Here is a 57,671-nt window from a genome sequence, read left to right as displayed (position 1 = left end):
AGACAAACTAGGTCTTGCCTACCGAAAACTTGGCATTGATAAACAAAAATTTACCACTCACACAGGCTTTGCGTAAAGGTAGGCAGTTAGGATAACTCATGACAAAAACCACACTGATTCTCGCCTTAGATTATGGCGTCAAAAAAATGGGCATGGCAATCGGCAACAGCATCACAGCGGACGCACGCCCCTTTGACATTCTTGCCATGAATAACGGACAACCTGACTGGGATAATCTTTTGGGTATCATCGAGACATGGAAAATTGACATCGTGCTGGTGGGCTTACCCCTAAACATGGACGGCACAGACTCCATGCTCTCAAAGCGTGCCGCCAAATTCGCCCGCCGTCTATCGCACCGACTTGGCGAGAGACGCTCGTCTGCGTCCGTATTTATGTATGATGAACGCCTCTCCTCCGCCCATGCACGCACCATCGCCCTTGATAATGGCTGGATAAAGCATGAGAGCGACCCCATCGATGACATCAGTGCTTGCCTGCTCATCGATGGCTATTTTCATTCACCCCAATTTGCTCGCCACATCACAAACTACCACGACAGCCACAAGGATTAACATGACTTCCACCAATGAGCGTATCATCGCCATCATCTCCTCTGCCATTACGCTGTCTGTGATAAGCGTCCGTCTTGGTTTGACGGCAGTGGTGTGTTTTTGTGTGTTTGGTACGCTGGCGAGCATGGCAAATTTTAAAGATAATACGCTTATTTATTGGGCGTTTCATTATCTGCCCTACTTACTCATCGGTCTCTCCATGCCTATTAGCCTATATCATGCGTTCATCTTGGGTCGGTACCGTATCATTGATGGGAGTATTCTTACCATGATACTTTTGGTGGGGGTGGGATTGCTGTTATTTGCCCTCATCATGCATCTTGGTGGGCAGAGTATGGCATTTTATATGAGTTTGTTTTTGGCGATGATTGCATGGTTTGGCATGCCGTTTTTGTTCCGTGTTAATTTAAAGAAATTTTTAAACTTTTTAAAAAATCAAGAATCAGACAGGCAGTGATTTATGAAATTACCTTTATTCATCATGCTAACAGTCCTTGCGTGTAGTGCATGCGACAAAGAGGCAAGTAGGCATAATTTTAAAGACCCCACCACTTCCACCGCCCCCAACGTAGCGGACGACTTGCCTGCCCAAGACCCACACGACCTAAGCACCCTACTTGATGAGCTGGACGCAGAGGGCATGGGTGATGACACCCCAGAGATAAACCCCATCTACACTGCCGATGGCAAAATCCAAATCGATTGGACGCACCTGCATACTGGTGTTGAGCGTGCAGATGTGGCAGATTATGCCTACCCCATCGCTCTTGACTCCTTAGCGGTCAAAAACTACGCCAACGCCTATCACATCAGCGACATCGAGGCACAGCACAGCATCGTGGTCGGCATGGCAAGCCCTGAGGCACTAGGCAAAATCCTCGACCAACTCCAAAACGCAGAATATCTTGGTCATCAACTGACCGATGGAGCGGACATGAGTCTTGTCATTTATACCACCGATAAGGTAGTGGCGGACAAGTTTGATTATGTTTTTGAGGAGAAGTTCGCTCGTGGGCTGGTGCTACCCATCATCATCGAGCCAAAGCCACCCAAATCCTCGCCAAACCCCTAAAACAAACCCACCAACGAGCTGTCATTGGTGGGTAAATTCATCATCAATCAATACATCACGGCTGTGACGTCTCGGCTGGCACATCAAGACGAAGCTGGTCTTTGGCTTGTTGTTGGGCGTGATAACCTAATGCCAAACTGGTACAAAAAAAGATGGTCGCCAGTATTGCGGTGGTACGAGTTAGAAAATTGGCCGAGCCTGACGCACCAAACACCGTGCCTGCCGCCCCAGAGCCAAAGCTCGCCCCTGCGTCCGCCCCTTTGCCATGCTGAATCAAAATCAGCCCAGATAAAGCGATGGCAACGATGATGTGAATGGCTAAAATAAATGTAAACATGATTTGCTCGTTATTTTAAAATTAAGAAAATGCATCAATGATGGTGGCAAAACTATCAATTTTCAAGCTTGCACCGCCGACCAACACACCATCAATCACAGTAGATTTGGCAAATTCTGAGGCGTTTTTGTCATTAACGCTACCGCCATAAAGTATGGGCAAATTGACACCAAATTGGGTGTGTAGGTAATGTTTGATGTGTGTGTGGATTTTTTCAATTTCGTTCAAAGTGGGGGTTAGCCCTGTACCAATCGCCCACACAGGCTCATAGGCGATGATGAGTTTGGCAAATGGCGTATCCTCGATGTCTTTGGCAAATTGCCCTAAGAGTGCCAGCTGTGCCTCTAAAACTTGCTCGGTGTCGCCACGCTCGTACTCGTCTTTGGTTTCGCCGATACAATAAATGACGGATAGATTGGTATTAAAGGCATTGGTAATTTTAGCGGTTAAAATCTCGTCCGTCTCGCCATGATATTGGCGGCGTTCGCTATGACCGATGAGAGTAAATTTTGCCCCCAAATCCGCCACTTGCACTGCTGATACATCGCCTGTAAATGCCCCTGTTGCCCCAAATGCACTCACATCTTGTACACCCACCCAAAGGGGGCTGTCGCTTAGGATTTGGGCGACTTGATGTAAATGCACAAAACTGGGTGTACAACCCACCTGCACGGTAGCATTTGCACTTTGTTTGGTAAATTTCTGCAAGTCTTGTGCTAACGCATGAGCGTCTTTTTGGGTGGCAGGATTTAACTTCCAGTTGCCAATGACGTATTTTTTATGCATAAGGACACCCTTAAACAACAAATCCAAACGATTATTATACTAAAACTCCCAAAAAAAATCAGCACCAGCACAAATAAAGTTACAATACACCACTCCTTCCTCCAAATAACCCCAAAACTTTGCCCTTTGGGTAAAATTTTAAATAAAAACAGAAGCAAATTTTCTAATTTTGCAGTAAAATAACCGTTAATCATGTGTATTTTACGCCAGTTTGTGAGGGTTAAATTTTAACAACCAAACAGCATTTGGCGACAACTTAGGAAATTACTATGTCCACTCCGAATTTTGGCGGTTTGGCACACATTTTGGTGTCCAATGAAGTGGTTACGCCAGAGGCAATGACCAAAGCCCTAGCCGAATCCCAACAACAAAACATCGCCATCGTACCCTATTTGGTTGAAAATAAAATCGCCCCAGCCAAAAAAATTGCCAGCCTGCTCTCGCACGAGTTTGGCGACCCCTTATTTGACCTAGATGCTCTTGCCCAAGACAACGTCCCAAAAGAGCTGGTGGACGAAAAAATCATCAACCAATACGGCGTACTACCTTTATTCCAACGTGGCAACCGCCTGTTTTTGGGCATGAGCGATCCCACTCGCCTAGATGCCATCGATGCCATTGCCTTTAATACCAAACTCACGGTCGAGACGGTGGTGGTTGAAGAAGACAAACTCAAAAAAACCATCGAACGTGTATTCTCAGGTGGCGATGCCCTAGGGGATTTTGGCAACATTGATTTTTCATCAGACATGGACGGTGGTGGTAGCGATGATGAAGATGGCGGTACAGGCATCGATGTCAGTGAAACCTCAGGCGAAGACGCTCCTGTGGTCAAATTCGTCAATAAAATGCTCCTTGACGCCATTCGCATGGGGGCATCGGACTTGCACTTTGAACCTTATGAAAAAGCCTACCGTGTGCGTTTCCGTGTCGATGGTGTGTTGCAGGTCATCAGCCGTCCACCCATTCAGCTTGCTGGTAAAATCGCCGCTCGTCTTAAAGTCATGTCGCAAATGGACATCTCCGAACGCCGTGCCCCCCAAGACGGTCGTATCAAACTTAAACTTTCTAAAACCAAAGCCATCGACTTTCGTGTGAACTCCTGTCCAACCCTCTTTGGCGAAAAGCTCGTACTGCGTATTCTTGACCCCTCATCTGCCATGCTGGGTATTGACGCACTAGGTTATGAGCCTGACCAAAAAGAGCTGTTCTTAGAAGCCCTTGACAAGCCACAAGGCATGCTCCTCATCACAGGTCCGACAGGTTCTGGTAAAACGGTTTCACTTTATACAGGTCTTAACATTCTAAATACCCCAGAAACCAATATCTCTACCGCCGAAGACCCTGTGGAGATTAACTTGGAGGGCATCAACCAAGTTAACGTTAACCCCAAAGTTGGTCTTACGTTTGCATCCGCCCTAAAAGCCTTCCTTCGTCAAGACCCTGACGTGGTCATGGTCGGTGAGATTCGTGACTTAGAGACTGCTGAGATTGCCATCAAAGCCGCCCAAACAGGTCACATGGTACTCTCCACCCTGCACACCAACTCTGCCCCAGAGACACTCACTCGTCTGCGTAACATGGGCGTGGCAAGCTTTAACATCGCAACCTCTGTAAACTTGGTAATCGCCCAGCGTCTGGCTCGCCGTCTGTGCAAGCATTGCAAACGCCCCACCAACATTCCAAAGCCTAGCCTGTTAGAAATGGGCTTTACCGAAGAGGATTTGGCAAACCCTGACAACGTCATCTACGAGGCGGTGGGTTGCTCTGAATGTCGTGAGGGCTATAAGGGGCGTGTGGGTATTTATGAAGTTTTAAAAATCTACCCCAGTATCTCCCGCATCATCATGGAAGATGGTAACGCCATCCAAATCAAAGATGAAGCACTAAAATACGGCTTCCGTGATTTGCGTCGTTCGGGCATCATGAAAGTACTACAAGGCACGACCAGTATCCAAGAGATGTACCGTGTCACAAGTGAATAATTCCCTTTCGCACAAAAAAACCCTTGAATCATCAAGGGTTTTTGTTTTGGCATGAAAAAAAGATTTATAATTTGCCGTGACATTGCTTGTATTTTAGTCCGCTACCACATGGACAAGGGGCGTTACGGTTAATATTTGCTGGAACAAAAACCTCATCTACCCCATCGCTCGCCTCATCGCTGTGTGTAGACACTTCATCAGATGAAGGTGCTTGTGATGCACCCCCCAAGGTAAGGGTAATACGCTGAATGCTTTGGTGGGGGCGTTGCTCTTGTTGGGTCTCTATTTCCCCCTCCAAATTCATCGCATTATGCTCAAAGTTGAGCCTCATCATCTCAGCTTGACGACGACGCATTTCCTCCATTTGAGCGATTTCCTCTGGTGTTGGGATATGCACCCTCGCCAAATCTTGCACCACGTCTGATTTAATCGCCCCCAGCATAGACTGAAATAGCTCAAAGGATTCACGTTTGTATTCTTGTTCGGGGTTCTTTTGGGCGTAGCTACGCAGATGAATGCCTTTGCGAAGCTGATCCATTTGGGTCAGATGCTCTTTCCAATGACGGTCAAGGTTACGAAGCATAAAGTCTCGCTCCAAACGACTGGCGTTCGCCTCACCCATCTGTGCACGCTTATCCTCATAATGACGAATGGCGAAATCCACAATCTTAGCACGAAGCCCCTCTTCGTCTAGACGGCGGTCGGCATCTAGCCAATCGTTAATCGGCATATAATACCCAAACGCATCTTCGATTTCATCTTCTAGCCCATCGATGTTCCACTGGTCATCAACCGAGCCCACAGGCACAAACTGTGTGATGAGTGCGTTATATACCTCGTGGTGCATGGCCTTGATGGATTCTTGTAGGTCAATATCTTCTAGCAAATCATCACGCTGAGTATAAATCACTTTACGCTGTTCATTGGCGACATCATCATACTTTAACAGCTGTTTACGAGCGTCAAAGTCTCGTGCCTCGACCTTGCCTTGTGCGTTTTCGATGGAGCGAGAGACCATTTTATGCTCAATCGCCTCGTCTTCTTTTAGACCCATTGCACGCATCATACTAATCACACGCTCGCCTGCAAAAATTCGCATCAGGTCATCTTCTAATGACAAGAAAAAGCGTGATTGACCAGGGTCGCCTTGTCGTCCTGCACGCCCACGAAGTTGGTTATCGATACGGCGTGATTCATGGCGTTCTGAGCCGATGATGTGCAAGCCACCCGCTTGCTTAACAGCCTCATTACGCTTTTGCCATTCATTGTGCAGACGCAATTTTTCATCTTCTGATAGCTCGTGAATATTGCCCACCTCAGCTTGCCAGTTCCCTCCCAAAATGATGTCCGTACCACGCCCTGCCATGTTGGTGGCAATGGTAACGGTGGCAGGTCTACCTGCTTGGGCAATGATTTGGGCTTCTTTTTCGTGCTGTTTGGCGTTTAGGACATTGTGGCTAATACCCGCTTGGTCAAGTAAATAAGACAGCTCCTCACTTGCTTCAATGGTTGCTGTACCAACCAGTACAGGAGCTCCTTTGGCAGTAATTTGCTTAATCTCACGAATAATGCCTTGATATTTACCCAGCTTACTTAGGAAAATCTGGTCGTTTAAATCCACACGAGCAATGGGGCGATGCGTCGGAATAATCACAATATCAAGGTCATAAGTAGATTTAAACTCTGCCGCTTCGGTGTCTGCCGTCCCCGTCATGCCTGATAATTTATCATAAAGACGGAAGTAGTTTTGGAAGGTAGTGGTTGCCATCGTTTGGTTTTCAGGCTGGATTTCTACGCCCTCTTTGGCTTCGACCGCTTGGTGCAGACCCTCACTCCAACGTCTGCCTGGCATGGTACGACCTGTGTTTTCATCAACAATCACAATCTCGTTATCCTCAGAGATGATGTAATGTACGTTTTTGATGAATAAATGATGAGCTCGAATGGCAGCCTGAACATGAGCGAGCAAGGGCAGACGAGCTGGACTATACAGACTTTCTTTTTCGCCAAGCTCACCCACTTCCACAAGGAATTTTTCGATTTTTTCGTAGCCTTTTTCGCTAATCTCGATGGCTCGGTTTTTCTCGTCAATCCAAAAATCACCCGCTACGTTGTTTTTGTTATCTTCTTCATTGTCTGATTTGGTTAGGCGTGGCACGATATTGTTGATAAGAGCGTACAGATGAGCCGAATCCTCCGTCTGTCCTGAGATGATGAGCGGTGTACGAGCTTCGTCAATGAGAATGGAGTCAATCTCGTCAATGATACAGTAATTGAGCGGACGCTGTTTTTTCTCATCTTTGCTAAACACCATGTTATCACGCAGATAATCAAAACCGTATTCGTTGTTGGTGCCATAAGTGATGTCAGCACGATAAGCATCAAACTTCTCATCAGGGGGCTGCTGACTATAAATCACGCCTACCGAAAGCCCCAAAAAGCTAAATAAGGGGCGGTTTAGTTCGGCATCACGACCCGCCAAGTAGTCATTGACCGTAACAACATGCACGCCTTTACCGCTGATGGCATTGAGATAAATCGCCAACGTCGCCATCAAGGTCTTACCCTCGCCTGTTTTCATCTCGGCGATTTTGCCTTCGTGCAGGGTCATACCACCAATGAGCTGAACATCATAATGACGCATGCCATTGACACGTTTTGAGGCTTCACGGCACACCGCAAAAGCCTCTGGCAGGAGCTTATCAAGACTCTCGCCTTTTTGGTGGCGTGCCTTAAATTCTTCTGTTTTTTGATGAAGTTCATCATCAGATAAGGCAGAGATGGTGGGCTCAAGAGCGTTAATCTTGTCCACAACCTTACGCATACGTTTTAGTTCACGCTCGTTTTTGGTGCCAAATACACCACTTACAATTTTTGCTAACATTGTTGTTCCAAATTGCCGATTGGCAAAGGGTTGTTTATTAAAAATACAATTTGCCTTATATGGTTATCTTTTTGCAAAAATCAACTCTATACCAACTGCCCAAACGCCCTATCCGCACATTCTATCGTCTTATCCAAATCTTCATAACTATGAGCCGAACTCATAAAGGACGCTTCAAAGGCACTGGGGGCAAGATACACACCTTGTTTTAGCATTGCGTGGAAAAATTGCACAAACTTTTTATTATCACTATTTGCCACATCATTAAAGTTTTGCGGTAAATTTTCGCTAAAAAACAAGCCAAACATACCACCGACAAAGCAAGTGGTAAAGGCAATGCCGTGTTTATCCGCTTTTTCTTGTAAACCTTTTAATAGATATTCGGTTTTGGCGGTTAAATCTTGATAAAAATTAGGCTTAATGAGTTCTTCAAACATCGCTTTGCCTGCTCGCATTGCCAAAGGATTGCCCGACAGCGTACCTGCTTGATACACCCCGCCCAGTGGGGCAATGTGCGACATAATCTCACGCTTACCACCAAACGCCCCGACAGGCAAGCCCGCCCCAATGATTTTGCCAAAGGTGGTCAAATCAGGCTGTATGCCAAAATGGTGGCTTGCTCCCTTTAAACCCACACGAAAGCCTGTCATTACCTCATCAAAAATCAAAACCACGCCATAATCGGTGCATAATTGGCGAAGCGTTTGATGAAATTCTTTGGTCGGAATAATCATATTCATATTGCCTGCGATGGGTTCTAAAATCACGCAGGCAAGCTCACCGCCAAATTTTTCAAAGGCAGCCTTCAAAGCCTCTATGTCATTATAAGGCAAAGTGATGGTATGCTTGGCAAAGTCGGCTGGCACGCCCTTTGAGGTTGGTTCGCCAATGTCTAGCATTCCAGAGCCTGCCTTGACCAAGAGGCTGTCGGAATGACCGTGATAACAACCTTCAAATTTGACGACTTTGTCGCGTCCTGTATAGCCCCGAGCCAGACGAATGGCACTCATTGTCGCCTCCGTGCCTGATGAAACCATACGAATCATCTCAACGTGGGGCAATAAATCACAAATCAAATCCGCCATTGTCGTCTCAAAAGGCGTGGGGCAACCAAAGGACAAACCGTCATCAGCCGCTTGTTTGACCGCATTTATCACACCATCGTGAGCGTGTCCCAAAATCATCGGTCCCCACGAGCCGACATAGTCAATATAGGGGCGATTTTCGGTGTCATAAATGTACGCACCTTTTGCACGACTTACAAACACAGGCGTACCACCCACACCTGTAAAGGCACGGACAGGGGAGTTTACGCCCCCTGGGATATGGCGTTTGGCTTTTTCAAAAAGGACTTGGTCGGCGGTGAGAGTGGTCATGGGATTATCCTAATAATTATCAAAGATGACTTATTTTACCATTTTTTGTGCGGTATGTCTGAGTCAATTTGGCGGTTTTATTGAGCTAAAACATCAATTCACGCTCTGATTCAAATTCCCATCGATGGGCTGTCAGAGGGTCTATAAATGATAGTCGCTTGGCAAGTAGCTGCAAAGGCTGAGTAAAATCGCCTTTTGGTTTATGGCAAACACAAGGATAATAAGGGTCATGGCGTATGGGCATACCCAGATGAGCCAGATGAACCCTTAGCTGATGAAGCTTGCCTGTCGTGGGATAGAGTTCATACTTTGCTAAACCCTCATGTTTATCCATCAAATACATGCTTGTGTGGGTGTTGGCAGGCTTGTGAGGGCATACTTGCATGGTATAAAATGGCTCGCCACGCTCCAAATGTAGCGAAACATCTAGCGAAGCAGGGGGATTTTTAGCAATGCAAATGGCATGATAAACCTTACAAATGGCGTGATGTGCGAACAACGCCTGATACAGATGGCGTGTGGCAGGATTTTTGCTAATCATGATTAGCCCTGCGGTCTCTCTATCCAAGCGATGAATGGGCGACAGATCGGGATTATTTGTACCAGCTTTTAGTCTGGTAAGTAGCGTCTGCTGGACGTATTCGCCCGTTGGGGTTATCGCCAAAAAATGAGGCTTATCCACCACCATAAACTCATCATTTTCAAACAGTACATGATGTTCAAACGGCACAACAATTTCATCTGCCAAAAAGCGATAATAATAAATCGTACGCCCTGCCACATACCGTGCATTCACATCAAGCCTAGTCAAATCCTCATCTAAAACCTGCCCAAACCCAAACCGACCTCGCCACTCATCAGGTGTGATATGGGGGAATTTTTCACACAAAAACACAAATAAGCTATCTGGCTGATGGCTTAACTTTTCCAAATAAAGACGGCTGGGGGATACCCCATCAATCATCGGCGGTATGGGCTTGGATAATGACATGATTGGCAAAAATAAAAATGGATATTTTAACACAAACAAAAGGCACAACCACGATACTGGTCATGCCTTTTATGCCATTAATCATGGTAGGTTATGCCAAAGACACACTCGAATTAAATTTCATCAAACGCTCATAACGCCCTGATAAAAGTTCATTTTTACCCAGCATTTCAAGCTCGCCAAGTTGCTCCAAAAGCAAGGTTTTAAGGTTTCCCATGACAACATTAGGCTCAATATGTCCACCTTGACCCTCGTCCACCACTTCATCAATCAAGCCAAGTGCGTGTAGATTGTCAGCGGATAATTTTAAGGCTTCGGAGGCTTCGGGGGCTTTTTCGGCAGTTTTCCACAGGATAGAGGCACAGCCCTCAGGCGAGATGACCGAATAAATGCTGTTTTGGAGCATATTTACCTTATCTGCCACGCCAATGGCTAACGCCCCACCAGAACCACCCTCGCCAATGACGGTGGCGATGATGGGGGTATTTAGACTGCTAAACACCGCAATCGCTTTGGCAATCGCTTCTGCCTGCCCACGCTCCTCTGCTCCCACCCCCGGATATGCCCCCGGTGTGTCAATAAAGGTCAGCACAGGCAAGCCAAAACGCTCCGCCATCTGAACCAGACGAATGACTTTGCGATAGCCCTCAGGGCTTGCCATACCAAAGTTGTGGGTAATGCGTTCACGAGTGCTACGCCCACGATGCTGACCGATGACCATGACAGGTTTGCCATCAAAACGAGCAAGCCCACCCAAAATGGCACGGTCATCAGCAAAAGCACGGTCGCCATGCAGTTCGTCAAACTCGGTAAACAGCCCACTCACATAATCCAAAAATAACGGACGGTCGGCATGGCGAGCGAGTTTGACACTTTCCCAAACTTGATTGACAGCTTGGCTCATAGGGTTTCCTTATAAATTATACAAATGTAAACTTAGATAGTTTAGCATATTTTTTGGGATTTGGGAAAAAATTTAACCCCGCAAAACGCCCTAGCCCACCACCGACAGCTTTACCCCCCATTTGGCAAATTGAGCGACGTCTTCATTTAATTGGCTGATAATCAATTCTTTGTGCAAACCCTCGCCCAGCGTGATTTGCCAATGGTTTTTGTTTTTATCCAAAATAGATAGGTAAATGGGGGCGGATTTGATGGTGCGAGAATGGTTGGCACTCACTGCCAAACGCAAAATCAGGCACAAATAAGCCAGTTTGCGACCGCCTAAGTTTTCGGCAATTTCTAGGTTTTCTGTTTTGAGTTTACGTCTGTGATTTAGGGCGATTTGAGCCATGCTCGCCTGCCCTACTTGGGCAAAGCCTGCCATGTCCGAAAATTCGAGCAGGTAGGCACTATGACGCTGATAGTTGCTATGCCCGACCGCCAGCCCAATCTCATGTAAATTGGACGCTCGGCGAAGTAGGTCTTTGTCCTCATCATCAAAGCCCAGCACATCACGCACCGCATCGAACAGCCGTCCACACGTTGCCATGACTCGCCCCGCCTGCTTAAAATCCACCGAATATCGCTCCGCCAATGCAGACACCGAACGATCTCGCACGTCCTCATTGCCAAGTCGCCCGAGCATGTCATACATCACACCCTCACGCAACGCTCCGTCCGAATAATAAAGCTCCTCGATGCCCAGCGTTTGCATGATGGCATAAAGCTCAGCAAACCCAGCAGGGAACACGGCTTGGCGGTGGGCTTTGACACCCTCAAATTCGATTTTGTCGATGTTGCCAAGTTTGATGAGGTGCTTTTTAAGTTTTGCCATGCCGTCAAGCGTAATGCACTCGCCCGCCCAGCCTAGCTCTTGGAGTACCAGTCGCACTGCCTTAGCCGTGCCAGAGGAGGCAATGGCATTGTCCCAACCCACTTTTTTATAACGTTTGGCAATGGTCAAAAGCTCGGTGGCGGTGGCGGTCATGGCATTATCAAAAGCCTTTTCGGTGATTTTACCGTCCACAAAAAATTTGCGAGTAAAAGACACACAGCCCATTTGCAAACTTTCCATCTCAATGGGTTCAAAGCCCTGCCCGATGATAAATTCGGTCGAGCCACCGCCAATGTCAATCACAAGGCGTTTGTCGGTACTGGTATTCGAATGCGACACACCCAGATAAATCAGGCGAGCTTCCTCACGTCCTGCGATGACCTCGATAGGCTTTGGCAAAAAGGCATTGGCATGGCGGATAAACTCACTTGCATTGACCGCTTTACGCAGGGCATTGGTGGCGACAATGCGTAGGCGATGCGGAGCAATTTCACTCACATGGGGCAAAAATCGTTTTAGGCAGTCAAGCCCACGCTGTATCGCCTCCTCAGATAGGACGTTATTTTCGTCAAGCCCTGCCCCAAGCTGAACTTTTTCGGAGATGCTAGCAATACGGCGAACTTCGCCATGGTCAAGCCGAGCAATCGCCAGATGAAAACTGTTCGACCCCAAATCAATCGCCCCAAGCAATTCATCACGAGACAGTCCTGTTTCCAAGATGGATTTGGCAATGGCTTCATGGCGGGCAGTGGTGTCTATCATCACAGGTTTCATGGGAACTCTCACAAAAACAAAATGCTTATATACTACCATTCAAACGGCAAAATTGCCAATAAAAACGCAATTTGCTTTGACTTTATGATAATGTTAGATTTAGGTTATTAATTATCCTAACATACAAATTTCTAATAATATGTTTTGTAAATCATTGGGCTGGCTTTATCAGTAAGTTTTTGCCCTGTGTTTGGGATAAACTCCGTTGATTGCAAAAACCAGTTGGTTTTATTGCATACTCATCTCACGCTAGATGACGTCAAGTCAGCCAAAGCAGGTGTTACTGGCTTTGATTTATCCATGTTGATTTTGTTAATACGATATGTTAGCATGCAACCACCGTTATTAGTATGGTGTAGTATTTATGAAATTTTTAAAAGCCACTTTGATTCTGACCAGCTTATTTGCAGGTGTGATGGTACACGCCCAAGAAGTCTCCTTGATACTACTACGACATGGGGAGAGCCAGTTTAATGTAGAAAAACGTTTTGCAGGTTGGTCAGACACACCCCTTACCCAAAAAGGCATAAAGCAAGCCAAACAAGCAGGCAAAATCCTAGCTCATGCAAACATCAAACCAACCGTCATACATGTTTCCTTGTTGGATAGAGCAATAGACACCGCTCAATACGCCAGTTATGCCATGGGGCAATCTCTACCTAAGTATGCCTACTGGCATCTGAATGAACGTCATTATGGAGATTTAGAAGGCAAAACCCACACAGAAGTCGCAAAAATCGTTGGGGACGAGCAGGTTAAAATTTGGCGTAGAAGCTTTGATGTGCCACCACCACCGCTTGCTACCACAGACCCTAGGTCGCCCACCAAAAACAGTCGTTACAGCACCATCAACCCCCAAAGCCTGCCTCATGGCGAAAGCCTCAAACAAGTCATTGACAGGCTTAACCCTTACTGGCATTATGCCCTAAAACCCACTTTGGTATCTGGCGAGACAGTCATGGTGGTTGCCCATAGCAATTCCCTAAAAGCTTTGTCATCACACATTGACCCCAGTCTTCAACCAGAGGATATTACTTCTCTAACAATCCCTAATGCCACACCTGTTGTTTATCGCTTGCGTGTTGGCGAGGACGGCTCTCTTAGCATCTTATCAAGACAAGTGCTAAACAACGAAGCAACACAGTAACAAAAAGAAAAGAACCAAGCTAATTTGTATATTGGTTTGGTTCTTTTTATTAAAATCTACACCAACTTAACTCTTGATTCCACGATATTTTTATATCCTTCGGCAACTCTGCCACAAATTCATACTCATCAAAGCGGATTTTGTGGGCGTGTAGGCACAGTCTGGCAACCGCTGGGGCAGATACTTTTAAATATTTGTCATCGCCAAGCAAGGCATGCCCCACACTTGCCAAATGCACGCGAATTTGGTGCGTGCGTCCTGTCAAAGGGCTTGCTTTGACAAGGCTGACCACTTGACCGCCCATCTCAAAGACCGACAGCACTTCTATTAGTGTTTGGGACGGTTTACCATCTTTGTCCACTCGCACTCGTCTTTCGCCATTTGCCAGCGTATATTTTAATAAGGGTTTGTCAATTTTGGCGGTTTTACCAAGCGTTTTGCCAACATCGCCCACGCACAAGCATAGATAGTCCTTAAAAATGGTTTTTTCACGAAATTTGTCTTGTAAGTCTTTGAGTGTACTGCGTTTTTTGGCAATCAGGAGTAGTCCTGATGTATCCTTATCAATGCGGTGAATCAGCTCTAAATACTTTTTGCCTGTGGCGACCCTCATCGCCTCAATCACACCAAAGCTCTCGCCAGACCCGCCATGCACCGCCATGCCGTGCGGTTTGTTTAGCACAATCAGCCCTTCATTTTCAAAAATCACTCTACCCAAAAGCCCTTTGGCAAAGTCATCAGAGACCACAGGCTCATCACGCTTAGACAATCGCACGGGAGCAACCCGCACCACATCGCCTGCATAGACACGGTCGTGCGGTTTACAGCGTTTTTTGTTGATGCGAATTTCATCATCTCTTATCATTTTATAAAGGTGCGAACGGGGCAAGCCTTTGAGCCGAGCCAGCAAGAAATTATCAATGCGTTGCCCGTCTTGGTTGGCGGTTACGCTGATAAAATTGACTTTGGCAAAGTCGCTGATGGTATCATCTGCCGATTGGGGTTTTTGGGGCTTAGGTGTGGCTTTGGGGGTAGGTTTTTTCATAATTTGTAAATTTTAAAAATTTTGGTAGGAAAATTTGGGTAAATCTGTTACAATCCAAAAGCTAGCATATAGTTTAGCACGTTGCTCCATAAAGTGATGAGAAAAGTGCGAATTTTACCAAAAATGGTTTATTGTTTAAAAAATTTGCACATAATTTATCTTTTAATATATTTAATCAATCACAAGCAACCCACGACATTTTTTATTTTATTTGCACATCAAGGTGCGTAAGAATTTTATCCACACCCCCACAAAAGCACAAGACAAACACTGCTTTTGTAGAAATCGGCGGTTTGGACATCATCGGTGCAAGCGATGAACGACAGATTTTAGGGCTACCGCCCACCAATTTTTAGGCGTTGAACTGATTTGGCGAAACCCGCCAAATGGGTTTTGTTTTTCATGTATGATTTTTAGCCAAGTCGATTGGCAAGGTATTTTGGCACAAACCCACCCACTTTTGTCTATATAGGCAACGCCCTTCTTACTACCTTGATGTTTACTTTTTTAAGGAACATCATGAAACGCATTCTCATCAACGCCACCCACAACGAAGAGATTCGTGTGGCACTTTGCAAAGACAATCACCTGTACGATTTTGACCTAGAAAATCGCACCCGTGAACAAAAAAAAGCCAACATCTACAAAGGTCATGTTACCCGTGTTGAGCCATCACTTGAAGCCGTATTTGTCGAATATGGCTCGGCTCGTCAAGGCTTTTTGCCTTTGCGTGAAATCGCCCCTGAATATTTAAAGGGCAATCCTAGAAATGACAACATCAGAGACCTTATCAAAGAGGGCGATGAAGTCATCATCCAAATCGAAAAAGAAGAGCGTGGTAACAAAGGGGCGGCGGTTTCTACTTATATTTCGCTGGCGGGTCGCTACCTCGTCCTCATGCCAAACAACCACAAGGCAGGTGGTATCAGCCGTCAAATCTCTGGCAAAGTCCGTGAGGAAATGAAGCAAATCATCAATAGCCTCTCTATCCCACAAGGCATGAGCGTGATTGTGCGTACGGCTGGGATTGGCAAGGGTTTTGAGGATTTGCAAAATGATTTGAACCACTTACTTGACATCTGGTCATCTATCCTCGAACAAAACCGCACTCGCCCAAGTCCTTGCCTTGTCCATCAAGAAGCAGGCGTGGTTACTCGTGCGGTGCGTGATTATCTGCGTGATGACATTGGCGAGGTGTGGATTGACAGCGAAAACGCCTACAATGAGGCTGCCAATTTTATCGCCTCAGTCATGCCAAATCAGATGAGCAAACTGCGTAAATACATCGACCACGAACCGCTGTTTGTGCGTTTTGGCATTGAGCGTCAGATTGAAAGTGCGTATCAGCGTGAAGTTCGTCTGCCCTCTGGTGGTTCTATTGTCATCGACCAAACCGAAGCAATGGTTGCCATCGACATCAACTCCGCCAAATCCACCAAAGGCTCAGACGTTGCCGAAACTGCCTACCACACCAACTTGGAGGCTGCCGAAGAAATCGCCCGTCAGCTTCGCCTACGTGATATGGGTGGACTGATTGTCATTGATTTTATTGACATGAACGACCCCGCCCACCAAAAAGAAGTTGAAAAACGCCTCATCGATGCCACTCGCTACGACCGTGCCAGAGTGCAGTTTGCCGAGATTAGTAAATTTGGTCTTATGGAGATGAGCCGTCAACGCCTACGCCCCTCATTGGAGGAGGCGACAGGATATCTTTGCCCTCGTTGTCATGGCAATGGCATGATAAGAGATTTGCGTTCACTTGCCCTCTCCATCATGCGTCAAATCGAGCAAATCGCCCTAAAAGAACGCTATGGCGAAATCCAAGCCGAAGTACCGACCGAAATCGCCGCATTTTTACTTAACGAAAAACGTGAAAGTTTGGTGTATTTAGAGCAAGATTCTGGCGTGCGTGTTACCATTTTGCCTCACGCCCACCTAGAATCCCCCAATTTTAGCCTGCATTTCAATCCTGATGGCTTTGCCCCAGCCAGCTATGAGCGTATCATGGACGTGGAGGAACGTGAAAATGTTGAGCGTGGCTACGAGGTAAATTGGCAAACCAAACATGACGAGCCAACCACCACCACCAACCGCTGGCAACAAGCCGATAGCCATAGCAAGTCCCACGCTGAAAAACCCACCGACAAAACCAAATCCAAAAAAGTCGAGGAAGCACCCACACAGCCCCAAGCGGTGGCTTGGCTATCCAACCTATTTGCACCAAAACCACAGGCTCGCCTAGCTCATGATTTTGGCAGTCATGACGCTGCATCAGCCATTGAGGCGTTGGTCAATGGTGGTGCAACGAGCTTGGGTTCATTTGGCAACATTCATCTGCCAGAATCCAAAACAGAAAAACCCACTCCAAAAGTTAGCGAAAAAACAGAACGCCCTGCTCGCACAGAGCGTGATGATAAAGCCAAAAGAAAACCAAAAAAAGAAGTTGTCGAAAACAACAAACAAGACAAAACCGCCAAACGTGATGAGGTAGTCGCCGAAAAAGAAAAAAGCGAGAATCGTAAAAAAGAGCAAAGCCACCCAAAACGTGAAGCAAATTCGCAACGTGAGCCACGAGGCGAGATCGTGCGTGGCGAAACCCTAAAACCCAAAGCCGCCAATAAACCCGAACCAAAAACCCAAGAAAAACCCAGCAACCCAAAAGAGCAGGTTTGTACAGAAAAAGTGGCTGACACCAAGCCTCAAAAGCACACAAACCCCAACGATGTTGTGATTCATATCAATCCTAGTGCCAGTGCAGACGCCACTACCACCAAAACTGTGCATATCTCTTTGGACGGCAGTAAAGAAGCTGATCGCGCCGAAACACCAACCACAGAAGGTACTATCGAGACGACCAGCAATCGCACACCCAAGAAAGAAGACGCAACCTTGCCAACACCAACTCATCATGAGGATAAAATCAGTCCAGCTACTGACACCTCAAAGGCAGATGACCATCACACGTTGGCCATCCATGATGCCGTGCAAGATGATTTTACACCAAGTGCCGAGCACTTGATGGCGTTATCCTGCAAAACAGGCAGAGCCATCAACGACCCCAGAGTGGTGGCAGATGTCATGCGTGAGCAGATGTCTTTATCTGCACCGGCAACAACCATCCCGCACGCCACCATCACAGGTACAGCAGGGCAGTTCGTTGAAGCGGTATTATCTGGCGAGTTGTCAGATGATTGGCGTGAGAATTTTGTTACTCATTTTATTGCAGCGGTAAATAGATTTGCCCTGCAAAACACCCAGCACCAAAACTCACTTACCACGCCAATGCTTAGTGAGTCGGATTTTGAGCGTGAATTTGCCAAGCAGTTTGCCAATTATGGATACGCACCACTATCTGGCGAATACCTGACGACATTTACCAAGGGCATCAGTGCTGATGGTGCATGGCATACTAAGCAAGGTAAAACTCATGCCACGCCACACCCAGTAGTCGAACGTGCCATCAATGACCCACGTGGACAACCAAGCAAGCAAGCAGAAAGTATCAATCAGGTCAATACTGACGAGAAAATGCCCAGTCAGGAGCGTACCACCGTCAGCAATGAGCCACCTTTGATGCCCACTTCATCAGAATCTGAGTCTGTGCTCGAACTACTCATTAAAACCCTCGATGAAATCATCAATTCTGCCAACAGCCAAGAGGGCGACACCCAAAAATCCACACCAGCAAGCTACAAAGACATGATAGAAAATGTCTCAGGTCAGCTTCTACAACCAACTGGGATTTTGAATTTAGTGGCCTCCAAAAAGCCAAAAGCGACCAAACCAAAAACCCCAAAAACGCCCAAAGCACCCACCAAGCGTACCTCCAAAGCCGCTCAAAAGGCAGAAGTGGTAAAACGCCCAAAAGCGGAAACCTCCACACCGCCAAATGAGGCTGACCTACCTCAGTCCTAACCATAAAAACACCCCAAAGGTTGTCTAACTTTTGGGGTGTGGCTCAATAGGGTTGGGGGTGTTTTATATTGCAAGCAAAAGCCTTACACTTCTAGTTTTTATTGAATAAAAAAAACAGCCCATGGCTGGACTGTTTTTATTGGTTTATGCTTCCACCACAGGAATTTTACCAATCTTAGCCTGCCAAATCTTAGGGGCGGTGGCGTGTACCGATACGCCATCACTATCTACGGCAACGGTTACAGGCATGTCTTTAACCGTGAATTCATAAATCGCCTCCATACCCAAATCAGCAAAGGCAACCACTTTGGCTTCTTTAATCGCCTTAGACACAAGGTAAGCCGAACCACCCACCGCCATCAGATACACCGCTTTGTTGTCAGCGATGGCTTCACAGGCGATTTTGCCACGCTCAGATTTACCAATCATGCCAAGTAGCCCTGTCTGTTCAAGCATTTGACGAGTAAATTTATCCATACGAGTGGCAGTCGTTGGCCCTGCTGGCCCTACCACTTCATCACGCACAGGGTCGACAGGTCCGACATAGTAGATGAGTTTGTTGGTAAAGTCCACAGGCAGTTTTTCGCCCTTATCTAGCATATCCACCATACGTTTGTGGGCGGCATCTCGCCCTGTGTAGATTTTACCGTTAAGAAGTAGCACATCGCCTGTTTTCCAAGTCGCCACTTCCTCTTTGGTAAGTGTATCGACATTGACACGCTTGCCATTGTCAGGACTGTAAGTAATGTCAGGATAAGCATCTAGGCTTGGTGGTTCTAAGTTTACCGCCCCACTACCATCTAGCTCAAAATGCACATGGCGAGTAGCAGCACAGTTAGGAATCATCGCCACAGGTTTGGAGGCAGCGTGTGTTGGATAATCCAAAATCTTAACATCAAGTACGGTAGTTAGACCACCCAAACCCTGAGCCCCAATACCAAGTGCGTTTACCTTTTCAAAAAGTTCAAGACGAAGTGCCTCAACAGTAGATAGCTCCTCGCCACGCTCAGCTTTGGCTTTAAGTTCGTGAATGTCCACATGACTCATGAGACTCTCTTTGGCAAGGAGCGTCGCCTTCTCTGGCGTACCACCAATACCAATGCCTAAAATACCAGGTGGACACCAGCCAGCACCCATCGTAGGCACGGTTTTTAGCACCCAATCCACAATGCTGTCAGACGGATTGAGCATGGCAAGTTTGGACTTGTTTTCACTACCACCCCCTTTGGCAGCACAGGTAACATCTACCTTGTCGCCTGCCACAATTTCCATGTGAATCACCGCAGGGGTGTTGTCTTTGGTGTTGGTGCGTTTGCCTGCTGGGTCAGCGAGTACAGACGCACGCAGGGTATTGTCAGGGTGCGTATAGGCACGGCGAACACCTTCGTTGACCATGTCCGCCACGCTCATGTCAGTGTCCCATTGGACATTCATGCCCACTTTCAAAAAGACAGTGGCAATGCCTGTGTCTTGGCAAATTGGACGCTTGCCCTCGGCACACATACGACTGTTTACCAAAATCTGAGTCATGGCATCACGAGCTGCTGGGTTTTCTTCACGCTCCAAAGCTTCGCTTAGGGCTTTGATGTAGTCGGTAGGATGATAATAACTGATGTATTGAAAGGCATCAGCGATAGACTGGATAAAGTCTTCTTTTTTAATAACGGTCATACTTACGTCCTTTTGGCTGGTTAATACTGGCTAAAAATGCATAAAGCGGAGTCATTGTAGCACAAATAACACCGCTTTTAAATGTTTTTTACATGGCAACATTGACACGATGAGATGATTAATTTAATAAGATTGCAAAATCTAAAAAATAAATCACACAAATCCAAAACCCACTTTTTTATCATCAAGGGTTTTAAACTCTTTTTCATCAATGTTGGTTAATTCTGCCAAGGTCATTTCTTTGTCAATGGTGTTATTTTTACCAATGGATTTCATGTAAGTTTGACATTTTTCAATGGATAATTTGTCAAATTTATATTCGGCAATCAGTCGCCCACGTCTTAATAACGCATGGTCTATATCCATCAAATCAGCATTAAAGGTACAAATAAATTGGCATTCTAAAACATCGGACAATATCCCGTCAGCGATGTTTAAAATAATACCCACCACATCGGTTTGATTGCCACCACCGACACGCTCGGCAATGTAATTTTCGCAATCTTCTAATACCAATACCGAATTTTTTTGTTCAATGAGCATGCTCATGAATTCAGGTTTGGCAAGTTCGCCAATCATGTTGTTTGGCACAAAAATAAAATCTTTGTCAGGGATTTGGGCGGTGAGCCATTTGATGTAATTGGTTTTGCCTGTACCTGCCAAACCGTGCAACAATACCATGCCCTTTTTGGAGCAAGATAACTCCTCTTGAATTTTATGATGTACAGGCAAAAAGTCATCATTATACATAGTTTTTAAATCTAGTACATAAGGCTTAATGCCTTGATGTTTAAATACCAAATCTTTACCCTCTTTTAAGAGAAGTAAAATTTTACTTTCTTGGGAATTATATTTTTGCAAATATTCATTAAAAAATGTTCGAATATTATTTAAAGAATTTTCATTTCTTGGGTCATAAAAAATATGCTCAACCCTTAATAGCCCAGATTCAAAAATGGTCTTGTCATATTCATTACTCAAATCCTCACTTGCCACAATGAATAATTCAAATTTTTCATAAAAATAACACACCTCACGCTCATAAAAGTGATTGTTCTTTTTATCAAACGCCACAGGATGATAATCGGTACATTTAACAAAATCCACCAATCTGTCTTTTTTCATTACCATGTCAGAAAAATCCACACTTGGCAATGTTGATGACAATAACTCATAATAAGGATTGTCATAAGTTGATGTGATATGCTCCAAATCTTGGGAAATAATCTGGTATTGTTTGTCTATATAACGCTCATTAAAAATCTTTCTTGGGCGATGATATTGAGATGTTAAAATTTTCATATATCAACCTTTATTTAATCTGTCATTGCATTTACAAAAAAAATTCAATCATGATTTGCCAATCATCTTTAAGCACTCTGCCACCATGACCATGCCCACCGTACTCGTTACCGATACTGCCGAACCATAACCCCCACAACGCAAGCCACTTTGGCAAGCGGTTGCCATTTTTAAGGCTTCTGAGGAATAAACGCATTTAATGCCGAATTTGCGTTTTAGGTCTTTGTTGATGTTTTTGTCTTTGAGATTTTGGCGTAATTTGGCAAGTAAGGGGTCTTGATACACGTCTTTTAAATCCGCCACTTTAATTTGTAGTGGGTCAATTTTACCCCCCGCCCCACCCGATACAATGAGTTTGACTTTATTAAAACGGCAATATAATGCCATTGCCAATTTGGCATTCATGTCATCGACACAATCCAAAATGATTAAGGATTTATTTTGATTTTTATAATCATCAATCATGGCTTGATTGGGTAAAATTTCATTGACATTATCCGCCGTTAGAAATTCATCAATGGCGTTTATTTTAATCTCTGGGTTAATGCCTTTGGCACGATTTGCCATAGCGTCAATTTTGCTTTCGCCAAATGTCTCGGTTAGGGCAGGTAATTGGCGGTTGACATTACTCTCCACCAACACATCCATATCAATGAGCGTCATCTGCCCAATGCCTGTGCGTGCCAAACCTTCTACCACCCATGAACCCACGCCACCCACACCAACCACATAAACATGAGCGTTGGCAAATTTCTCAAAATCATCGCCATATAAAGTGCGTGTGCCTGTAAATCTACGGTCAATCATAATCATACCTTTTATATCAATTATTAGGATAAGCAAAATTTACTTTTAATGCGTCATTGCTATTTTGCCACAGTTCATAAGATAATTTTTCTTTATCCATATCAAACAAAACTGATAATTCATTAATGACGTGAATTAAATTTTTAGGCTCATTAAAATAGCTATCTCCATGCTGACATGGTAGAGGCATCATATCAGGACAATCAGTTTCTATCACAAATGATGATATGCCGTATTTGTCATAAACAGTTTTGACGGCTTGGCGTAATTTTTTGGCATTAGGATTAGTGATTTGTCCTGTAATGCCAAGTTTAAAACCCATATTAACAAAACTCACCGCTTCATTTTCGCCACCACTAAAACTATGAGCGATGCCACCTTGATTATTGGCATTGTATTTTTGTGTTTTTAAAATTTTTAATACATCAGCATGTGATTTACGAATGTGTAATAAAATGGGCAAATCATATTGTTTAGAAAACTGTATTTGCTCTATAAAAAAATGTTTTTGTTTTTCATAAATCATCTCATCTTTTAATTCATTGGGATAAGTATCAAGACCAATCTCACCAATAGCGATATTTGGATAACTTTTTAAATAATTATCCAATAAAACCAAATCATTATCGCTATGTTCAATAATATACAAAGGGTGCAAGCCACACGCCAAATGATGAATGATTGGATAATGTGTATCGGCATATTGTTTGATATTTACCATTCTATCAAAATATCTTGCTAAATAGCCAATTAATACCAAATGACGCACGCCATTGTGATAAGCGGACGTATTAAATTCATCTCGCCTGTCGTCATATTCTGGTACATCAAAATGGGTATGGGTGTCAAATAAATACATCATATTCCTGAGTGTCTTAATATATTTTAATAAAAAATGCTAGGGGTTTTTAAAAAAATTTCTTAACCACACCAGCTATGGCGTATATGATACCCATTTATAATCAAATTTAATTTGCATTTTATCAAATAACCACAAATCGTCTGCTTGGCGAATGCACAAAAAGCGGTGGGGTATATCCTGCCCATCTTCGGTATAAAGATAAATGCGATTTTTACTGACATATTCGCTGTCCACGATTTTATGGTCTTGATAACTACCGCCACTTTGTAAATGCATTCTTTGAGTATTGTGCCAACTTTCGGTAAAAAATTGCCGATAAATCTCTGTACTTTTTTGTATCATTTCATCATTAAAATCTGGCTCGGCAAGTGCTTCCCAACGATGAATGGCTTCAAAAAATGCCAATAAATGTGCAGTAACTTTTGCCAAATCATCGGCATTAACAGGCGTTTTGTTCTTTTTGGCAAATTCACGCTGACTGTGGCGAAATTTAGCCAATTGCTCGTCCGAAAATTGCCCACCCCGAGCAACAGGGCGAATGTGTGGGTGCTTGGCAAGTGTCAAAAGTCCTTGCCAAGTGATTTTTGTGCCTTCAATCAAAAAAGCGGTGATATTGGAAATTTGGGCAATCAAAGGCAAAATGGTGTCATCAAGCTGGGTATTTTCTGCCCAAATGACTTCCAATTTTTTATGCCCTGCAAAATGACAAAAGCCTTGCCCTGTAATCGCAGTTTCACTCATAAATAAATGTGCTAATTTTGGAAATGTTGCCAAATAGGCTAAGGTTTTATCAGTAATTTGTGTGCCAATTAAATTCATATTGACAATTTGCTCAGTAGCGATATTTTGACAAAGATAAGCAATGTCGTCATCGGTAATGGGCATATTTTCAAAGTTAATATTATAAGTATCAACCAATCCATCTTTTTTGGCTTTTTCCAAATCAAATGATGACATTACTTTTTCTCCGTTAAAACATTTTTTAAAAATCTACCTGTATGCGACCGCTCATCATCTGCCACCGCCTCTGGTGTGCCAGTTGCCACAATCTGACCACCGCCATCTCCGCCTTCATAGCCTAAGTCCACCACCCAATCTGCCGTCTTAATCACATCTAAATTATGCTCAATGACCACCACCGTATTGCCACGGTCTCGCAGGGTGTGTAGGATTTTTAAAAGTTTGGCAATGTCCTCAAAATGCAGTCCTGTGGTTGGTTCATCTAGGATATACAGCGTTGCCCCTGTGTCTCTTTTGGCAAGTTCTTTGGCAAGTTTGACCCTTTGGGCTTCGCCACCAGAGAGCGTGGTTGCCGATTGCCCCAAGCGAATATAATCCAAACCCACTTCTGCTAAGGCTTGCAGTCTTCTATGAATGGCTGGAATCGCCTCAAAAAATGCCAAAGCCTCTTCCACCGTCATATCCAGCACATCAGAGATGGATTTGCCCTTGTATTTGACCTCTAAGGTTTCACGGTTGTAGCGTTTGCCATTACAGGCATCGCACGGTACATACATATCAGGCAAAAAGTGCATTTCCACCTTAATCATACCATCGCCTTGACATACTTCACAGCGACCGCCTTTGACATTAAAGCTAAACCGCCCTGCCTTATAGCCCCTCGCCCTTGCATCTTCGGTTTGGGTATATAAATCCCTGATTAGGGTAAACACGCCTGTATAAGTGGCTGGGTTACTTCTTGGCGTTCTGCCAATCGGCGATTGGTCAATGTCCACCATCTTATCCAAATAGTCAAGCCCTGTGATTTTATCATAGGGTTCTGCGGTCAGCGTGGTGGCATTGTTCAAAGCCGTTGCCGCAAGAGGCATTAGCGTGCGATTGATTAAGGTGGACTTGCCAGAGCCTGATACGCCTGTAATACAAGTCATTGTTCCCAAAGGAATTTTTAAATCCACATTTTTTAAATTATTACCCCTTGCCCCCAAAAGTTCCAAAAACGCAGGAACTAATTTACCCTTTTTCTCAATTTTCATTGCCCCGTGGCGAACTTTTGGAATGTCAATTTTTTTAATCCCTGCCAAATATTGCCCTGTCAAGGAATTTGGGTTTTTGGCAATCTCATCGGCTGTTCCTGTGGCAATCACTTTTCCGCCGTGCACGCCTGCCCCCACGCCAATATCCACCACAAAATCGGCACTTCTGATGGCATCTTCATCGTGCTCTACCACCACCACCGTATTGCCCAAATCTCGCAAATGGGTCAAAGTTTCAATCAAGCGGTCATTATCCCTTTGGTGCAGACCAATGGACGGCTCATCAAGCACATACATCACGCCCATCAAGCCTGCCCCAATTTGGCTTGCCAAGCGAATCCGCTGGGCTTCTCCGCCTGACAAAGTCTCCGCACTTCTTGCCAAAGTCAAATAATCTAAGCCCACTTTGTTCAAAAAGCCAAGCCGTTCACGAATTTCCTTAAAAATCTTATCAGCAATCTCGCCCTTATGCCCACTTAGCTGTAAATCTTGATAATATTCAAAGGCTTGACCAAGTGGCATTTTGATAATATCGCCAATGCCCTTGCCGTCCACTTGCACACTTCTGGCAATTTCGTTTAGTCGCACACCATCACAAGCATCGCAAGTGGTATCCGATAGGTATTTGGCAAGTTCGTCCTTGACAAGCTGGCTTGTGGTGCTGTGATAACGGCGTTCAAAATAGGGCAAAATCCCTTCAAAGGGGGTGTCTTTACTGACCTTTTTGCCTCGCTCATCGGTAAAGGTTAGGGGGACTTTGTCTTTGCCAGAGCCATTTAAAATAAGGCTTTGAGATTTTTTGGGCAAGTTTTGCCAAGGCTTATCCATATCAATGCCAAAATGATGGCAAACTTGGGTCAAAAGGTTAAAATAATAAGCGTGGGTCTTATCCCAACCAACAATCGCCCCTTGATTTAAGGACTTTTCAGGAAAGGCGACAATCTTATCAGCACTAAAAAAGGAGCGTTTGCCAAGCCCATCACAAGACGGACACGCTCCGTGTGGGTTGTTAAAGCTAAATAAGCGTGGTTCAAGCTCGCCCACCGCCCTATCACAAATGGGGCAGGCGTGTTTGGCGGACAAAATCTGCTCTGCCCCATCGTCCAAATGGTGCAAAATGGCAATGTCGCCACCCAATTTTAACGCTGTTTCTAGGCTTTCAGACAAACGATTGCCCAAATCGGTGCGGACTTTGAACCTATCTACCACCACCTCAATGGTGTGTTTGTAAGTTTTTGCCAAAGTGGGCAAATCGTCCGTATCGTAGATAGTGCCATCAATGCGAACCTTGGTAAAGCCTTGTGCCAAAAGCCCATCAAGCAAGGCGGTGTGTTCGCCCTTTCGCTCTTTGACAATGGGGGCTAAAATCATAAGCTTAGTATCAAGGGGCTTGGCAAGAATCAAATCCACCATTTCAGAAACCGTTTGGGCGGTCATTGGGGCGTTGTGTTCTGGACAAAAAGGCGTGCCAACCCTTGCAAACAAAAGCCTTAGATAATCATAAACTTCGGTAATTGTGCCAACGGTGGAACGAGGGTTGTGGCTGGTGGATTTTTGTTCAATGGCAATGGCTGGACTAAGTCCATCAATGCTATCCACATCAGGTTTTTCCATTTGCGATAAAAACTGGCGAGCATAGGCGGACAGGCTTTCCACATAACGGCGTTGCCCTTCGGCATACAAGGTATCAAAGGCAAGGGACGATTTGCCAGAACCTGATAGCCCTGTGATGACCACCAATTTGTCTCGTGGAATGTCAAGGTCAATGTTTTTTAGGTTGTGGGTTCTTGCCCCTTTGATGCTGATAAAATCGTGTGCCATGACGTACTCTATTTTTTTAAAATTGTCTTTAATATGAGGGCAAAAACAAATTTTAAAACCACACACACCGCCAAATCCCAAAGTTTATCCATCGTTTTATTTGCCAATATTCCATGCTATAATGAGCCATTTTTTAAAATTTACCCCAAAATCAATATGATAACTCTCACAGGCGTTAGCAAAACGTTTACCATCAAAAAAGACGGCAAAACCCATGAATTTACCGCCGTCAAACCCACCGATTTGACCGTAGAAAAAGGCGAAATTTTTGGCATCATCGGCTCATCAGGGGCAGGCAAATCCACGCTCATCCGCTGTGTCAACCTCCTAGAACGCCCCACCGAAGGGCAGGTGTGGGTGGACGGTGTGGACTTGATGACGCTTGATAACACAGGTCTCATCAAGGCTCGCCGTCATATCGGCATGATTTTTCAGCAATTTAACTTGCTAAGCTCTCGCACCGTCTTTGACAACGTCGCCCTACCGCTTGAACTGTCAGGCACACCCAAAGACACCATCACCCAAAAAGTGAGCGAGCTACTGACGCTGGTGGGTTTATCCGACCGTCAGCACGCCTATCCTGCCAGTCTGTCAGGCGGTCAAAAACAACGTGTCGCCATCGCTCGTGCCTTAGCCACCAGCCCCAAAGTCCTGCTGTGCGATGAGGCCACATCTGCCCTAGACCCTGCCACCACAGGGGCGATTTTGGATTTGTTAAAAAAAATCAACCGTGAGCTTGGTATTACCATCTTGCTCATCACGCACGAGATGGACGTGGTCAAACGCATTTGTGATAAAGTAGCGGTCATCGATAAGGGCGAAGTCATCGAACAAGGCACGGTTGGGCAGATTTTTGCCAACCCCACCACCGAACTTGCCAAAAGCTTTATCCGCTCCACCTTTCACATCGGACTGCCTGATGAATTTATCCAAACACTCAGCCCTACTCGCACGGACGGTGCTTATCCTGTGATACGCTTTGAGTTTACGGGCAATTCGGTGGACAGTCCGCTTTTTTCACAAGCAACCACCCAGTTTGGCGTGGCGTTTAATATCCTAACCTCCCAGATGGATTATGCAGGTGGCGTTAAGTTTGGTTTTACCATTGCTGAACTCATGGGCGAAGCACACGCCTGCGATGAGGCATTGGCGTTTTTGACAGACCATCATGTAGGGGCGGAGGTACTTGGTTATGTGGCATGAATTCTTACAAAACTTCGCCAATCAGCTGACCCCCCAGATGTGGCAAATGGTTGGTAAATCCACCTTTGAGACCATCTACATGGGACTTACTTCGACTGGCTTAGCAGTTGCATTTGGCATACCTTTGGGGATTTTGACATTTTTGACCAGTCAAGGGCAAATCCTCGAAAACCGCCCCCTATCTGCCATCTTTGATGTCATCATCAACATCGGACGTTCTGTGCCGTTCATCATTTTGCTCATTATTTTACTACCCTTTACTCGCATGATTGTAGGGACGACACTTGGTACAACCGCCGCCATCGTCCCTCTTGCCATCACTGCCCTGCCTTTTGTGGCAAGGCTTACCGCCAACGCCCTATCCGAAATCCCCACAGGACTGACCGAGTCAGCTCATGCGATGGGAGCGACCAACTGGCAAATCGTAACCAAATACTACCTGCCCGAGAGTCTCCCCACACTCATCAACGCCATCACACTCACGCTCGTTACGCTCATCGGCTACTCAGCGATGGCAGGCGTAGTCGGTGGGGGTGGACTTGGCAACCTCGCCATCAGCTACGGCGAACATCGTGGCATGGTCTATGTCAAATGGGTAGCCACCGTCATCATCGTGGCGATTGTGATGATTTTTCAGTGGTGCGGAGACAAGCTGGCAAGACATGTCGACCATAGATAACCCAAAAAAACCGATTAAATTCACATTTAATCGGTTTTATCGCCTATAAGGTTTATTTGATGTCCCATTTGGCTTTTAGTTTATCATACTCGCCACTCGCTTTGATTTTGGCAAGACCTTCATTGATTTGGGCTTGAAGTTCGCCATTGCCTTTTTTGAGGGCATACCCCAAAGGAATGTCTGCATCATTGGTAAATGCTACTACTTTGACCTCATTAGGATATTTGGCAACAAAATGCTCTGCAATCACGGTATTGACCATCGCAGCGTCCGCCTCTTTGGTGATGACTGCTTTGATACTCATCCAAATGGTCTTGGTATCCATGATATCATTGGCCTTACTGCGTGCAAACTCAGCAAACGCCGAGTCAGGCTGTACCGCCACACGCTTATCACGCAAATCCTCGCTTTTGGTGATGGTACTGTCTGTTGGCACGACAACGGCGTATTTTGCAACAATAAAGGGGTCGCTAAAATCCCATTTTTGTAGACGCTCCTCTGTCATGATAATACCAGAACCCGCCACGTCTACATTACCCTCATCTAATTGAGGAAATACTTGTTGCCAATCCATCGGCAAAAACTCCACCCCAAATCCCTGTTCATTGCCGACAGCTTCGAGCACATCAGCCTCAAAACCTGTTACTCGACCCTGCTCTCCTGGCACGATTAAGGGGGTAAATTCTCGCTCAACAGCGACGCGATAGATTTTTTGATGTGCCACATCAGGTGCGTTAGTGGTTACCGCAGGGGGGGGGGGTTGTATTTGATGTGGTTTGAGAGCCATCGTTACAGGCACACAAGGCAAGCACGCCAAGTGCCATCGCCCATTTTTTCATGAGGTTATCTCCTAATTTTACTAAATTTAGACATGAAAAAAAGGCTAAAAAAAATTAGCCGTCCACTGAAACCTAATAACAATTATGTTATAAATTTCAAAGACATAATAACATATCACTCCCCAGAGTTCAAGAAGCCTGACCGACATCTGGGTAAATCTTTTGATTTGGCATTGTAAAACCCAAGTACATCAGCTAAAATAACCTACCAGCTGTTTAATTTACTCCCTTATCAACCAACAGGAACTTTCATGAAAGCAAGTAAAATTTTTAGCCTTTGTGCCATCGCATCAGGCATTGCCCTAGTAGGCTGCGGCGGCGACAAACCCGCCCAAACCGAAACCAAAGCAGAAACCACTACAACAACTGCCAACGCCACATCTGATTGCCCTGCTGGCGAAGCTGGTAAAATCAAAGTAGGCGTGATGAGTGGTCCTGAGCATACTGTTGCCGAAGTAGCCGCCAAAGTCGCCAAAGAAAAATACGGCTTGGTGGTTGAGTATGTTGAATTCAACGACTACGCACTACCCAACCCCGCTACCTCTAAATGCGACCTAGATGCTAACGCCTTCCAGCACAAGCCTTATCTCAACGAAGAGATTGAGAAAAAAGGGCTTAATAACCTTGTCGTTGTGGGTAACACCTTCGTTTATCCACTGGCAGGTTATTCCAAAAAAATCAAAACCATCAGCGAGCTTAAAGACGGTGCCAACATCGCCGTACCCAACGACCCATCAAACCTAGCACGTGCACTCATTTTGCTAGAAAAACAAGGTCTTATCAAATTAAAAGACAACACCAACCTATTCTCAACTTCGATGGACATCGTCGAAAACCCCAAAAACCTAAAAATCGTTGAAGTGGACACTTCTGTCGCCGCTCGTGCATTAGACGATGTGGATTTGGCGGTGGTTAATAACACCTATGCAGGTCAAGTGGGCTTGACTGCCAATGATGGTGTGTTTGTCGAAGACAAAGACTCTCCTTATGTCAACATCATCGTTGCTCGCACCGACAACAAAGACTCCGAGGATATCCAAAGCTTCGTTAAAGCTTACCAATCTGACGAAGTGGAAGCCGAAGCCAAAAATCAATTCAAAGATGGCGTTGTCAAAGGTTGGTAAGACACAAATTCCCTTAATACAAGTTAAGGGAATTTTTTTGACTATCCATTACCACATTCGGTTGTCATAACCATCGATTTTTAATATAATAAGAGTTATCATTTTCATTAATCCTGATAAGGAGACCATCATGAAACTTACCCCAATTGCCTTAGGCTTATTTGCAGTATCGATGCTTACTGCCTGCCAAGAACCAGCCTCACCACCTGCTGACACCACCAAAGTCGCCCAATCCCAAACAGACACAGCAACCACCCAAGCTGATGCTCCTACCAGCGATACTGATTTATCCGCTGAGACAGCCGAGTATAAGGCATGGGTCGAAGGTCAAATTGACAACCTCCTTGCTGATACCGAAAAATTTGTGGCGTTTTTAAAAGAAGGCAAGCTGGACGAAGCCAAAGCCATCTATCCGCTGGCTCGCATGTATTTTGAACGCAGTGAGCCAATTGCTGAGAGCTTTGGTGACCTTGACCCACGTATCGATAACCGTGAAGCCGACCTCGAAGAGGGTGAGGTTTGGACAGGTTTTCATGCCATCGAAAAAATACTTTGGACCCAAAACACCACCAAAGGCACAGAGGAGCTGGCAGACCAACTCATCGCCGACATCAAAGAGCTTCGTGCCAAAATCCCCACCGCCGAAGTTACGCCTGAGCTGATGATTCAAGGTTCGGTTGATTTGTTAAACGAAGTTTCTACCACCAAAATTACAGGCGAGGAGGAGATTTTTTCAAAGACCGACCTTTATGACTTTAAGGCAAACATCGAAGGTGCCGAAAAAATCTTTGAAATCCTAAAACCCAAACTTACCACCAAAAACCCCGAGCTGGTTAAGACCTTAGAAGAAAGCTTTGGGACGGTCAATACCTTGCTTGACAAGCATAAAGTTGGCGATAAGGACTACAAGCCCTATACCGAACTGACTGATGAAAACACCAAAGAGCTGGCTGAGGCAGTCAATAAGCTGGGCGAACCACTGAGCCAAATGGGCATCATCATGGAATAACCCAAGATTGCTTAGATGACAAAGCACCGATTATCGGTGCTTTTTTGAGGTTTATTTTTGGGTCATTTTCCTTTGATTATGGTAGATCATAATAACAACCGCCACCACATACAGCCCCTGCATCATTATCCCTTGTACACTTGGATAAATACCCAACAACGGCACGGCGACAAAATCAAGCACATTTCTAGGCAGATGACCCGTCAGTTGCAAGGCGGAGATGCTCACACCCAAAATCTTAAACCCAAGTGCATAAATGAGCCATGTTAGTATTTTAAACAAATGCGGAATGGGTAATTTGACCGACGTTTTTGCCATGATAATCGCCACCACCGCCAAAATCATGAGTGTCACACCAATCCCCATGACAAAATCACTCATGGCGATGCTTGGCAAAATCCCTGCATAAAACAAAATCGTCTCCGCCCCCTCTCGAAACACCGACAAAAACGAAAGCCCAAACAGTCCTGCCATACTGCCTGTGGAGAGTGCCACGCCCATGTGTTTGTTGATGTAGGAATTCCATGCTTTGACGGAGGATTTGCTGTGTAGCCATACTCCCACGCCAATCATCATGACCACCGCAAAAATCCCCACCACGCCCTCTAAGGCCTCACGGTTTGCTCCTGAGGTCATGGCAGGGAACAGTTGTTGTAAGGCGACCGCCCCCACCAAGCTCGCCACAAGTCCTGCTCCCACGCCTGCAATGACCCATTTTTTGCCTTTGGGTTGATTGGCTACCGTGAGTGCCGTCAGCAGTGCCATGACAATGAGCAAAGCCTCAAGCCCTTCACGGAGCAAAATCAACATGGCATCGACCCACGAATAGCGAGCATTGGGGTTGATGACTTTTAACCGCTCTATTAGGGCTTTTAGATTGGCTTGGCTTGATTTGTCGCCCTTTGCCATGATGATGGGAATTTGGCTTTCAATGTCGGTGTAGAGCTTGGCGTCTCGGGTACGCACATCGCCCTCTATCGTTGCCCAAATTTGGATAAATTCGCCCAAATGAGCTTGGGCATTTGGCAAATTACCTTGACCTAACTCGTCCAAACCACGTTCAAGCAGCCCAACCCCATACGCCAAATCCACCTTTTGTTCATTGGGGTTGGTCTGTACTTCATCGCCTTGATTGTAACTGTCAATGGTTTTGGTCAATATCGCCAAATGCTCACCCATCATGGTGGTGTTCGGTGGGCTGTTTTCGATGCCGACACGTATCATCGCCATCGCAGTTTCGATTTTGCCATAATGAGCCATGCTGGTATTACGCACGACTCGCTCGTTTGCTACCCATGTGCGGTTAAAGACATCATAGGCTGATTTGACGGTGGCGATGTCGGTTTTGGCATTGGCAAATGCATCTATCTCTTGACTTAACTTATCAAGTGCAGGCGTGATTTTTTTGGCAAAATTGGCTCGTTTGGCAGTATAATCAACAGGATTTTGTTCTTTTTCATAAGCATAGAGCTGGACGGATAGTTGCTTTAAGGTTTGTTCGCTAGGGTTGGTTCTGGCGGTGTTTAAGGCATTTTGCACATCATAAAACAAGGCACTTTGTCTGGCGTCATCTTTGGCAATGCTCATCAGTTCATTTTCAATGAGTGCCAAATCATCTTTGGCTTTATCCATCTCGCCATTTTTAACCGCCCCCATTGCGTCTGACAAAGGGATAAATACAGGGGAGAAATTGAGTTTTTCACTCTGATTGTCTGCAAAGGCAGGCACAGACAACATCAAGGCAGTCAGCCAAATTGCCAAAATTTTTACCAGTTTCATCACTCAATCCTCAAACAACGCCTGCCCCAAGTACTCGCCTTCTTTGACCCCCCCAAAACACACAAACAGTCCACTACCAATATGCGTGGTGTACTCGGTCATTTTATCAACGTTGCCCAGTGCGTTTTGTATAGCGATAAACTGCATGGGAGATTTTTGAAAGCTGATAAATAACAATCCTGCATTAAATTGCCCTGTTTTGGTGTCAATACCACTACTGTACGAATACGAACGGCGGAGCATTTGTAAACCTGTGCGTTTTGCAAGACCCATGTGAGTGGGTTCGGCGATGACAAGATTGCCGTTATCGTCTTTTGCGTTCAAATCAAACTCATCAAACTCGCCAGCTTTACCAATGCTTGCTCCTGTACCTCTATGTCGCCCAAACGTATCCTCTTGCCCCATCAGACTGGTTCTATCCCATGTTTCAAGATGCATTTGGATAATGCGTGCCACCAAGTACGTGCCGTTTTTGAATGCCCCATCACCAATCCACAACCATTTATCGGATTCTTTTAGGGTGTTGGCATTTGCCGTACCGTCCTTAAAGCCAAACAAATTGCGTGGTGTTTCACTGACATCATCAAAACTGGTATAGCCTGACTGCGACCATTTCATCGTGATATGACTACGAGCTTGGCGGACGAGCTGACGCACCGCATGAAAAGCAACTTGTGGGTCTTCACTGCACGCCTGTATACAAATATCGCCCCCTGATAGCTCGGGGCGGATTTGGTCTCGGGGGAATTTGGGTAAGTCGCTAAATTCTGGTGGAGCTTTGTGTGCTAGGTTTAATTTTTTTAAAAATGACGGACTAACCCCAAAGGTCAGCGTCAGCCCATACGCCCCCAAACTGTCCGCCTCGCCCGTGTCGGCGGGTGGGACGTGAGGATTTTTGGTGTAGGGCTTGATGTTATCGCCTTTGGTAAGCTTGGCACTAGACGCTGTCCAGTCCTTAAAAAGTTGCTTAATCGTCTCGATATCAGTCGTGTGCAAATCCGCCACCAAAAAATAAATATGGCGTTGGGTGGGCGTGATGATGCCTGCTTGGTGCGTACCATAAAAATCGTAGGTTAAATCAGCAAAGGGGTGTCGGTTTGTGGATTTGGTGTCGGTGGGACTATTTGTAGGGCTGTTTTTGCTGGCATTATCATGGCAAGCAGTCAATACCCCTGCTCCAACAAGGGCAGTCGCTCCCATTTTTCCTAAAAAGGCACGGCGGTTGGTCATGGTGTCTCCCCTCATTAAATCAAAATGATATGGATTAGCATTTAAAGCATTTGTCATAGTATAACACTTTATGATGTATTTGGCACAAAAAAAGAGCGATGAACGCCCTTTATTCTTTGTCCGCCTCATCTGTACTGACAGACAGTCGTGTTACAAGCACTTGGTCGATTTTATAATGGTCAATATCCACCACTTCAAATTTAAAATTTTCATGCATGACAAAATCAGCAGGGCGTGGGATTTTGCGGAGGCGATACATGATAAAGCCCGCCAATGTCTCGTAGTTGTGCCAATCCTCAAACTCCTCCACATCAAGTGCGTGCTTGACATCATCAATGGGCGTACTGCCGTCAATGAACCATGAATTTTCATCACGGCGAATGATTTGTTGTTCCTCCTCAATCGGAGCAACCCAATCGCCCATCACCGTCATCATGATGTCAGACAAGGTAATTACGCCAACCACAAGGGCATATTCGTTGATGACGACCGCAAATTTTTCTTTGCTGGCACGAAATTTATCCAGTAGCTCCGATAACGTCAGCGTGTCAGGGATAATGAGTACGTTGCGAATGGTGGATTCATTGAGCTGGACAAAGGATTGGTTATTCAGCAGTCGCACCAAAATGTCTTTGGTGTCGACATAGCCGATGACTTGGTCGATGTTTTGATTGCACACCAAAAATTTAGAATACGGATAATCAGCGATTTTTTGGCGGATACTTTCCTCAGACTCGCCCAACACAAAAAACACCACGTCCTCACGCACGGTCATGGACGATGGCACAGTACGCTCTTCAAGCTCAAAAACATTTTCAATAAAATGCTGTTCTTGTTGGAGTACCACGCCCGCCTCTGCCCCTGCGTCCATGATGGCGGACACATCATCAAAGGTAACACTTTCCTCCCGCACCATATTGATGTTAAAAATACGAAAGGTCAAATTGGCAATGCCATTGATAATCCAAACAAGGGGTTTGAGCACCTTAATCACCCAAAGCATGGGATTGATAACCGCCAACGCAACCCTTTCGGGGTTAATCATGGCGATACGCTTAGGAATCAAATCAGCATATAAAATAAAAATCAGGGTAACTACCGCAAAAGACAAGAAAAACGCAATGTTATCCGTCCACTGTCCGTCATAAAACTGACGAATAATCATGGCAAAATAAGGACGTAACGCCCCCTCACCCACCGAACCACCCAAAATGGCAACGGCATTTAGACCAATCTGACTGGTAGCAAAAAAATCGGCAGAATTTTCCTGCAAGTGCATGATTTTGTCAGCACGAACATCGCCGTTTTCGGAGAGGTTTTTGAGTTTGAGTTTTCTAGCCCCAGCAAGTGCAATTTCAGAAATCGAAAAAAAGCTAGATACCAAAATCAAAACAGCGATTAAAAATAAATTTTGTAGTAAGTCCATAGGATTGATATGGGGGCAACCCCATTGTATTGTGATTGTGAATAATTATTTGGGTTGGCATGCTATTACTTGCCCCTTAACGCCCACTGCCTCATCAGTCATTAGATAGACATAAGGCGACATGATTTCTTCGGGGGTTTTTAGGGTCTGAGGGTTTTCCCCGGGGAAGGCATGAACACGCATGTTGGTGCGAGTTGCCCCTGGATTGATGCAGTTAAAACGTAGGGTGGTGTGGTTTTTGGTTTCTTCGGTAAAAATCGTACACATGCCCTCTATCATCTGTTTGGATAGGGCGTACGCTCCCCAAAAGGGGCGAACTTTTGCCACGCCACTACTGGTAAACACCACCGACCCACTGGGCGATGACATCAGCAAGGAAAACAGGGCTTGGGTCAGCATAAAAACGGACGTGCTATTGACACGCATGACCTGCTCAAAGGTGATGGGGTCGTACATTTCAAGTGGGGTTAATGCCCCCAAAATCCCTGCATTATGAAGCACGCCGTCCAGTCGCCCAAACTCTTTTTGGATAAGGTTGGCAAGCTCGTTCATCTGGGCAAAAGTCGCCTTTTCTAAATCCATCGGCAAGATGGCAGGTGTGGCAAGTCCCATGCTCTCAATGTCGTCATAGATGACTTCGAGCTTTTCTTGGGTTTTGCCAAGCATGAGGACGGTTGCCCCAAGTTTAGCATAAGTATAAGTCGCCACTTTGCCAATGCCGTCTCCTGCCCCTGTTACTAAGATGATTTTGTCTTTTAAGCAATCGGCTTTGGGGGTGTAATTACGAATGTGGTCGTGGTTTTGCATGGGTTGTCCTATCATTCAATGTAAAAGTGCCACAAACTTTTTGGGCGTAAAGTGCGTACAACGCACCATTTAATATCCAGTCCCAAACTGGTGCATGTTACGCACCTTACGGTTTATGGTGATTTTTAATGTTGTGCTTATCTTTATGGATTGAGAGCTTGCATAAGCCATTTACTAAGCTCTTGTGGTGTCTCCACCAACACATCTGCCCCCCAGTCTTTGGGGTTTTCGTCAGGGACGATATAGCCAAACCCTGCCACGGCAGTTGTCATGCCTGCCGACCGTCCTGCCTCAATGTCTCGGACGTGGTCGCCGATATAAATGGCACGTTTGGGGTCGATGTCAAGCTGATTGCACGCCAAAAACATTGGTTCGGGGTCGGGTTTAGTGTTTTTGACATCATCGGGGCAGACGAGTACCGCACAGCGTTTGGCAAGGTCTAATTTATCCAGTAAATTTTCTGCCAAATATCTAGGCTTGTTGGTTACAATGCCCCATGCGATGCCTTGATTTTCAAGGTTTTTTAATAAATTATCCAAACCGTCAAACAGTCTGCTATCCACGCAGATGTCTTGTTCGTACAAATCCAAAAACTCCTGACGATAAGCCAAAAGTTGCTCATCTGTATCCGCCACATCTGCCAACACATCGCCAAACATCAGTCGCACCATTGCCCTAGCTCCTGCCGAGACTTGCTCACGAATGGCGGTGTCGGTAGGGCAAGGGTGGTTGTGTTTGGCACACATTACCCGAATGATGCGGATAAAATCAGGGGCGGTGTCGATGAGTGTGCCGTCTAGGTCAAATAGGACGGCTTTGATGTTGGGCTGGCTCATGGCTTTTCGCCTTTTGTAAAAGACATCATATAATTGACATCAACATTGGCATTAGACAACCAAAAACGCTTAGTGATAGGATTATAATGCAAGCCTGTCATATCAAAACGCCCAAACCCTGCCCCCACCGCCATGCTGTCTAGCTCGGCAGGCGTGATGAATTTGTGAAAATCGTGCGTGCCTTTATCCACAAGGCGTAGCACATATTCTGCCCCCACGATGGCAAATAGGTAGGATTTGGGGTTGCGGTTGATGGTGGATGCTACAAACACGCCATTGGGTTTTAACAGCTCAAAACACGCTCGCACGATAGCAGATGGGTCTGGAACGTGTTCTAGCATTTCCATACAGGTAACGACATCAAAAGTGCCAGCTTGCTCTTTGGCAAGCTCCTCTATCGCCACACAGCGAAAGGCGAGGCTGTCGGTCATGCCTGTACGCTTGGCATGAATCTGCCCTGCTTGTAAGTTTTCTGCTCCCAAATCCACGCCCAGTACGTCCGCCCCACGCACCGCCATAGAGTGCGATAAAATGCCACCGCCACAGCCGACATCAAGGACTTTTTTGCCATTTAATTTTGAGCCAAAAAAGGCGTACGTTTGGTCCTCTATCCAGTCAAGTCGCAAAGGATTGATGTCGTGCAAGGATTTAAATGCTCCTTGCCTGTCCCACCATTCGTCCGCTAGGCGAGTGAATTTGCCAATTTCGTCAAAGTCGGCATTATTAAATGTGGTATTTGTGTGAGCGTGGTTGGTTGTGCTATTCATGGTATTTCCAGTTTTTTACGTGTGCCTATCTTATCATTTTCACGTCTTTTTGACTAGGGTATGGCGATTGGTATCGTGAGCACAAAAACCACAAAAATGATGGTTTTTTAAGCAGATTTAATAAAATTTTACATAATACAACGCTTGGTTAAGAAAACTATCACCCATTTTAGATAAAAATAAGTTAAACTATGCAGTAATTTATTTGATGTTTTTATTTTTAGGACTTATCATGAAAAACACCCTTAAATTTACCGCACTAGCCTTAGGTATGGGCTTATCAAGCATGGCATTTTCTGCTGATTTTGTGGAAGGTCAAGACTACCGCGTGCTTGACAAACCCGAAAAAATCGCAGGCGATGTCATCGTGGTGCGTGAGTTTTTTTGGTATGGTTGTCCGCATTGCTACGCCTTAGAACCACACATGCAAGCATGGGCAAAAACTCGTGCCAAAGACGTGGCATTTTTCCGCACGCCTGCTGCCATGAACCCTGTTTGGGAAGTGCCGGCTCGTGGTTTTTATGCTGCACAGCTCATGGGTTATGAAGAAAAAACCCACCAAGCATTGTTTGATGTCATTCACAAAGACAAAAAGCCCATCGACCGCTCCAAAGAGGCCTTAGCGGATTGGTATGCCAGTAGAGGGGTAGATAAAGCCAAATTTAACGCTGCTTACGACTCTTTTGCCGTCAGCACCAAAATTGAACGCTCAAAACAAGGGGCAAAAAACTACCAACTGACTGGCGTGCCTGCGGTGGTGGTGCATGGCAAATATGTCGTAACAGGTTCTGATGCCAAAGTTACCCAAGTGGTTGATTTTTTAATCGACAAAGTTCGTGAAGAGAAAAAATAAAATACCCCAACATCAAATCCGTACCACTGGTGCGGATTTTAGTTTTTAACAATCTCCCCAAACACGCCCAAACTCACCCCAAATTGCTCTACTTTTTCGCTGTCCATCTGCACACTCATGATGACATGTTGCCCATAATCTGCCGAGACGATGCCCCCACTCACCTGCCCCACCAAATAGCGGATTTGAGCCTCATGGGAAAAGGAAGTGGCGACTTGGATAAGCGATTTTGGCACAAATGTCGTAAGCCTCATCTCATCTACTACCATCTGTGTGGCGGTGGCATAGGCACGAGTCAGCCCACCCGCCCCCAACTTTATCCCGCCAAAATACCGCACTACAATCACCACCGTATTGCCAATGGCTTTATGTTGTAAGATATTTAAAATGGGTCGCCCTGCTGTACCATTGGGCTCGCCATCGTCATCAAAGCCTGCCGAAGTCGTATTGTTGGGGTCGCCAATGATATAACCATAGCAAACATGGCGAGCGTCTGGGTAGGTGGCTCGCAGTTGTTCCACGTGGAACATTAACTGTTCACGGCTGTCAATGGGGTAAGCAAAGGCAAGAAATTCACTCTTTTTTATTTCGTAAATGGCTTGACAGGGGGCAGATAAGGTGGCGTAGGTCATTTGTGTTCAAGGTGGCAAAAAGCCTATTTTAGCAAAAATTGGCAAATTGTGCTAAGATATAACCATTAAACTTAATAAAGAGAGAAAAAATGATTTTGGATTTACCACCCCATATTGAACAAGTGATTATTGCCAAAGCCCAATCACAAGGCATTAGCCCTACCGAGCTTATCGCCCGCGATTATGGCGAACCAGACATTTTTGCTGAAATGGAAAAACACGGCTTAAACAGCGATGGTGTAAACATTGTGCTGACAGACGAAGATGCCAGACGCATTCAAGAGCATTTAGACAGCCCTATTCCGCCTATTATACAAGAGCTTTTGGCGGAGATACGTGGCAATGTTTGAAATTCTAAACAAAACGCACAACCGCACCAGTTTTGATTGCGGTAATGAGCCAATCAACGCCTACCTAAAAACAATGGCAAATCAACATGCCAAAAAGGGTATGAGCGTTACGCATATTTTGGCACAAAATGACGCCGTTGGGGCATTTTACACCTTATCCAATATGCACATCAATAATGACGAGCGTAAGTTGGCAGGTTATCCTAGCGAAGTGCCTGCCATCTTGATTGGGCGAATTGGTGTAAACAAACCCTTTCAAGGTCAAGGGTTATTAAAAGAAGTATTAAAAGACGCCTTAAAAAATGTCATACAGCTGGCAAAAATCAGCGGTATTGCCTTTGTAGTGGTGGACGCCAAGACTGACCAATTGGTTAAATTCTATCAATCGGTAGGGTTTGCGTCTTTGGCGGATAGGCGTTTGGTGCTTGCCGTCAATAAAATTTATAAGGAATAATAATGCGACTAGACAAATTTTTAAGTAAAGCCACCGAAATTTCCCGTAGCGACTGCAAAAAAATCCTACACAGGGGCGAAATCACGGTCAATGGCGACATCATCAAAGACGGCAGTTTTCATATTAATGAAGCGACCGATGAGATTGAATGGGCGGGCGAGCTATTATCGGTTGCGACAGGCAACCGCTATATTTTGCTTTATAAGCCCGAAGGCTTTGAATGCACGCTCAAAGCCAAAGAATACCCCATCGTTACTGACCTCATCGAAGTGCCTTCCGTTGCAAGCCTACGCATTGCAGGGCGACTGGATGTGGATACCACAGGGGCGTTGCTACTCTCCGATGACGGGGCGTGGCTACATCGCATTACCAGTCCCAAACGCCATCAGCCTAAGGTCTATGAGCTGACCCTTGCCGACAGCGTGAATAGTGAGACCCAAGAGCGAATGATAAAAGAAATCGCCAAAGGCATTATTTTAGAAGGCGAAACTGAAAAAACCCGCCCTGCCGAATTGTCTTTTACGGACGACACGCACGCTACCTTGACCTTGACCGAAGGTAAATACCATCAAGTGAAGCGAATGATGGCGTATTTTGGCAATAAAGTGATGGAGCTACACCGAGCTAGCATTGGCACAATCACGCTTGATGGGTTAGAGATGGGCGAATGTCGGTTTTTGACGGCAGATGAGATTGAGCAGTTTTAACTTGGAGTGATGCTGAGACGGGGCGTAGACATAAAATAAACGCCCTTAGCTTATCTTAACCCAAACTCAACCTGAATACCCACAAACGAAAAAAACCAAAACTTCTCAGTTTTGGTTTTCTTAATGTGGCGCACCCGGAGAGATTCGAACTCCCGACCCCTTAGTTCGTAGCCAAGTGCTCTATCCAACTGAGCTACGGGTGCAATTTAGACTTATCAACCAGTCTTGGTGGCGTATTATACAGCAAAAAACCACCTTGTCAAGCAACTTTTGAAAATTTTTTAAATGGCGGTGACGGAGGGATTCGAACCCTCGATACAGTTTCCCGTATGCATCCTTAGCAGGGATGTGGTTTCAGCCACTCACCCACGTCACCGTGTTTATTGACAAATGTCAAAAGCTGTGGTCGGTTATTATAGCAATATTTTAAAAAATTGCAATAGATTTTTGGATTTTGTGTGATTTTTTTTACAACTTACTAAAATTTAACAGTTTTTCTTAAAAAATGAATTTATGCTATAATCAGTCAAGTAAAAATCTCATCATTTGGTCTCATTCATGAAAAAAATTTTTTTGGGTTTATTTATTGCACTTTTACCTCTTGGTGTTTTGGCAACCAATACCACAACCCCCCAAGCCATCAGCCAAGACACCACTTGGCACATCAAAAACACCCTAAAACACATCGGTCTAACCTCATCAGTACACACCATCACAAATTCACAAATTGATGGGCTGTTGGAGGTAAGTTTGGGTAGCGGTGAGGCATTTTTGGTAACACCCGACGCTCGTTATATTATCAATGGTATGCCAGAGACCAACCCCAGTTTCGTTTCTCCAGCCAAAACATCACCAGCCAAACACATCAGTGGCACGCCCATAGACCCAGACCACCAAAAGGCACTATACGCCAACCTACGTGCTTTTGAAAGCATTGACTTGGACACGGTATTTTTTTACACCAGTATTGAAGGGTTGTTATGGGCGGTAGCAAATAATGGTACACCGTTTTTGATAAGTAGCGACGGACAATATGTCATCGGTGCAGACATTGGCGTGATAGAACATGGTAAATTGGTGGGGCTTGATGATGAATTTGAAATCAATAAAAACAAGCACACTCTAAGCATGCTTGATGAAGCCACACTTACCATGTACCCTGCAAAAACGCAAAGAGCGGTGCTGTATGTCGCCACAGACATTCATTGCCCATACTGCCGCATACTACACCAAAAAATTCCAGAACTCAACGCCAAAGGTATTACCATTAAGACCATCGGCTATCCTGTGTATGATGAGTCATTTATACCCATGACCCAAATTTGGTGTCAGCAAGATAACGCCAAGCGTGCCAACCTACTAAATCTTGCCATGAAAGGGCTTAATGCCACACAATCCTGCCAAGATAAAGACAGTCTGATTTCTAAAAATATCGCTCTTGCTCGCCCATTAACCATCATGGCGACCCCTGCCATTTATAATGAGCATGGAGAAGTCTTTACAGCAAAAATCAGCGTTGAGAATTTGATGGATTTTGTAAGGCTTAAATAGGCTCTTGGGTGGATTTTAGCTTGTCGAGTTCTGCTTGCACCTGCATGACCCCAAGTGGACTTAGCATGTTATCTAGGTTTTTCCAAATCTTATGAAAACCATAACCACCATGCTTCATCTCGTCTCGCGCCATTTCAATATCCCAACCTTGATAAATCACACGATACATGGCGATAACCACCCCTGTGCGGTCAGCCCCATGATAACAATGCACCAACACACTACCTTGTTGTTTGCCCTGCTCAATGGCGTATAAGGCACGTGCGATTTGGGCGGGGCGTGCTTGCCATGTCAAAATAGGCTCATTGATGAGCGTAATAGACTCATCAAAAATCTGTGCATCTTTATCTTGGTTTTTGTATTGTAGGTTAATCACGGTTTTGATGTTTTTGCTGACCATCATAGGCACATCATCGGCGATGGGCATTTCACTGCGATAGACCCCATCGTCAACCTCATAAAAATTGGCATCTGATTTGATGACATTTGCCCAATGCGTCGGTCGTGGCGATGTAGCAGGATAGGTTGCACAGGCAAACAAATGAAGCGACAAACACACCACCACCAAGTTTTTTATAGACATCATAATCGACATCTCAACTCCTTTAATATCACACATTTATCATTCAATATATATAAAAACAACCAACGCTCGATGAGTGTTGATGATGGATAAATGCTTATCATTTAATTATTTCTTGATTGGCTTGTCTTATTATAACATCACACCCAAAACAGCACACCAACAAAATCACGCCCCCAAAATAAAATCCACCGCCATATCAGCATGCAACCTAGCAGTATCAAAAACAGGCATGTCCAAATCCTCTTGATTGATAAGCAGTCCAATCTCCGTACAACCCAAAATCACCCCTTTCGCCCCTTGTGATTTTAATTCGGCAATGATTTGCAAATAACGCTCTTTGGAATTTTTACAAATTTGACCAACACACAACTCATCAAAAATAATGCGATGAATGTCGGCTCTCTCATCGGGGTTTGGCATGATGGTCTCAATGCCAAAACTTGCCAAACCGTCTTTATAAAAATCTTGCTCCATGACAAACTGCGTGCCAAGCAACGCCACTTTGTCAATGTTTTGGGCTTTAATGGCGTGGGCGGTGGCATCGACAATGTGTAAAAATGGTACAGAAATACTCGCCAAAATCTCGGGGGCGTTCTTGTGCATGGTGTTGGTGGCAAGCAAAATCCCGTCCGCCCCAATGCTTTGGAGTTTGACCGCCATGTCCGCCAAAATCTGCCCTGACGCTTGCCAATCGTCCGCCTTTTGGCATTTTACAATCTCTTCAAAATCCACGCTATATAGGATAATGGGGGCGGTGGTGTTTGCTCCTTTGACTTCATTGATTTTTTGGTTAATCAGAGTGTAATAAGTGGCGGTGCTGGCAGGCGACATACCACCCAAAATACCCAAAGTTTTCATTGAAATTGTCCTTATCATGATAAAAATTTGTTTAAAGGCAAGATGCGTAATACGCACCGTTTAAAGTCTAAACCATTGCAATATGCACCTTACGCCCAAAAATGAATTGGTGGCACTTTTAAGCTGTTTGAGTATAACATAACTCACACCAACGAATAAATGACGAAACCGATTTTCTATCCAAACCCAAATTGTTCCACGTGAAACATACCGCCTATTTTGGCGGTTGTCGCCACCATTTTACCGTGCTTTTTTGCCCAAAAAATGCTATAATAATCCGCAATTTTGGTTGATTTTTTAATATTTTAGCCACCCCTATTTTTAAGAGAATTAAGTTATGAGTGAGATTTCAGCGAGCGAATATAATGCCAGTAGCGTGCGAGTGCTTCGTGGACTTGAAGCGGTGCGAGTGCGTCCGGGGATGTACATTGGCGATACCGATGATGGTTCGGGACTACATCACATGGTGTTTGAGGTGGTGGATAACGCCATTGACGAGGCACTCGCTGGCTACTGTGATGAGGTACTTGTAACCATTCATGCGGACGAGAGTGTGTCGGTGGCGGATAACGGACGAGGCATTCCTGTGGACATTCATCCAGAGGAAGGCGTATCGGCGGCGGAGGTCATCATGACGGTGCTACACGCTGGCGGTAAATTTGACGACAATAACTACAAGGTCTCTGGCGGTCTGCATGGCGTGGGCGTGTCGGTGGTCAATGCCCTATCGTCCAAGCTGACACTCAACATCTGGCGAGACGGCTTTGCCCACACCCAAGACTACACGGACGGCGTGCCTGATTTCCCCCTAAAACAACTCGAACCCACCACCAAAAAAGGCACGCAAGTGCGTTTTTATCCGAGTGCGGAGATTTTTAGTGGGACGATTTTTGATTGTGATATTTTAGCCAAACGCCTAAGAGAATTGTCTTTTTTAAACTCTGGTGTACGCATTGTGCTGACCGATGAGCGAGACGGCAAGCAGTTTGTGTTTGAGCATAAAGGCGGTTTGGGCGAATTTGTCGGCTACATCAATGACGGCAAACAAACCCTAAACGACATTTTTCATTTTACCGCACAATCCAATGTACAGGGCACCGACAACATTGGTGTGGAAGTCGCCCTACAATGGTCGGACAGCTATAACGAAAAAGTGCTGTGCTTTACCAACAACATTCCCCAAAGAGATGGTGGCACGCATTTGTCGGGCTTTCGCTCGGCACTGACTCGCTGTCTTAATCACTACATGGAGAGTGAGGGTATTGGCAAAAAAGAAAAAGTCCAAGTCACAGGCGATGATGCTCGTGAGGGCTTGGTGGCGATTGTGTCGGTCAAAGTGCCTGACCCCAAATTTAGCTCACAAACCAAAGATAAACTCGTATCCAGCGAAGTCAAATCCGCCGTTGAGACGGTCATGCACGCCAAACTCTCTGAGTTTTTACTCGAAAATCCAGCGTCCGCCAAAGCCATTGCCGGCAAAATCCTAGACGCTGCCCGTGCTCGTGAGGCTGCTCGTAAAGCAAGAGAGATGACCCGCCGTAAAACCACGCTCGACATCGCAGGACTACCTGGTAAATTGGCAGACTGCCAAGAAAAAGACCCTGCCTTATCCGAGCTGTATCTGGTGGAGGGCGACTCGGCAGGTGGCTCTGCCAAGCAGGGGCGTAGCCGTAAAACCCAAGCCATCTTGCCATTAAAAGGTAAAATCCTAAATGTGGAGCGAGCCAGATTTGACAAAATGCTCTCATCAGCCGAAGTGGGCACACTCATCACCGCTTTGGGAACTGGTATCGGTAAGGACGAGTACAACCCTGACAAGCTCCGCTACCACAAAATCATCATCATGACGGACGCTGACGTGGACGGCTCGCACATTCGCACGCTTCTACTAACTTTCTTTTTCCGTCAAACACCAGAACTCATCGAACGAGGGCATATTTATATCGCCCAACCCCCACTTTATAAAATCAAAAAGGGCAAACAAGAACTCTACCTAAAAGACGATGACGCCCTAAAATCTTATCTACTGTCGTCTACCATTGATGACAATCAATTATTTTTGGATAAGGACACGCCTGCCATTAGTGGGCTTGCCTTAGAAAGGCTATTAAATGATTATAACCAAGCCCAAACCACCAAAAATCGCCTTAGCCAAAAATACCCAAGTGTGCTGATTGATGCCCTAACCTTTGTACCCAAGCTAGATGGCGATACCCTAAAAAACAAAGCGGCACTTACGGCGTGGGCGGAGCAGTTACAGCAGGTGCTGGACGACAAAGCAGGCAACCTAAACCCCAAAGTGAGCTTAGAGCCATTGGGGGGCGATGAGGCAAGCGAAGTCTTTTTACCAAAAATTACCCTATTTATCCACCAACTGCCTCAATATCATACGCTTGACCCCTTATTTGTCGCGTCTGGCGAATATGCCAGACTGCTTAGACTCTCAACAAGCTGGAACACGATTTTGACCCCTGATAGTTTTATCAGACGAGGGGGTAAGGATTTTGCCGTGAAAGACTTTGACCACTTATGGGAACAAATCATGGCGGAGGCTCGTCGTGGGCTTGGCATTCAGCGTTATAAGGGTCTGGGCGAGATGAATGCCGACCAGCTTTGGGAAACCACCATGAATCCTGAAACTCGTCATATGCTCAAAATCACGATAGAGGACGCCATTGAGGCTGACCGCTTATTTAACTGTCTCATGGGCGATGAGGTTGAGCCAAGACGCGTCTTTATTGAGGAAAATGCCTTGAATGCGGACATTGATGCGTGATGAAAAAGACAAAAATCCTGCTCGGCGTGGTGGGATTTTTGTTCATGATATTTGTTATGGGGATTGTTTGGCAAGTAGCAACGGTTGGCGGTGTTGCCCCTGACCCCAAATTTCTTGAAAAGGCAATTTCCAAAAGTGCTTTGACCCATACCGACATTCCAAATGACACCATGCATAGCGACATCATACAATATCAATGCCAAAGAATGCCAAATGGACAAAGGGTGTTTGATTGTCAAATGACCATGTTTTATGACAGAAAAACAGGTACAGATAAAATCATCACTCATCAACTCACGGTTGAGCCAAGTGGCAATCTTTGGGGCGAGCGTTGGCGATTGTTAGACGTAAAAACGCCAAACATCGCCGATAAATCACATGGTACATTTGCCCCAAATGCCAATGCTAATCCATGAAAGCACCAGCTTTGGGAAACCACACAACCCCAAAAACTGCGACATGCTTGAAAATATCATTGGTTTGAGCCACACAGAATATTTATTGAATAAAATGCGTTGAACACGGATATGAACACCCAATACCATGCCATAAAAATAGTAACAAAACTCCTAATAGGCACAATTTTTTGCCTAAGTACATTGGCTTATGCCCAAGTATTGCCAGAGGGTCGCTTTCAAGGCTTTGATGTCTTGCAAATGGGCAGACCTTTATCAGCAGAGTTTGACGACACATCACAAATAGTGGTTAATGACATACTTTTTCAGTTTATTGGGTTAAAATCCGCCTACACTCACCACACAATCGGAAAAGATTTTAACATCACGGCTCGTGTCATCAATGAAAAGCCTCATGATTTTTTAATCGCCCTCTCTATGGTGGGTTGTCAAAACTATCATAAAATCACGCCTGACTATGTGATTGTTGATGCATTAAATGATGTTGATGCATGGAAGGATTGTACTTACCCAAAGGCAAGCGACCAAGAGGACGAACGATTAAGGCATTTATTGGCAGACAAACAAGCTAATAATCCACAAAGCAATGCCTTTGCCCATCGTGATGTCATGACATGGATGACACATCATTTGGGTGTCAACATGGTCTATCACAAACGCTCATTTGGCAATTTAAATAACACCCAATACAATGGCAAAAACATTCATGCCGTTTTTATGGCAGAGCTTGATAAGCATTGTTTAACCCATCGTTTTGTCAATGATAATTTTGTGGTGCTTGTACCACTTAACACCTGTCAACCCCATTATTAACCCATTTTACACTTGGGAGTAACTCAATCATGAACATCTACCGCCTAAAAATCTCCCTTGCCGAGCCGTTTTTGCCCCTTACCGAGCTACATCGCTTGGTGGATATGGATACTACGATGTCGTTTGGCGAACTTGCCACGCACATTGGGTCGGTGTTTGGCACGATAATGGCAGATTGGCGATTTTTTATCAGTCGCATTAAAACGGATAATTTGGCAAAATTACAAGCATTTGACAGCATTCATGCTGACAACGACACCGCTTTTAATACGCTTGATTTGAATGAAAAAGACTATTTTTACTTAAAAAGCGATGGCTATCTGTATCGAATCCGCATTGAAAAATCAAGCGACAACGATGCCAACGAGCGATTTATACTCATCAAATCAGTAGGCGAATTACCAAATATTACATCTGACACACCAAACCCCAACGTCAGCCCAGAGCTTGATTTTGAATTGACACTCATATCTGCCATGATGCTTGTGGTGGGCGACCCACAAAACCCCATCAGCTTTGGCGAGCTGGCAGAAAGCGGTGTCGCTGACGAACTGGTGGCACGAGGACTAATAAAACCCTGTGTCCACCCCTCCCAAAAAGTCCGTGCGACCGCCTTGGGCAAAGATGAGCTGATGAGAGTGATGAAAAAACTAGGGATTTAGCTCTCATGTATCTCTCCTAATCATCATTTATCCAAAATATCATTACCCATAATATCAATAATCCACGCCTCTGATTGAGAGCCTAGACGAAACGGTATGCCCCAAAAGCCATAGCCCGATGACACCACCACATGTGTGCCGTTGATTTGTTCGTGTCCATAGGCGACACGGTTTAGGGCTTTGACGATAAAATTGGCAGGAAAAACTTGCCCGTTGTGAGTGTGTCCTGATACCTGCAAATCAATCGGTAGTTGGACATTTTCATCAATCTGACTTGGGCGGTGGTCAAGTAGTACCGTCAAATGATCCGTATCTACGCCCGCCATGAGTTCGTGTGTGGCTTTTCGTTCTTGATAATGGTCATCATAACGCCCGATGATGGTAATGGGTGTGCCGTTGATGGTCAACGTGTGTGTTTTGTCGTCAAGCAAAATCGCCCCACTTTCACGAATGGCAGAGACGATGGCGGAGCGTTCGTTTTCTTTGTACAAATCATGATTGCCTAGACTGGCAAAAAGATTGCCATTGGTGGATTGGACAAGTTTGGCAAATGCCACGTCCATACCTTCATCATAATAAGCGTGCGTATCATCGTCCATGATGTCCCCCGGCATGATGAGCATGTCGGCTTTTTCGTGGGTAAGAATGTCGGTCAGGCGGTTCAGCTGACGCACGCCCACCAAACTCCCTAGATGAGTATCACTCACCATAGCAATGCGAACGGGGTTGATGGGTTTGTCAATCTGTAATGACAAATAACGCACGGTCGGCGTGTAAGCATTATAAACCGACAAGCCCACAAGACTGACAAACGCCCCCACCCCAAACAGTCGCACCATGCCATTGGTGGCGGTGTCCACCCCTGCCCAGCGTGCCACGCCAATGATGGCAAGCGTGATGATGATGGCAAGCATACCAAGCCACAGCACCGCCAGATAACCCATGCCAAAACGAAACAAGCCCACAAATAACGTTGCCAAAAACAGATGAGAGAGGATAAACATACCAATCATCACCGCATTTTTGGCGGTGGGTAGGTAGGGTTTGATGAGCCAAAATAGCCCCTTTGCCCCCACATAAGTAAAAATTTCAATCAATAAAATCGTGATGGATAAAAAGAAAAGTCGTCTCATAAATCAATGATAAATAATATAAAAAGTTATAGTGATGGAGTTTTGTGATCAATAAACTTTAAAATCTGCAAAAGTGTGTATCACGTACCAGTCAAGAAACTGGCGTTTCAAATGGTGCGGTACACACTTGATGGCTTGCGGTGTTTTGGCGTTCATTTACCATAAAATAATGGTGCATGATACATGCCTACGGTTGGTGATTTTTGGGGTTTGTGAATGTATTTTTCCACCATTGCTGGTGGAAAATATCCAATGACATGAGTGATTAGCCGTGTTTTTTAAGCTCAAAAAAGTCAAGCACTTGACGTGGTACAAAGCCCATGTCAAAATTTTTGGTGGCATAATCATAATCTAAAAAGCCAATATGTCCGCCATATCTGGTGTCTAGCAAACGCACATCATCAGACACGTCCGAGTGTTCAGCAGTCAAGCCCAAAAAGGGGTCATCTTGGGCGGTGATGATGAGTGTGGGTTTGTTGATGTGGATTAAAAAGGGTAAAGCGGACGACTGGCGATAATAGTCGTTTTTGGAGCGAAAGCCATGACGGGGGGCGGTAAAGACATTGTCAAAATCGCCCAAGCGTTTGGCGGATTTGAGGGTGGTCATCTCATCAGCGGTCAGGCGGTTGTCTAGGGCTTTTTTGATGATGGGATTTAACAGATAAGGCGCGTAAATGTGTCGCCCAAGCAGTCGCTCCATGGCAATCGATGAGCTTGCCAAATCCACAGGGGCGGACACAACCACCGCTCGCTGACAAATCACGTCTGTGCCATATTCGCCCATGTATTTGGCAAGGGCATTGCCCCCGAGCGACACGCCAACAGCATAGATGTGGGCGAATTCTTGGGCGAGTATTTGTAGGTTGTGGTGGAGTTCTTTGGTATCGCCTGCGTTGTAAAACACCTTGCCCGACACCGCCACGCCACCGCACGAGCGAAAATGTGGCACAACAAAATGGCAGTCTGCTTCGTTGACCGCTTTTGCTAAATTTTTGGCATAATGGCTCTGGCTCGACCCTTCCATGCCGTGAAATAGCACGATGAGCGGTTTTTGGTATTTGCCGTCCACCTTGACGTCATCGGTCAAGAGATAATCAAACGCCACATCGCTTTCATTTAACGAGTCTTTGATGAGTTTGCGTGTATAATTGGGCGTGTATTTGACGACATAGCGGGGCAAAATGGTTTGCAAATGAGGGTTTTTGAGCCAAAGTGGCGGACGAAAATCGGTGGCGAGTGTTGTCATAAATCTTTCTAAAAATAATGTACAAATGTACATTTTGTCATATTTACGATAAATTTTCAATGTCAAAATCGTGACAATGTATGACATTGATGATTTTATTTTTCCACTTTTATCACAAACCACACCGCCACACCCCCAATCGTGAGCTTGATTTGTGAGCCGTCTGTCAGTCCCTGTGGGAGCGTGGTGCGAACGGTGCGACCTTGATGAGTAAAGGTGATTTGTCCGCCCTGCTGACTAAGCTCCCTACTGATGACGAGCGTGGGGAAGGTGTCTTTTGGGGGTCTGCTCGCTTCTTTGGCAGTTTGGGCGATGATGGTTTGGGCTTTGGCAAATAGGGTTTTGGCGTTTTTAAAAATGCCCTTATCGGCCTGCCAGTCTTTGTGCAATTCGTGCATACGCTTTTCGGCAAAATGGGCAAATTGTTTGGCTTTGATGTCAAATTTTTGCAAATTTGCCATGACGGTGGGCGATTTTTGGAGTTCTTGGTTGATTTTTTGGGTCAGTTTGCCCACCGCACTAAAATAGACGGCATGATACACGTCATATTCAGCGCGTTTTTTGGGGTCTTTTAGGGTGGCGTAGGCTTCGTTTATTAGCACGATTTGTCCGCCTTCGCCTGCACGGTCGGGGTGGTGGCGTTTGGCAAGCTGGCGGTAGGCGTGCTTGATGTCGTCCGTGCTGGCGGATTTTGGCACGCCTAAAATGGCATAATAATCGTGTTTGGGGGGCTGTTTTTTCACGACAAAGCATTCTCCAACGTTTCAAGTTCGTCCATTTTTAGAAGTAAAGTCTCTTCGATGTCTGCCACTTGTTTTTGCCATTCGCTTTGTTTGGCAAGTAGGCTTAACAATTTATCCTTATTGTCATCATCGTAGAGACTTTGGTCGGATAAGGCGTGTTCAATCTCGCCAAGCTCATTTGTTAGTTTGTCGAGCTCTTTTTCTAGTTTTTCAATCTCTTTACGAAGTGGGGCGGTTTTTTGGCGGTTTTCGGCATTTTTTTTGCGAATTTCTTCTTTGGATAGGGTAGGTTTGTCGCTGACGGTTGTGGTAGTGTCGGCTTTGGTCTCTTTGATTTCTGCCTTATTTTGGGCGACTTTGGCAAGGCGAGCCTGACGCAAATGCTCGGCATAGTCCGCCATGTCGCCCGTAAATTCGTCCGCCCGTCCGCCCGCCACCAACATGAGATTGTCGCAGACGTTCATCACCAAATCCCTATCGTGCGACACCAAAATCAACGCCCCCTCAAAGTTTTGCAGGGCGAGCATAAGGGCGTTTCGCATGGATAGGTCAAGGTGGTTGGTCGGCTCGTCCAGTACCAGCACGTTGGGGCGTTCCCAGACGATGAGAGCGAGTGTCAGCCGTGCTTTTTCGCCACCAGAAAACAGACGACAGGGCGTGTCAATTTTATCGCCACGAAAATTAAAACTGCCTAAAAACGACCGCAACTCGGCATCCGATGTCGTGCCAGCCAGTCGCCGAAGTAAAATGAGCGGGGTGGCAGATTCGTCCAATGCATCCATTTGGTGCTGGTTAAAATAGCCCAGTTTTAGGTTGTCGGAGACTTTGTGCGTGCCAGCGATGAGTGGCAACTCGCCAACGAGTGCCTTGATGAGTGTGGATTTGCCTGCCCCATTTGCCCCAAGTACGCCAAGTCGTGTGTCGGGCGTGACTTGTAAATTGACCTTATTTATCAAGGGCTTATCATAGCCGATAGACGCATTATCTAGGCTGATGAGCGGTGATGAGATGCAGTTGGGTGGATAAAATTTAAAGGTAAATTCGCTGTCTGCCATGACAGGGGCGATGTCGGTCATGTTAGCAAGCTGTTTGACACGGCTTTGGGCTTGTTTGGCTTTGGTGGCTTTTGCCCCAAAACGGCGAATGAAGTTTTCAAGGTGAGCCTTAATCGCTTCTTGGCGTTCAAAGGCTTGGGCTTGTTGGGCTAAGCGTTCGGCACGCGTGCGGATAAACTGGCTATAATTGCCTGTATAAAGGGTGATTGTGCCGTGTTCGATGTGGGCGATGTGCGTACAAATGGTATCCATAAAGGCTTGGTCGTGGCTGATGACGATGATGAGACCGCCAAATTTACCAAGCCAATCTTCGAGCCATAAAATCGCATCCAAATCCAAATGGTTGGTCGGCTCATCAAGGAGCAGTACGTCCGCTCGGTGCATGAGCGTGCGAGCTAGGTTTAATCGCATACGCCAGCCACCTGAGAACTCACGCACCTGCCTGCCATGTTCATGCTCACCAAAGCCAAGCCCTGATAGGATTTGCCCTGCTTTGGACGGGGTGCGGTAGCCGTCTATCTCATCAAAGCGTTGGTATAGGGGGGCGATGTCAGCTTGGGCGAGGTTAGTTTGGTTTGTAAGTTTGGCATTTAGCTCATACCATTCCTCATCGCCTGATAGCACATAATCTAGGGCGGTCATGTCGGTGGCTTCCACTTCTTGTGCCATGTGGGCGATTTGCCAGTTTTTTGGCATGTCAATCGAGCCGACATCTGTGCCATAGTCGCCAAGCAAGGTGGCAAATAGCGTGGATTTGCCTGTGCCGTTGTTGCCTGTCAAGCCGATGGTTTGACCTTGATGAAGTTGTAGGCTAACTTCGCTAAACAAAAGCCGACCGTCTCGGCGAATGGCGACATTTTTTAGTTCTATCATGGCAGGTTTAACATCTAAAAAAATGACTATTATACCTTGTATCGCTAAAATTTGGGCTTATTATGGTATAATTATCCGTCAATAATTTTAAAAATACCAAAAAGAGAACGCCATGCAAAACGCCATGACCCTAACCGACAATGCCGCCAAAAAACTGCAAAAGCTAAAAGACGCAGAGGGCAACCAAACGCTCATGCTCCGCATCTATGTGACAGGTGGGGGCTGCTCGGGATTTTCCTATGGCTTTGATTTTGCCGATGAATTAGACGATGATGATGCCACATTTGATAACGGCAATGCCACCTTGGTGGTGGACAGCCTAAGCTATCAGTATCTACACGGCTCAACCATCGACTACGTAGAAGGCTTGGAGGGTTCTCGTTTTGTGGTGGACAATCCAAACGCTGTTACCACCTGCGGTTGCGGTTCATCTTTTTCCATCTAACGCCCCAAACTCTCATGACAAAACAAGAATCCAAAAAACCCACCCCCACCCCCAAAATCACCCCTGATGAAACCCTCATCATCGCCCACCCCTTTGTGCGAGTGATGGCGATTTTGTACGATGGTATGCTGATTTTGGCGATGTTATTTTTGGTGGGGGCAATCGGTGCGGTCGTCGGTACGCTGTTATTTATGGAGGTGGGGACAGATTCTGCCGATGCCAAACAGCTCCCCCAGTGGTACCAAAATGGCGTAATGACACCGCTGTTTGTTTTGACACTGATTGGGTTTTATGGGCTTTTTTGGCGAAAATCAGGGCAAACGCTAGGCATGCAGACATGGCGATTAAAGACCGTAGACAGCTTTGGCAATCTACTTTCGTGGGGACAAAGCACACGTCGTATCATCAGTGCCTGCCTCCTGCCCCTACTGTGTGCAACCATCGGTGGCATGCTACACGGTGCAAGACTTGCGGTGCTAGTCAGTGCGTTTTTGGGGTTTTTGTTTAACTATCTTTTTTGTTTGCTCAACTCTCGTGGACTGGCAGTACATGACATTCTTTCAAATACCATGACCCTAAAAACCCCCAAAGTCCAGCATAAAAGCCTATGGCAATCATGGCGTAACAAGCAAAAATAGCAATCAAGCCACACCACAGCACCAGCACTACAATACCTACCACAAACCATCAATGCTAACCCCAAAATATCAAAAAACCTATTTACCAAAACTTGGTAAATAGGTCGGAGAAATAACACCAACTTAAAATTGATAAATCTGCAATGGCACCAAATTAGCGTGGATTTACCACGACATTTTGGTCTGTGTTAATGATGATTTCTGATGGTCTGTCCACAGTAATACGCACTTCGTTTGGATTAACTTCATGGGTATTACGATAGGTGTCATACGCCTCAGAACAACCCACACAGCGAGAAAATGCCTGCCATGGCTTGGCCACCAACGCCTCATAAGAAGTATCTACACTGTCTGATGCGATAGAAAATGGCAAGCCAATCACGTGCAACGCAGTACCTGCTACCGCACCAACGAACTGCAAAGGCTTGGCAACAGTAACATCTAACACCGCTGTACCATAAGTTGGACCGAAATCCTCTTCGTTAATCTCAATAGCAGCATGAGCGGACGTACCAATCATGGTTGCAGCAACCAAAGCAAGAATAGAGTGTTTAATTTTCATAAGAATACCCCAATAAATATAGGTGATCCACCCAAAAGATAAAATTATCCATATTAAAACAAGTTACGCCCACATTATCAAGCCCTTTTTATGAAAAAGTAGGTAAAACGCTAGATTTTTCCGATAAGGGGCAGACCTTGCACCGCTTAATCTGATTGAATAATGTCAAAAGGCTGGCAATTTGGACAATAGACGCTGGCTCTACCAGCAATTTTAACATCATCTAACACATGATGACAAACCACACAAGGCTCGCCTGCTCGCCCATACGCCATAAGGGTTTGCTGAAAATAACCCGCCTTACCATCACCCACACGAAAATCTTTGAGGGTTGAACCACCTTGCTTGATGGCTTTGGCGAGGATTGTCTTGATATTTTTTACCAAATCAGTCAGCTTATCCATACCAACCTGACGAGCGGGTGTGGCAGGGTGAATGCCCGACAAAAACAAACTCTCTACGGCGTAGATATTACCCACACCCACCACCACAGACTGCTCCATGATAAGCGTTTTGATGGGCTTGGCGGTTTTGCGAGCAAATTTGGCTAAGTATGCCACATCAAATTCATCAGACAATGGCTCAACACCCAGCTTATCCAAATAACACCCTGCATCCGCTTGCCACATTACCATGCCAAAACGTCTAGGGTCATGATAATGCAAGCGAATACTACCAAAGCCAAATACCACATGGTCATGCTTACGTGGCACAAGGCAGGTGTGCTGTTGGAGACTACCTGACATACCCAAATGCACAAGTAGCTCCAACATTTGTCCGCTTTTATCAAAAGATAAAATCAGATACTTGGCACGGCGAACCACGCCCACCAACACCGACCCAGCCAATTCATCAATATCATCTGGGATAGGCTCACGCAGGCGATAGCCTGACACATAGACGTCATCAACCATCTGACCGATGAGCGGAGATAGGCTAAGTTTGGTGGTTTGGACTTCTGGTAATTCTGGCATGGCTACACTCTAAAATAAAAACATCGCAAGCAAAAACCTTAATTTTCGGCATTTGTCTTAGATGATGGTCTTTGATCACAATTTCAACCTTGCTATTTGGGCACGCCCTAAGTTGCTAGCCTTACCTCATCAATGCGATGATAATTTTTTACCAACCCTTTTCCAATACTGTGCCACCAGAGGATTTTTTACATCATCAAAAAATTGCTTTCTGTTATTTTGGTATTTTTGGTGCATTTTACTTGGTGCGATTGCTTTGACCGAAGAATTTTCAATTTTAAAAAATCGCTCATGCATGATACATGCAAGGTATCGCCAAAAAACTTTTTTTGTATTTTGAAATGCCCCATGCTTCCATCAGTACCAAAAGACGTTGCCAAAAATCAGGAGCAACTCGCAAATCCACATCTAAAAAACTAACCGCACACCCTTTGGCGTGCTTCACACCAAAATCACGGCACGCTCCGATAGAAAACGGACTACCAAAAGTATCATGATAAATATAAATCACACCATGAGTT

General features: G+C 45.5%; 53 protein-coding genes and 2 tRNA genes (2 of these 55 cut by a window edge). 22 read left to right on the top strand and 33 right to left on the bottom strand.

Translation table 11 applies throughout. The features are described from left to right. The 4 genes in view from Q4B79_RS01510 to Q4B79_RS01495 are tightly spaced (at most 22 nt apart) and all read left to right on the top strand, a layout consistent with a single transcriptional unit that may run on beyond the window. Positions 1-76: the 3' portion of a YqgE/AlgH family protein gene (locus Q4B79_RS01510; RefSeq protein ID WP_303084659.1), read on the top strand. The gene continues 482 nt to the left of window position 1, outside the view; the window shows 76 of its 558 coding nt (coding positions 483-558); its start codon lies off the left edge, out of view; it ends in the stop codon at positions 74-76. 22 nt (positions 77-98) lie between these two features. Beyond that, positions 99-575, top strand: a complete 477-nt coding sequence (gene ruvX / locus Q4B79_RS01505) for a Holliday junction resolvase RuvX (protein WP_303084658.1) — start codon at positions 99-101, stop codon at positions 573-575. 1 nt (position 576) lies between these two features. Continuing rightward, positions 577-1,032: a hypothetical protein gene (locus Q4B79_RS01500; protein ID WP_303084657.1), complete on the top strand. Its 456-nt coding sequence runs from the start codon at positions 577-579 to the stop codon at positions 1,030-1,032. Between the two features lie 3 nt (positions 1,033-1,035). Then, a complete protein-coding gene (locus Q4B79_RS01495; protein WP_303084656.1) occupies positions 1,036-1,647 on the top strand; it encodes a hypothetical protein in 612 nt (203 codons plus the stop codon). A 55-nt stretch (positions 1,648-1,702) separates the two neighbouring features. Here the strand turns inward: Q4B79_RS01495 and secG are convergent, their stop codons facing one another. Both secG and tpiA read right to left on the bottom strand, forming a co-directional pair. Next, the gene (gene secG, locus Q4B79_RS01490) at positions 1,703-1,984 is read right to left on the bottom strand and encodes a preprotein translocase subunit SecG (protein WP_303084655.1); all 282 of its coding nucleotides are present in this window, start codon (positions 1,982-1,984) and stop codon (positions 1,703-1,705) included. Between the two features lie 21 nt (positions 1,985-2,005). Continuing rightward, a complete protein-coding gene (gene tpiA, locus Q4B79_RS01485; RefSeq protein WP_303084654.1) occupies positions 2,006-2,770 on the bottom strand; it encodes a triose-phosphate isomerase in 765 nt (254 codons plus the stop codon). A gap of 269 nt (positions 2,771-3,039) precedes the next feature. Here tpiA and pilB point away from each other — a divergent pair, with 269 nt between their 5' ends. Continuing rightward, complete coding sequence (pilB, locus tag Q4B79_RS01480; RefSeq protein WP_303084653.1) at positions 3,040-4,755, top strand: type IV-A pilus assembly ATPase PilB; 1,716 nt, start codon at positions 3,040-3,042, stop codon at positions 4,753-4,755. A 64-nt stretch (positions 4,756-4,819) separates the two neighbouring features. Here pilB and secA read toward each other — a convergent pair whose 3' ends face one another. From secA to ppx, 5 genes are all read right to left on the bottom strand, one after another. Next, positions 4,820-7,639: a preprotein translocase subunit SecA gene (gene secA, locus Q4B79_RS01475; protein WP_303084652.1), complete on the bottom strand. Its 2,820-nt coding sequence runs from the start codon at positions 7,637-7,639 to the stop codon at positions 4,820-4,822. An 86-nt stretch (positions 7,640-7,725) separates the two neighbouring features. Further along, on the bottom strand, positions 7,726-9,015 hold the full coding sequence (gene hemL / locus Q4B79_RS01470; RefSeq protein WP_303084651.1) for a glutamate-1-semialdehyde 2,1-aminomutase: 1,290 nt from the start codon (positions 9,013-9,015) through the stop codon (positions 7,726-7,728). Between the two features lie 85 nt (positions 9,016-9,100). Beyond that, entirely contained in the window at positions 9,101-10,006 is a 906-nt protein-coding gene (locus Q4B79_RS01465) for a pseudouridine synthase (RefSeq protein ID WP_303084650.1), read from the bottom strand. 91 nt (positions 10,007-10,097) lie between these two features. Next, complete coding sequence (locus Q4B79_RS01460; protein WP_303084649.1) at positions 10,098-10,910, bottom strand: acetyl-CoA carboxylase carboxyltransferase subunit alpha; 813 nt, start codon at positions 10,908-10,910, stop codon at positions 10,098-10,100. A 90-nt stretch (positions 10,911-11,000) separates the two neighbouring features. Continuing rightward, the gene (gene ppx / locus Q4B79_RS01455) at positions 11,001-12,557 is read right to left on the bottom strand and encodes an exopolyphosphatase (protein ID WP_303084648.1); all 1,557 of its coding nucleotides are present in this window, start codon (positions 12,555-12,557) and stop codon (positions 11,001-11,003) included. 364 nt (positions 12,558-12,921) lie between these two features. On the opposite strand from ppx, the gene Q4B79_RS01450 reads away from it, so the two are divergent. Further along, entirely contained in the window at positions 12,922-13,704 is a 783-nt protein-coding gene (locus tag Q4B79_RS01450; protein ID WP_303084647.1) for a 2,3-diphosphoglycerate-dependent phosphoglycerate mutase, read from the top strand. Positions 13,705-13,753: 49 nt separating this feature from the next. Here the strand turns inward: Q4B79_RS01450 and Q4B79_RS01445 are convergent, their stop codons facing one another. Next, positions 13,754-14,749: an RluA family pseudouridine synthase gene (locus tag Q4B79_RS01445; protein WP_303084646.1), complete on the bottom strand. Its 996-nt coding sequence runs from the start codon at positions 14,747-14,749 to the stop codon at positions 13,754-13,756. A gap of 519 nt (positions 14,750-15,268) precedes the next feature. On the opposite strand from Q4B79_RS01445, the gene Q4B79_RS01440 reads away from it, so the two are divergent. Continuing rightward, positions 15,269-18,667, top strand: coding sequence for an Rne/Rng family ribonuclease (locus Q4B79_RS01440; protein WP_303084645.1), 3,399 nt, complete (start codon positions 15,269-15,271; stop codon positions 18,665-18,667). 144 nt (positions 18,668-18,811) lie between these two features. Here Q4B79_RS01440 and Q4B79_RS01435 read toward each other — a convergent pair whose 3' ends face one another. The 6 genes from Q4B79_RS01435 to uvrA form a co-directional block, all read right to left on the bottom strand. Beyond that, a complete protein-coding gene (locus Q4B79_RS01435; protein WP_303084644.1) occupies positions 18,812-20,338 on the bottom strand; it encodes a fumarate hydratase in 1,527 nt (508 codons plus the stop codon). A gap of 153 nt (positions 20,339-20,491) precedes the next feature. Next, the gene (locus tag Q4B79_RS01430; RefSeq protein ID WP_303084643.1) at positions 20,492-21,640 is read right to left on the bottom strand and encodes an AAA family ATPase; all 1,149 of its coding nucleotides are present in this window, start codon (positions 21,638-21,640) and stop codon (positions 20,492-20,494) included. A gap of 48 nt (positions 21,641-21,688) precedes the next feature. Next, complete coding sequence (locus Q4B79_RS01425) at positions 21,689-22,447, bottom strand: tRNA threonylcarbamoyladenosine dehydratase (RefSeq protein WP_303084642.1); 759 nt, start codon at positions 22,445-22,447, stop codon at positions 21,689-21,691. A 16-nt stretch (positions 22,448-22,463) separates the two neighbouring features. After that, on the bottom strand, positions 22,464-23,309 hold the full coding sequence (locus tag Q4B79_RS01420) for a TatD family hydrolase (RefSeq protein WP_303084641.1): 846 nt from the start codon (positions 23,307-23,309) through the stop codon (positions 22,464-22,466). A gap of 72 nt (positions 23,310-23,381) precedes the next feature. Continuing rightward, positions 23,382-24,266, bottom strand: coding sequence for an NTF2 fold immunity protein (locus tag Q4B79_RS01415; protein WP_303084640.1), 885 nt, complete (start codon positions 24,264-24,266; stop codon positions 23,382-23,384). Then, the gene (gene uvrA / locus Q4B79_RS01410; RefSeq protein ID WP_303084639.1) at positions 24,266-27,124 is read right to left on the bottom strand and encodes an excinuclease ABC subunit UvrA; all 2,859 of its coding nucleotides are present in this window, start codon (positions 27,122-27,124) and stop codon (positions 24,266-24,268) included. Before uvrA ends, Q4B79_RS01415 begins: the two co-directional genes overlap by 1 nt. 33 nt (positions 27,125-27,157) lie before the next feature. Here uvrA and metN point away from each other — a divergent pair, with 33 nt between their 5' ends. Next, positions 27,158-28,327, top strand: coding sequence for a methionine ABC transporter ATP-binding protein MetN (metN, locus tag Q4B79_RS01405; RefSeq protein WP_303084638.1), 1,170 nt, complete (start codon positions 27,158-27,160; stop codon positions 28,325-28,327). Further along, positions 28,317-29,006 (top strand): methionine ABC transporter permease, encoded by a 690-nt coding sequence (locus tag Q4B79_RS01400; protein ID WP_303084637.1) that lies wholly within the window; start codon positions 28,317-28,319, stop codon positions 29,004-29,006. Before metN ends, Q4B79_RS01400 begins: the two co-directional genes overlap by 11 nt. Positions 29,007-29,058: 52 nt before the next feature. Here the strand turns inward: Q4B79_RS01400 and Q4B79_RS01395 are convergent, their stop codons facing one another. Then, entirely contained in the window at positions 29,059-29,823 is a 765-nt protein-coding gene (locus Q4B79_RS01395) for an ABC transporter substrate-binding protein (protein ID WP_303084636.1), read from the bottom strand. Positions 29,824-30,096: 273 nt separating this feature from the next. Between Q4B79_RS01395 and Q4B79_RS01390 the strand changes: the two genes are divergently transcribed. Next, complete coding sequence (locus Q4B79_RS01390; protein ID WP_303084635.1) at positions 30,097-30,969, top strand: MetQ/NlpA family lipoprotein; 873 nt, start codon at positions 30,097-30,099, stop codon at positions 30,967-30,969. A gap of 130 nt (positions 30,970-31,099) precedes the next feature. Next, the gene (gene efeO, locus Q4B79_RS01385; RefSeq protein WP_303084634.1) at positions 31,100-31,978 is read left to right on the top strand and encodes an iron uptake system protein EfeO; all 879 of its coding nucleotides are present in this window, start codon (positions 31,100-31,102) and stop codon (positions 31,976-31,978) included. 51 nt (positions 31,979-32,029) lie between these two features. Here efeO and Q4B79_RS01380 read toward each other — a convergent pair whose 3' ends face one another. The 6 genes from Q4B79_RS01380 to ubiG form a co-directional block, all read right to left on the bottom strand. Continuing rightward, positions 32,030-33,757: an FTR1 family protein gene (locus Q4B79_RS01380; RefSeq protein ID WP_303084633.1), complete on the bottom strand. Its 1,728-nt coding sequence runs from the start codon at positions 33,755-33,757 to the stop codon at positions 32,030-32,032. 3 nt (positions 33,758-33,760) lie between these two features. Then, positions 33,761-34,987 carry an iron uptake transporter deferrochelatase/peroxidase subunit gene (efeB, locus tag Q4B79_RS01375; protein ID WP_303084632.1) on the bottom strand — a complete coding sequence of 409 codons (1,227 nt, stop codon included), beginning with the start codon at positions 34,985-34,987 and terminating at the stop codon, positions 33,761-33,763. Positions 34,988-35,096: 109 nt separating this feature from the next. Beyond that, positions 35,097-36,413, bottom strand: coding sequence for a hemolysin family protein (locus tag Q4B79_RS01370; RefSeq protein ID WP_303084631.1), 1,317 nt, complete (start codon positions 36,411-36,413; stop codon positions 35,097-35,099). 45 nt (positions 36,414-36,458) lie between these two features. Further along, a complete protein-coding gene (locus Q4B79_RS01365) occupies positions 36,459-37,220 on the bottom strand; it encodes a YciK family oxidoreductase (RefSeq protein WP_303084630.1) in 762 nt (253 codons plus the stop codon). 143 nt (positions 37,221-37,363) lie between these two features. Continuing rightward, entirely contained in the window at positions 37,364-38,056 is a 693-nt protein-coding gene (locus tag Q4B79_RS01360; protein ID WP_303084629.1) for an HAD family hydrolase, read from the bottom strand. Further along, positions 38,053-38,823 carry a bifunctional 2-polyprenyl-6-hydroxyphenol methylase/3-demethylubiquinol 3-O-methyltransferase UbiG gene (ubiG, locus tag Q4B79_RS01355; protein ID WP_303084628.1) on the bottom strand — a complete coding sequence of 257 codons (771 nt, stop codon included), beginning with the start codon at positions 38,821-38,823 and terminating at the stop codon, positions 38,053-38,055. The genes Q4B79_RS01360 and ubiG overlap by 4 nt, the downstream gene beginning before the upstream one ends. A 232-nt stretch (positions 38,824-39,055) precedes the next feature. Here ubiG and Q4B79_RS01350 point away from each other — a divergent pair, with 232 nt between their 5' ends. Then, a complete protein-coding gene (locus Q4B79_RS01350; protein ID WP_303084627.1) occupies positions 39,056-39,676 on the top strand; it encodes a thiol:disulfide interchange protein DsbA/DsbL in 621 nt (206 codons plus the stop codon). Positions 39,677-39,714: 38 nt separating this feature from the next. Here the strand turns inward: Q4B79_RS01350 and Q4B79_RS01345 are convergent, their stop codons facing one another. After that, the gene (locus tag Q4B79_RS01345; protein ID WP_303084626.1) at positions 39,715-40,308 is read right to left on the bottom strand and encodes a YigZ family protein; all 594 of its coding nucleotides are present in this window, start codon (positions 40,306-40,308) and stop codon (positions 39,715-39,717) included. Between the two features lie 89 nt (positions 40,309-40,397). On the opposite strand from Q4B79_RS01345, the gene Q4B79_RS01340 reads away from it, so the two are divergent. Genes Q4B79_RS01340 through Q4B79_RS01330 form a run of 3 tightly spaced genes read left to right on the top strand, consistent with a single transcriptional unit; the run spans position 40,398 to position 41,819 of the window. Beyond that, positions 40,398-40,658, top strand: a complete 261-nt coding sequence (locus tag Q4B79_RS01340) for a hypothetical protein (RefSeq protein ID WP_303084625.1) — start codon at positions 40,398-40,400, stop codon at positions 40,656-40,658. Then, entirely contained in the window at positions 40,651-41,112 is a 462-nt protein-coding gene (locus tag Q4B79_RS01335) for a GNAT family N-acetyltransferase (protein WP_303084624.1), read from the top strand. The genes Q4B79_RS01340 and Q4B79_RS01335 overlap by 8 nt, the downstream gene beginning before the upstream one ends. A gap of 2 nt (positions 41,113-41,114) precedes the next feature. Beyond that, positions 41,115-41,819, top strand: a complete 705-nt coding sequence (locus Q4B79_RS01330; RefSeq protein ID WP_303084623.1) for a pseudouridine synthase — start codon at positions 41,115-41,117, stop codon at positions 41,817-41,819. A 126-nt stretch (positions 41,820-41,945) separates the two neighbouring features. Here Q4B79_RS01330 and Q4B79_RS01325 read toward each other — a convergent pair. Continuing rightward, positions 41,946-42,022: transfer RNA gene (locus Q4B79_RS01325), tRNA-Arg, on the bottom strand. Positions 42,023-42,105: 83 nt separating this feature from the next. Beyond that, a tRNA-Ser gene (locus tag Q4B79_RS01320) sits at positions 42,106-42,195 on the bottom strand. Positions 42,196-42,377: 182 nt separating this feature from the next. Between Q4B79_RS01320 and Q4B79_RS01315 the strand changes: the two genes are divergently transcribed. Next, on the top strand, positions 42,378-43,370 hold the full coding sequence (locus Q4B79_RS01315) for a thioredoxin fold domain-containing protein (protein WP_303084622.1): 993 nt from the start codon (positions 42,378-42,380) through the stop codon (positions 43,368-43,370). Here the strand turns inward: Q4B79_RS01315 and Q4B79_RS01310 are convergent. Continuing rightward, positions 43,363-43,965, bottom strand: a complete 603-nt coding sequence (locus Q4B79_RS01310; RefSeq protein ID WP_303084621.1) for a dual specificity protein phosphatase family protein — start codon at positions 43,963-43,965, stop codon at positions 43,363-43,365. The genes Q4B79_RS01315 and Q4B79_RS01310 overlap by 8 nt on opposite strands. 156 nt (positions 43,966-44,121) lie before the next feature. Next, a complete protein-coding gene (locus Q4B79_RS01305) occupies positions 44,122-44,814 on the bottom strand; it encodes an aspartate/glutamate racemase family protein (RefSeq protein WP_303084620.1) in 693 nt (230 codons plus the stop codon). Positions 44,815-45,151: 337 nt separating this feature from the next. Here Q4B79_RS01305 and gyrB point away from each other — a divergent pair, with 337 nt between their 5' ends. The 4 genes from gyrB to Q4B79_RS01285 all read left to right on the top strand — a co-directional run bounded on the left by gyrB (position 45,152) and on the right by Q4B79_RS01285 (position 49,481). After that, positions 45,152-47,590, top strand: coding sequence for a DNA topoisomerase (ATP-hydrolyzing) subunit B (gene gyrB / locus Q4B79_RS01300; RefSeq protein WP_303084619.1), 2,439 nt, complete (start codon positions 45,152-45,154; stop codon positions 47,588-47,590). Beyond that, complete coding sequence (locus Q4B79_RS01295; protein WP_303084618.1) at positions 47,590-48,006, top strand: hypothetical protein; 417 nt, start codon at positions 47,590-47,592, stop codon at positions 48,004-48,006. The genes gyrB and Q4B79_RS01295 overlap by 1 nt, the downstream gene beginning before the upstream one ends. 111 nt (positions 48,007-48,117) lie before the next feature. Then, positions 48,118-48,819 (top strand): hypothetical protein, encoded by a 702-nt coding sequence (locus tag Q4B79_RS01290; RefSeq protein ID WP_303084617.1) that lies wholly within the window; start codon positions 48,118-48,120, stop codon positions 48,817-48,819. 29 nt (positions 48,820-48,848) lie between these two features. After that, on the top strand, positions 48,849-49,481 hold the full coding sequence (locus Q4B79_RS01285; RefSeq protein ID WP_303084616.1) for a hypothetical protein: 633 nt from the start codon (positions 48,849-48,851) through the stop codon (positions 49,479-49,481). 23 nt (positions 49,482-49,504) lie between these two features. Here the strand turns inward: Q4B79_RS01285 and Q4B79_RS01280 are convergent, their stop codons facing one another. The 4 genes from Q4B79_RS01280 to Q4B79_RS01265 all read right to left on the bottom strand — a co-directional run bounded on the left by Q4B79_RS01280 (position 49,505) and on the right by Q4B79_RS01265 (position 54,531). Next, the gene (locus Q4B79_RS01280) at positions 49,505-50,614 is read right to left on the bottom strand and encodes a metallophosphoesterase (RefSeq protein ID WP_303084615.1); all 1,110 of its coding nucleotides are present in this window, start codon (positions 50,612-50,614) and stop codon (positions 49,505-49,507) included. Positions 50,615-50,879: 265 nt separating this feature from the next. Then, positions 50,880-51,860 (bottom strand): YheT family hydrolase, encoded by a 981-nt coding sequence (locus Q4B79_RS01275; RefSeq protein ID WP_303084614.1) that lies wholly within the window; start codon positions 51,858-51,860, stop codon positions 50,880-50,882. Between the two features lie 95 nt (positions 51,861-51,955). Further along, positions 51,956-52,603: a DnaJ domain-containing protein gene (locus tag Q4B79_RS01270; protein ID WP_303084613.1), complete on the bottom strand. Its 648-nt coding sequence runs from the start codon at positions 52,601-52,603 to the stop codon at positions 51,956-51,958. Further along, positions 52,600-54,531 carry an ABC-F family ATP-binding cassette domain-containing protein gene (locus tag Q4B79_RS01265; RefSeq protein WP_303084612.1) on the bottom strand — a complete coding sequence of 644 codons (1,932 nt, stop codon included), beginning with the start codon at positions 54,529-54,531 and terminating at the stop codon, positions 52,600-52,602. The genes Q4B79_RS01270 and Q4B79_RS01265 overlap by 4 nt, the downstream gene beginning before the upstream one ends. 112 nt (positions 54,532-54,643) lie before the next feature. Between Q4B79_RS01265 and erpA the strand changes: the two genes are divergently transcribed. Beyond that, complete coding sequence (gene erpA, locus Q4B79_RS01260) at positions 54,644-54,976, top strand: iron-sulfur cluster insertion protein ErpA (protein WP_303084611.1); 333 nt, start codon at positions 54,644-54,646, stop codon at positions 54,974-54,976. Between the two features lie 14 nt (positions 54,977-54,990). Then, the gene (locus Q4B79_RS01255; RefSeq protein WP_303084610.1) at positions 54,991-55,614 is read left to right on the top strand and encodes an RDD family protein; all 624 of its coding nucleotides are present in this window, start codon (positions 54,991-54,993) and stop codon (positions 55,612-55,614) included. A gap of 154 nt (positions 55,615-55,768) precedes the next feature. Here Q4B79_RS01255 and Q4B79_RS01250 read toward each other — a convergent pair whose 3' ends face one another. The 3 genes from Q4B79_RS01250 to Q4B79_RS01240 all read right to left on the bottom strand — a co-directional run. After that, a complete protein-coding gene (locus tag Q4B79_RS01250; protein ID WP_303084609.1) occupies positions 55,769-56,176 on the bottom strand; it encodes a hypothetical protein in 408 nt (135 codons plus the stop codon). 146 nt (positions 56,177-56,322) lie between these two features. After that, positions 56,323-57,150 (bottom strand): bifunctional DNA-formamidopyrimidine glycosylase/DNA-(apurinic or apyrimidinic site) lyase, encoded by an 828-nt coding sequence (gene mutM, locus Q4B79_RS01245; RefSeq protein WP_303084608.1) that lies wholly within the window; start codon positions 57,148-57,150, stop codon positions 56,323-56,325. 289 nt (positions 57,151-57,439) lie between these two features. Continuing rightward, a protein-coding gene (locus tag Q4B79_RS01240) for a glycosyltransferase (protein ID WP_303084607.1) crosses the window boundary here: on the bottom strand, positions 57,440-57,671 show its 3' portion. It continues 176 nt past the right edge of the window; 232 of the gene's 408 nt are visible here — the last part of the coding sequence; the start codon falls outside the window, past its right edge; the stop codon is at positions 57,440-57,442.

The organism is Moraxella sp., assembly GCF_030525845.1.
In the GTDB taxonomy this organism is placed as follows: Bacteria; Pseudomonadota; Gammaproteobacteria; order Pseudomonadales; family Moraxellaceae; genus Moraxella.
This window is presented reverse-complemented; position numbering and strand designations above follow the sequence as displayed.

Coding starts and splice junctions, on each gene's coding strand:
- ruvX (WP_303084658.1), top strand. CDS start 99: ATGACAAAAACCACACTGATTCTCGCCTTAGATTATGGCGTCAAAAAA.
- Q4B79_RS01500 (WP_303084657.1), top strand. CDS start 577: ATGACTTCCACCAATGAGCGTATCATCGCCATCATCTCCTCTGCCATT.
- Q4B79_RS01495 (WP_303084656.1), top strand. CDS start 1,036: ATGAAATTACCTTTATTCATCATGCTAACAGTCCTTGCGTGTAGTGCA.
- secG (WP_303084655.1), bottom strand. CDS start 1,984: ATGTTTACATTTATTTTAGCCATTCACATCATCGTTGCCATCGCTTTA.
- tpiA (WP_303084654.1), bottom strand. CDS start 2,770: ATGCATAAAAAATACGTCATTGGCAACTGGAAGTTAAATCCTGCCACC.
- pilB (WP_303084653.1), top strand. CDS start 3,040: ATGTCCACTCCGAATTTTGGCGGTTTGGCACACATTTTGGTGTCCAAT.
- secA (WP_303084652.1), bottom strand. CDS start 7,639: ATGTTAGCAAAAATTGTAAGTGGTGTATTTGGCACCAAAAACGAGCGT.
- hemL (WP_303084651.1), bottom strand. CDS start 9,015: ATGACCACTCTCACCGCCGACCAAGTCCTTTTTGAAAAAGCCAAACGC.
- Q4B79_RS01465 (WP_303084650.1), bottom strand. CDS start 10,006: ATGTCATTATCCAAGCCCATACCGCCGATGATTGATGGGGTATCCCCC.
- Q4B79_RS01460 (WP_303084649.1), bottom strand. CDS start 10,910: ATGAGCCAAGCTGTCAATCAAGTTTGGGAAAGTGTCAAACTCGCTCGC.
- ppx (WP_303084648.1), bottom strand. CDS start 12,557: ATGAAACCTGTGATGATAGACACCACTGCCCGCCATGAAGCCATTGCC.
- Q4B79_RS01450 (WP_303084647.1), top strand. CDS start 12,922: ATGAAATTTTTAAAAGCCACTTTGATTCTGACCAGCTTATTTGCAGGT.
- Q4B79_RS01445 (WP_303084646.1), bottom strand. CDS start 14,749: ATGAAAAAACCTACCCCCAAAGCCACACCTAAGCCCCAAAAACCCCAA.
- Q4B79_RS01440 (WP_303084645.1), top strand. CDS start 15,269: ATGAAACGCATTCTCATCAACGCCACCCACAACGAAGAGATTCGTGTG.
- Q4B79_RS01435 (WP_303084644.1), bottom strand. CDS start 20,338: ATGACCGTTATTAAAAAAGAAGACTTTATCCAGTCTATCGCTGATGCC.
- Q4B79_RS01430 (WP_303084643.1), bottom strand. CDS start 21,640: ATGAAAATTTTAACATCTCAATATCATCGCCCAAGAAAGATTTTTAAT.
- Q4B79_RS01425 (WP_303084642.1), bottom strand. CDS start 22,447: ATGATTGACCGTAGATTTACAGGCACACGCACTTTATATGGCGATGAT.
- Q4B79_RS01420 (WP_303084641.1), bottom strand. CDS start 23,309: ATGATGTATTTATTTGACACCCATACCCATTTTGATGTACCAGAATAT.
- Q4B79_RS01415 (WP_303084640.1), bottom strand. CDS start 24,266: ATGTCATCATTTGATTTGGAAAAAGCCAAAAAAGATGGATTGGTTGAT.
- uvrA (WP_303084639.1), bottom strand. CDS start 27,124: ATGGCACACGATTTTATCAGCATCAAAGGGGCAAGAACCCACAACCTA.
- metN (WP_303084638.1), top strand. CDS start 27,158: ATGAGGGCAAAAACAAATTTTAAAACCACACACACCGCCAAATCCCAA.
- Q4B79_RS01400 (WP_303084637.1), top strand. CDS start 28,317: ATGTGGCATGAATTCTTACAAAACTTCGCCAATCAGCTGACCCCCCAG.
- Q4B79_RS01390 (WP_303084635.1), top strand. CDS start 30,097: ATGAAAGCAAGTAAAATTTTTAGCCTTTGTGCCATCGCATCAGGCATT.
- efeO (WP_303084634.1), top strand. CDS start 31,100: ATGAAACTTACCCCAATTGCCTTAGGCTTATTTGCAGTATCGATGCTT.
- Q4B79_RS01380 (WP_303084633.1), bottom strand. CDS start 33,757: ATGAAACTGGTAAAAATTTTGGCAATTTGGCTGACTGCCTTGATGTTG.
- efeB (WP_303084632.1), bottom strand. CDS start 34,987: ATGACCAACCGCCGTGCCTTTTTAGGAAAAATGGGAGCGACTGCCCTT.
- Q4B79_RS01370 (WP_303084631.1), bottom strand. CDS start 36,413: ATGGACTTACTACAAAATTTATTTTTAATCGCTGTTTTGATTTTGGTA.
- Q4B79_RS01365 (WP_303084630.1), bottom strand. CDS start 37,220: ATGCAAAACCACGACCACATTCGTAATTACACCCCCAAAGCCGATTGC.
- Q4B79_RS01360 (WP_303084629.1), bottom strand. CDS start 38,056: ATGAGCCAGCCCAACATCAAAGCCGTCCTATTTGACCTAGACGGCACA.
- ubiG (WP_303084628.1), bottom strand. CDS start 38,823: ATGAATAGCACAACCAACCACGCTCACACAAATACCACATTTAATAAT.
- Q4B79_RS01350 (WP_303084627.1), top strand. CDS start 39,056: ATGAAAAACACCCTTAAATTTACCGCACTAGCCTTAGGTATGGGCTTA.
- Q4B79_RS01345 (WP_303084626.1), bottom strand. CDS start 40,308: ATGACCTACGCCACCTTATCTGCCCCCTGTCAAGCCATTTACGAAATA.
- Q4B79_RS01340 (WP_303084625.1), top strand. CDS start 40,398: ATGATTTTGGATTTACCACCCCATATTGAACAAGTGATTATTGCCAAA.
- Q4B79_RS01335 (WP_303084624.1), top strand. CDS start 40,651: ATGTTTGAAATTCTAAACAAAACGCACAACCGCACCAGTTTTGATTGC.
- Q4B79_RS01330 (WP_303084623.1), top strand. CDS start 41,115: ATGCGACTAGACAAATTTTTAAGTAAAGCCACCGAAATTTCCCGTAGC.
- Q4B79_RS01315 (WP_303084622.1), top strand. CDS start 42,378: ATGAAAAAAATTTTTTTGGGTTTATTTATTGCACTTTTACCTCTTGGT.
- Q4B79_RS01310 (WP_303084621.1), bottom strand. CDS start 43,965: ATGTCGATTATGATGTCTATAAAAAACTTGGTGGTGGTGTGTTTGTCG.
- Q4B79_RS01305 (WP_303084620.1), bottom strand. CDS start 44,814: ATGAAAACTTTGGGTATTTTGGGTGGTATGTCGCCTGCCAGCACCGCC.
- gyrB (WP_303084619.1), top strand. CDS start 45,152: ATGAGTGAGATTTCAGCGAGCGAATATAATGCCAGTAGCGTGCGAGTG.
- Q4B79_RS01295 (WP_303084618.1), top strand. CDS start 47,590: ATGAAAAAGACAAAAATCCTGCTCGGCGTGGTGGGATTTTTGTTCATG.
- Q4B79_RS01290 (WP_303084617.1), top strand. CDS start 48,118: ATGAACACCCAATACCATGCCATAAAAATAGTAACAAAACTCCTAATA.
- Q4B79_RS01285 (WP_303084616.1), top strand. CDS start 48,849: ATGAACATCTACCGCCTAAAAATCTCCCTTGCCGAGCCGTTTTTGCCC.
- Q4B79_RS01280 (WP_303084615.1), bottom strand. CDS start 50,614: ATGAGACGACTTTTCTTTTTATCCATCACGATTTTATTGATTGAAATT.
- Q4B79_RS01275 (WP_303084614.1), bottom strand. CDS start 51,860: ATGACAACACTCGCCACCGATTTTCGTCCGCCACTTTGGCTCAAAAAC.
- Q4B79_RS01265 (WP_303084612.1), bottom strand. CDS start 54,531: ATGATAGAACTAAAAAATGTCGCCATTCGCCGAGACGGTCGGCTTTTG.
- erpA (WP_303084611.1), top strand. CDS start 54,644: ATGCAAAACGCCATGACCCTAACCGACAATGCCGCCAAAAAACTGCAA.
- Q4B79_RS01255 (WP_303084610.1), top strand. CDS start 54,991: ATGACAAAACAAGAATCCAAAAAACCCACCCCCACCCCCAAAATCACC.
- Q4B79_RS01250 (WP_303084609.1), bottom strand. CDS start 56,176: ATGAAAATTAAACACTCTATTCTTGCTTTGGTTGCTGCAACCATGATT.
- mutM (WP_303084608.1), bottom strand. CDS start 57,150: ATGCCAGAATTACCAGAAGTCCAAACCACCAAACTTAGCCTATCTCCG.